Here is a 54,794-nt window from a genome sequence, read left to right as displayed (position 1 = left end):
GACTACGCCCGCGCAGCCCTCGCCCACCCCGGCAGCACGCTCACCGCGGTGTGGGAGCCCGACGCCGGTCTCGGCCGGCCCCTCGCGGACGAGTTCGGCGTCGGGCTCACCGACGACCTCGACGCGCTCCTGGCCCGCGAGGACGTCGACGCGGTCACCGTCACGACCGAGACGACGGCGCACACCGACGTCATCGGCCGCGCTCTCGCGGCCGGGAAGCACGTCTTCACCGAGAAGCTCCTCGCCCCCACGGTCGCGGAGTGCGAGGCCCTCGTGGCGCAGGCCGCCGCCGCGGGCCGCGCCCTGGTCGTCTCCCTGCCGCGCCTGTCCCACGGGTACGCCACCGCCCTGCGGGACACCGTGGCGGCGGGCACGCTCGGGCGGCTCACCTACGCGCGCATCCGCCTGTCCCACGACGGCGCCGTCCACGGCCGGACGCCGGGGGACGCGCGCGGGTGGCTGCCCGACCGGTTCTTCGACCCCGCGACCGCCGTCGGCGGTGCCCTGACCGACCTGGGCTGCCACCCCGTCTACCTGGCGCAGCTCCTGCTCGGCGACGAACCGGACACCGTCCGCGCCGTCTACGCCCACGTCACCGGGCGCGCCGTGGAGGACCACGCCGTCGTCTCCCTCGGCTACCCCGACGGGCGGATCGGGGTCGTGGAAGCGGGGTTCGTGAGCAACGACGCCTTCACCGTCGACGTCCACGGCACCGAGGGCAGCGTGCACCACACCCAGGACGGCCGGCGGCTCGTGCTGCGCCGCCCCGACGGCTCGGTCGAGGACCTCGCGGTCCCCGCCGACGCACCGGACCCGTTCTCGCAGTTCATCACCCACGTCGGCGCCGGCACGCAGGCCGAGGACAACCTGCACCGCGCCGTCGAACTCACCCGTCTCGTCGAGCGGTCGAACGCGGCCGCACAGGAAGGAGGCGTCCGATGAGCGACGTCGTCAGGGTCGGGCTCGTCGGGGGCGGTGGGATCACCCGCGCCCACGTGCGGGGCTACCTCACCCACGCCGACCGGATCGCGGTGACCGCGGTCGCGGACATCGACGCCGACGCCGCGGCCACGCGGGCCGCGGAGCTCGGCGCGAAGGCGTTCACCGACTACCGCGAGATGATCGCGACGGGGGACGTCGACGCGGTCGACATCTGCCTGCCCCACCACCTGCACGCCGACGCGATCGTCGCGGCCGCCGAGGCCGGCAAGCACGTGCTGTGCGAGAAGCCGCTGTGCCTGACGCCGGAGGAGGCGCACCGGGTGGCCGACGCGGTCCGCGCCGGCGGCGTCACCCTGATGTGCGCGCACAACCAGCTGTTCTTCCCCTCGGTGGCCAAGGCCAAGGAGATCCTCACCTCCGGGCGGCTGGGCACGGTCTACGAGGTGCGCACCACGGACAGCTTCCACAACGACTTCGACCCGGCGACCATGGGCTGGCGCGCCTCGGCCCGCACCAGCGGCGGCGGCGAGCTCATCGACACGGGGTACCACCCGACGTACCTCCTGCTGCACCTGGCGGACGCGGAACCCCTCGAGGCCACGGCGATGCTCTCGACGCACCGCCTGACGTTCATGGAGGGCGAGGACTCCGCGCAGGTGCTGGTCCGGTTCGCCGGTGGCGTCGTCGGGCAGATGACGACGAGCTGGGCGTACGACGCCGCGCCGGGCACCGAGAAGTTCTCCGTCGTCGGCGAGCTCGGCTCCCTCTCCGGCACGGCGACGAGCGTCACCTACCGGTTGCGCTCGGGCCAGGAGGAGACGTTCACGTTCGCGGAGACGGACTCCTTCGTCGACGAGATCGGCGCGTTCGCCACCTGCCTGCAGACCGGGACCCGCCCGATCCACACGGAGGTGGAGGGCATCGCCGTCCTCGGCGTCCTGCTCGCCGCCTACGAGGGTGCGCGGACCGGGACGATCGCGAAGGTGCTGCGCCTGTAGGAACCGCGCCTCCGGACCCGCACCGCCCGACCCCCGCGACCGCGGCCGGTCAGGCCCGCCGCAGGCGCAGCGTCACGAGCTGGAACGGTCGCAGCTCGAGCCGGGCCGCCCCGTCGAGGACGTCGCGCAGCGCGCGCGGCGCCTCGGCGGGGCGCTCGAGCAGGTCGGTCTCGACGACCGACGCCACGGGGAACGACGGGCGCACGCGGGCGTGGGCGCGGCTGCCGTGCGCCTCGTACAGCCGGACGACGACGTCACCGCTGCGGTCCTCGGCGAGCTTCACGGCCTCGACGACCACGCCGTCCCCCTCGACGGCCAGCAACGCCTCGACGCCTCCCGCGCCGCGCACCTCGCGCAGGGGCAGGTTCATCCGGTACCCCTCCCGGACGGCCTCGGGGATCCCCGCACCGACGACGAGCGACGTGCGGAGCCGGTGCCCGCCCTGGTCGGCGTCGGGGTCGGGGAACAGGGGCGCGCGCAGCAGCGACAACCGGACGGTCGTGGTCGTGCCGCCGTCGTCGCGGGTGCTGCGCCCCGTGTCGTGCCCGTACGTCGAGTCGTTGGCGACGGCGACGCCCCAGCCGGGTTCCCCGACGTGCACCCAGCGGTGGGCGCAGGTCTCGAACCGCGCCGCGTCCCACGAGGTGTTGGTGTGGGTGGCCCGCATGACGTGGCCGAACTGGATCTCGGACGCGGCGCGGTCGGCGTGCACGTCGAGGCCGAACGCGAGCTTCAGCAGCTTCTGGCGCTCGTGCCAGTCGACGTCGAACTCCAGCTCGACGGCCGCGGCGCCCGCCGCGAGCGCGACGACCTGCTCGACGCGCGAGTCGCCGAAGCGGCGCACGACCCGCACCGCCACGCGCTCCGGGGCGTCGCTGACGAGCTCCACCGACTCCGCCGCCACGAGGTCGGTGGTGTGCCGGCGGTAGTGCTCGTCGACGTCCCACGCGTCCCACTGGGTCGGGGTGTCGCGGTGCAGCTGCAGCAGGCCACCCCGCGTCCCGGGCGCCAGCACCTCCCGGTCGGCGTCGAGGTCCCGCACCGAGGCGAGGAGCCCGTCGGCGTCCACGACCACGCGCACGCGGTCGTTGGCGAGCACGAACCCGCCGGCCTCCGGGGACACCCGGGCGTCGCGGCCGACCTCGGCGGGCGCGGCCCCGAGCGCCGGCACGCCGTCGCGGGGGAACGGCGAGGCGTTGAACGTCACGGCCTGCGACCCGTCCCCGGCGAGGGCGCGCAGGCTCCCGTCGACCAGCGCCTCGAGCTCCTGCGCCACCTCGGCGTAGCGGGCCTCCGCCTCGCGGTGCACCCAGGCGATCGAGGAGCCGGGCAGGATGTCGTGGAACTGCTGCAGCAGCACGGTGTGCCAGACGCGTTCCAGCGCCTCGTAGGGGTAGGCCGTCCCCCGCTGCACGGCCGCGGTGGTGGCCCAGAGCTCCGCCTCGCGCAGCAGGTGCTCGCTGCGCCGGTTGCCGCGCTTGGTGCGGGCCTGCGAGGTGTAGGTGCCGCGGTGGAACTCCAGGTACATCTCCCCGCTCCACACGGGCGGGTCGGGGTACTCCGCCTCGGCGCGGCGGAAGAACTCCCCCGGCCCGGCCAGCTCGACCGCGGGCGAGCCCTCCAGCGAGCGCGTGCGCGCGGCGGCGGCGAGCATCTCGCGGGTCGGGCCGCCCCCGCCGTCGCCGTAGCCGAAGGGCAGCAGCGACGTCGTCGCGCGGCCCTTCTCGGCGAACTGCCGCTCGGCCCGCGCGAGGTCGGCCCCGCCGACGTCGGAGTTGTAGGTGTCCGCGGGCGGGAAGTGCGTGAAGATGCGCGTCCCGTCGATGCCCTCCCACGCGAAGGAGTGGTGCGGCATCCGGTTGACCTCGTTCCACGACGGCTTCTGCGTGAGGAACCACCGGGCACCGGCGGCCCGGGCGATCTGCGGCATCGCCGCGGTGTAGCCGAAGGAGTCCGGCAGCCACACGTCCAGCGGCTCGACGCCGAGCTCCTCCGCGAAGAACCGCTTGCCCGCGACGAACTGGCGGGCGAGCGCCTCCCCGCCCGGCATGTTGGTGTCCGACTCGACCCACATGCCGCCGACGGGGACGAAGCGCCCCTCCGCGACGCGCTGCCGGATCCGCGCGAACAGCTCCGGCTGCGTGTCGCGCACCCACGCGTACTGCTGCGCCGAGGAGCACGCGAACACGAGGTCCGGGTCCTCGTCCATGAGGGCGAGGACGTTGGCGAAGGTGCGGGCGCACTTGCGGGCCGTCTCCCGCGTGGGCCACAACCAGGCCGAGTCGATGTGGGCGTGCCCGACGGCGACGACGCGGTGGGCGCTGGCGGAGGCGGGCCGCGCCAGCACGCCGGCGAGCGCCCGGCGGCCGGCCTCGGCCGTGCCCGCGACGTCGCCGGGGTCGACGGCGTCCACGGCGTCGTCCAGCGCACGCAGCACCTCCGCGCGCCGGGAGGACTGCTCGGGCAGTTCCGGCAGCAGCCCGCGCAGCGTCCAGACGTCCTGCAGCAGTTCCCAGACCGCGACGTCCAGCTCGGCGACGTCGGCCGCCGCGAACCGGTACAGGGGGGCGTCGCCGGCCGTGGCGAGGTCGCCCAGGGGCGTCGGCGTCGCGAAGACGCCGTCACCGGAGACGTCCGGGTTCGAGGAGGCCTCCAGCAGCACGTCGACGCCGGCCGCGGTGCTCACCTCAGCCACGGGCAGGTAGCGGTTGCGGGGGTGCAGCCCCTTCACGACGGTGCCGTCGGGCCGGTACGCCGTCGCCTCGGCCTGGAACCCGGGCTGGACGGCGGAGTACCCGAGGTCCACGACGACCTCCACGCGCGTCCCCGGCCCGCCCCACCCCGCGGGCAGCGGACCGGTCAGCCGGAACCACGTCGTGCCCCACGGCCTGCCCCAGGCGGTGCCGACGGCGAACGGCCGGAACTCCTGCGCCACGGCCTCGGCGAAGGGCACCGGCTCGCCCGGCGCCACCCACGCCGTCACCGCCACGGGGTGCCGGCGGCGGTAGGTCGCCGGTTCGAGGCGCTCGCGCACGAAGCGGTCGACGCGCATCTCGACCAGGGCAGGGTTGACGTGCACGGGACTCCTCGGGTGGGGCGGTCGGGAGGTCGGGTGGCTCAGCCCGTGACGGCGCCGCCGGCGACCGGGCCGTCGGCGTGGGTCACGCTGCTCCTCCGCTCCTGCGGGATCGTCGTCGACCCGCCTGGATATCTAAATCAAGTGGAGTTGCCGCCGTCAAGGGGCGGCGGGGCTCAGCAGGAGCACGGACGAGCGGGGGCTGAAGGCGTCGTCGAGCACGAGGCACGCGGCGCCCACCGCGGCGACGTCCCGCCCGACGCGCGTGCCGCGGATCTCGACGGCGTGCAGCGCGGAGGCGACCTCGTGGCCCCGCACGAGCGGCCCGACGACGTCGAGGAACCGGCGCTCCAGCCGCGACCACGACGGCCCGCCGAACACGACGAGGTCCACGTCGAGGAGGTTCTGCACGCCCGACACGGCGCGCGCCAGGCGTGCGGCGGCCTCGTCGACGACCGCGAGCGCCGCTGGGACGCCGTCGTCCGCGAGCCGGCACACCTCCGTGAGCGCACGGTCCACCTGCAGCTCGTCGTCCAGCGGCCACGGGCCCAGGCCCGCGGCCTGCGCCTGCAGGACCATCGACCGCGGGGAGTTCCGCTCGCCCAGGCACCCGCGCTGCCCGCACGCGCAGAGCGGGCCGACCCCGTCGGCGACGAGGTGCCCGAGCTCGCCCGCGTTGCCCGAGGCGCCGCGCAGGACCTCGCCCCGCAGCACGAGCCCGGCCCCCAGCCCCGTGCCGAGGTAGAAGAACGCGAACGACCCGGTGGGCCCCGCCCCGCCGGCCCACATCTCGGCGACCGCGGCGGCGACGACGTCTTTGTCGACGAGCACGGGCAGCCCGGTGCGCCGGGCCAGCTCCTCACGCACCGCGACCCGCCGCCAGCCGGGCAGGTTCGGGGCGCCGACGACCGCACCGGCGGGCCCGTCCAGCGGCCCGGGCACCGCCACGCCGAGCCCCGCGAGCCGGTCGCGCGCGATGCCGGACGCGGCGATCGTCGACTCCACCTCGGCGGCGACGCGCGCGAGGACCTCCTCGGGCGGCACCTCGGGCGTCAGGGGCGTGTTCGAGCGCGCGACGACCCCGCCCCGCAGGTCGAGGACCACCGTGGTGACGAGGACGGGGTCGAGGTGGACGCCGACGGCGTAGCGGCCGTGGGCCGCGAGCTGCAGGATCGTGCGGGGCTTGCCGGGGCCGTCGCTGCGCTTGCCCGTCTCCTCGACGAGGCCCTGGTCCAGCAGCCACCGGCAGATGTTCGAGACGGTCTGCGCCGACAGGCCCGTGAGGGCCGCGAGCTCCACGCGGCTGAGCCCGTCGCCGTGGCGCCGCACCGCGTCCAGCACCACGACGCGGTTGTAGTCCCCGACGCGAGGCAGGTTCGACCCGCGGCGCACCGCGGGGAGGCGGGAGGGCGCGACCACCGGCTCAGACTGCCACGCGGTGTGGTTCCGGGCGGCGCGTCCGGACCCGTCAGCGCCCGCCGAACATCCCCCGGATCTGCTGCGCCTGGTCGTCGCCGACGCCGAGCTGACCCAGCACGCCGTCGAACCAGTGCGGGGCCTCGCCGTCGCCGAACAGGTCGCCGAGCGGGTCCTCGTCCTCGTCCGCGGCGGCCGCGGCGATCGCCGGCCAGTAGCCGCGCGCGACGGTCCAGGGCGCGGACGCGCTGACGACACCGAACCGCGCGAGGTCGGCCAGCCGCTCGCGCAGCTCCTCGACCGCCACGGCCGCAGCGGGTCCGAGCCCCGCGGCGCCGTCGACGAGCTCGTCGAGCGAGGAGTCGTCGAAGGGCTGGCCCGCCGCGGCCGCGGCCAGCACGGTCGGCAGGACGGCCTCGGAGACGGAGAACCCGCCGTCGAGGGCCGACGGGTCGTCGAGCACGAACCGCCCCACGAGGTGGCGCCGCAGCTCCCGAGGCTCGGGCGCCGGGTCCAGCCAGGTCGCGGCCTCCTCCCCCGGCACGAGGAGCGTCTCGTCCTCGCCGTCGAGCAGGTCGAGGGCGATCATCGTCACGACGACCTGCCGCAGCCACGGGACGTCCTCGAGGTGCAGGGGCTCGCCGTCCTCGTCGACGGGCAGCGGCAGGGCGTGCTCGAACCCGGCGAGGACGGCGGTCACGTCGTCGGCGGCGAGCTCCTCGTCGTCGGGCACGACGAGCCCCTCCCCGACCTGCTCGAGCACGGCCATCGCGGCGCGCACCGGGAAGGACGCGAGGACCGTCGCGTCCTCCTCGCCCTCGTCGACGCCCGCGGCGGCCTGCGCGAGGACCTCGGTGACGGCGGGCGGCTCACCGGCCAGCAGGGACAGGCAGGTCTCGAGGTCCCCGCGCGAGCCGGTCCAGCGGCCCGTGTCGCCGAGGAAGGTGAGGAACGTCAGCCACAGCGACGCCAGGTCCTCCCGCATCTCGTCGGGGTCGGGCGGGCCGACGTCGGAGACCATCGCGGGGATCACCCGGCCGGTCAGCGCCTCGACGTCCTCGGGCGACTGCCGCGTCAGCTGCGCCTGCGGGCGGACGGTCAGCAGCCCGCCGGCCGCGACCGTGAGGGCCTCGAGGATCGCGTCGACGCCGACCTCCTCGTCGACCTCGGCGTTGAGGTCGAGCCAGCGCCGCAGCGGCTCGCGGAGCTCGCGCAGCGCGGACTCGCCCTGCGCGTAGGAGTCGCCGACCGGGGGCCTGTCGTCGTCGCGTGCCATGGCGCCAGCCTGTCACCCGGGCGGCGGTGGTGCCGCCCGTCGTCGCCGCGTGCGCCACCGGGGCGCGGGTGCAGGCGCGGGCAGGGGGGCCGCGGCCACGTGCTCGACCGAGAGCCCCAGCGCCCGCGGGACCGCGTCGGCGGGCGGGACGTCGGGCCCGCGGGCGAGGAGACGAGCGTCGTGGTGGCGAACCGCTCCGCCCGCGGCACCCGGCCCGGCGGCGGCTCGACGCGGCCCGCGGTGCCGGTGTGCAGGTCGACGCGGGCGCCCGGGGCCGCCGCGAACGGCGGGTGCGGCGCCGGCGTGCGAAACTCGCTCCAGTGAGCGGCACCTTCCTGAGCGGGATGCGGACGATGGCGCGCGGGGCTCGTGAGCAGCCACGCCTGTTCGGCATCGCCATCGCCGGTTCCGTCGTCTACGGCGCGGGCACCGCGGCCTCGGGCTACCTCGTCGGGCGCGTGACGGACCGCGTGATCGTCCCGGCCGTCACGGGTTCGGGTGACGTCAGCACCGCGGACGTGTGGCTGGCGGGGTCGACGCTCATGGCGGTCACCCTCGTCACGGTCGCGGGGATCCTCGTGCGCCGGGTCTGGGCCGGTGCGGTCGCGTTCACGCTGCAGGCGGGGTACCGCCGCCGCCTCGCGCGCCGCTACCTCGAACTCCCGCTCGCCTGGCACCACGCGCACCCCGCCGGACGCCTGCTCGCGACGGCCGGCTCGGACGTCGAGGCGACGTGGCAGGCGATGTTCGTCCTGCCGTTCGCGCTGGGTGTCGTCGTCCTCATCGCCGTCGCGGGCGTCGCGATGGCCGCAGCCGACCCGGTGCTGGCCACCGTCGGGCTGCTCGTGATCCCCGCCCTGCTGCTCGCGAACATCGTCTACCAGCGGCGGATGTCGCCGCGCGTCACGCGCGTGCAGCAGCTGCGCGGTGAGGTGTCCGCGACCGCGCACGAGAGCTTCGAGGGCGCGCTGGTCGTCAAGACGCTGGGTCTCGCCGACGAGGAGGTCGAGCGGTTCACGGTCGACGCGAACCGGCTGCGGGACGCCAACGTCGCCGCCGGCCGAACGCGCGGCGCGTTCGAGCCCGTCATCGAGGCCCTGCCCGCGCTCGGCACCCTCGCGGTGCTGTCGGTCGGCACGGCCCGCGCGGCGGGCGGCGCCGTGGGCGTCGGCGACCTCGTGCAGATCGCCTACCTGCTGGGCCTGCTCGCGTTCCCCGTCCGCGCGTTCGGCTGGGTGCTGTCGGAACTGCCCCGCACGGTCGCGGGCGACACGCGCGTCCAGGCGATCCTGCGGGAGAGCGCGACCACGCCGTGGGGCGAGCGGAGCTTCGACGCCACGGGCGGGCCCGTCGCGGTCTCCACCACCGGGCTCGGCTACCGCCACCCCGTGCCCGCGACCGACCCGCTGGACGAGCGGCCGGAACTGCCCGGTCAGCGCGCGAGCGCCGTTGCGCCGCAGCACGACCCCGCGCCCGCCCTGGCCGACGTCACCCTCGACGTGGCCGCGGGCAGCACGGTCGCCGTCGTCGGCAGCACGGGATCGGGGAAGTCCACGTTGGCCGGGCTGCTGGTGCGCCTGGTCGACCCGACGTCGGGGGACGTGGTCCTCGACGGCGTCGACGTCCGGTCCCTCGCCGACGGGGAGGTGGCCGGGGCCGCGGCCCTCGTCCCGCAGTCGACGTTCGTGTTCGACGACACGGTGCGCGGCAACATCGCGCTCGGCCTCGACGACGCCTCCGTGCCCGCCGGTCGGCGGGTCGGCGACGACGACATCTGGCGCGCGCTGCGGCTCGCGCGCGCCGAGGACTTCGTGTCCGCGCTGCCCGGCGGCCTCGACGAACTCGTCGGGGAACGCGGTTCGACGCTGTCCGGCGGTCAGCGCCAGCGCCTCGCCCTGGCCCGGGCGCTGGTGCGCCGACCGCGGCTGCTGGTGCTGGACGACGCGACGAGCGCGCTCGACCCGACCGTGGAGCGCGCCGTCCTGGACGGCCTCGCGGAGTCCGGCGAGGGCACCACGGTCGTCGTGGTCGCCTACCGGCCCGCGACGATCGCGCTGGCCGACGAGGTCGTGCACTTGGAACGCGGCCGGGTCGTGGACCGCGGACCGGCCGCCGAGGTCGCCGCGCGCGACGCCGGGTACCGCGACCTCGTGACCGCCTACGCCCGTGCCGCGAAGGACCGCGCCGACGGCGTCACCACGAACACGGCAGGGATGGCATGAGCACCGCGACCTCCGCACCCGCGCCCCGCGGCGGCGTCCTGGGCCGCGCCCGGGAACTCGCCCCCGAGTTCGCGGTCGGGCTGGGCGTCACGCTGGCGATCGCGGCCGCCACGACGGTCGGCAAGCTCGTCGTCCCGGTCGCGGTGCAGCAGACCATCGACACGGGCGTGCTGGCCGAGGGCGGCCCGGACGTCCGCCGCGTCGTCACGGTGTGCGCGATCGCGGCCGTCGTCGTGCTGATGACGACGGTGACCGCGTGGGTCGTCAACGTCCGGCTGTTCCGCTCCACCGAGGCCGGCCTCGCGAGCCTGCGCGTGCGCGCGTTCCGCCACGTCCACGACCTCGCGGTCCTCACGCAGTCCGGCGAGCGCCGCGGGGCGCTGGTCAGCCGGGTCACGAGCGACGTCGACACCATCTCGACGTTCCTGCAGACCGGGATGCTCGTGCTGGTCCTGTCCCTCGGGCAGGTCGTGCTGGCCACCGCGGTGATGTTCTTCTACTCGTGGCAGCTGGCTCTCGTGGTCCTCGGCTGCTTCATCCCGCTCGTCCTGATCCGCAACCGCCTGCAGCGCCCCGTCGCCAAGGCCTACGCCCTCGTGCGGGTGCGGATGGGCGAGATGCTCGGGGCGATTTCCGAGACCGTCGTGGGCGCCGACGTCATCCGCGCGCACGCCGCGTCGGCGCGGTCGTGGCGGGCGGTCGACGCGGCCGTCGAGGGCCACCGCAAGCAGGCCGTGAAGGCGCAGGTCGCGACCGCGGCGACGTTCTCCGCGGGCGTCGTGGTGTCCGGCCTCGTCGTGGCCCTCGTCATCGTCGTCGGGACGCTGCTCGGGATCGGCGGCGAGCTCACCCTGGGCCGCCTGCTGGCGTTCCTGTTCCTCGCCCAGCTGTGGGTCGGTCCGGTGCAGGCGACGACCGAGGTGCTCAACGAGCTGCAGAACGCCCTGGCCGGCTGGCGCCGCGTCGTCGAGCTCATCGACACCCCGGTGGTCGTGCCGGAACCCGCGGGCGACCGCGTGCAGGCGCTGCCCGCCGGGCCGGTCGACGTGCGCGTCGAGGACGTCGCATACACCTACCCGGGCACCGAGAAGGTCGTCCTGGCCGACGTCGCCCTGCACCTGCCCGCGGGGTCCCGCACCGCCGTGGTCGGCGAGACCGGTTCGGGCAAGACGACGCTCGCCCGGCTCGTGACCCGCCTCGTCGACCCGGCCCACGGCCGCGTGCTGCTCAACGGCGTCGACGCGCGCGACCTGCCGAGCCGCGAACTGCACCGCCGCGTCGTCGCCGTCCCGCAGGAGGGTTTCCTCTTCGACGCGAGCGTCGGGGCGAACGTCCGCCGCGGCCGCCCGGGCGCCACCGACGACGACGTGCGCGGGGCGTTCGCCGAGCTCGGCCTCACGGGCTGGCTCGACGGCCTGCCCGAGGGCCTCGACACCCCCGTCGGCCAGCGCGGCGAACGCCTCTCCGCGGGTGAGCGCCAGCTCGTCGCCCTCGCCCGCGCCCACCTCGCCGACCCCGACCTGCTCGTCCTCGACGAGGCGACCTCGTCGGTCGACCCCGCCACCGAGGTGCGGCTGCAGCGCGCGCTCGAGGGCGTCCTGTCCGGCCGCACGTCCGTCGCGATCGCCCACCGGCTCTCGACGGCGGAGGCCGCCGACACCGTGGTGGTCGTCGACGGCGGGCGGGTCGTCGAGGTCGGCTCGGCCGTGGAGCTGGCCCAGGCGGGCGGGCCGTACTCGCGCTTGCACGCGGCCTGGACGGCGCAGCACGCCTGACGCCGCCTGCGGTTCTTCGCACCACGTGCCGCGGGTGGCTGAGAGCCGGCGCGCCATGGTGAGGGTTTCCCGCTCCCGAGCCTGAGGACCCCCGACGACCGCTCTGCCCGCACGGGTCCTACCCACACCTGCATCATGGTCGAGGACCTCGCCCGCACCCGCGAGTTCTACCTGGGGGTCCTCGGGTGCGAAGAGGAGGTCTACATCGCCGACCCCGACGGCAACGTCATCGAGCTCCTCCAGCAGCACGACGAGACCGCCGGCCGGCTGCGCCGCCAGGAGATCGTCGACGACGGCACCGCCGTCCCCGTCGCCCCGGGCCACGACCTCATCGACCCGCGGCAGAAGTACGGCTCGTTCTGAGGCTCCGGCCTCGGACCACCGGGGCCGTCGGGGCACCGCGCCGCTTCGTACCGCTGCTTGACATCAGCTCGCTTTCTTGGGAGAATCTCGGCACAACCTCGGTTCGGCCTCTGGCCGCCGAGGTTTCGTCATGTCACGGCCCTCGGCGCCGCTCAAACCGGTAGCTGCGGCTCGCGAGGCTGTCTACCGTCGCTGACGTGAACGAGCAGACCCTCCTCGCCGCGGTCGAGGCCGCCTTCGCGGAGACCGCGGCGGCCACGCCCGGCTGGCCCGACCCGCACCCGGGCGCAGCGTCACCGCCCGAGGAGGAGTACTCGCGGTGCCTGGACCCGGGCAAGTACCGCATCCTTGCCGCCCGCGCCGCGGCCTGGACGCGCGCCCTGACCGAACTGGGTCTCGCCACGGTGGAGCCGCTGGAGCCCGCCGACGCGCCGGCGGCCTGGCTCGAGGGTCTGCCGTACGACGTCTCCCCCACCCGGGCGCACTGGCTGCGCCCGCACCGCAGGGGCGCCCAGCCCCTGCTGATCAGCTACCGCGGGTTCGACGGGTGCGACGACAACATCGTCGCCGTCAGCGCCGGTCAGCCGGCCGTGCTGCTGGCCAGCCTGCCCTCGTGCGGGTGCGACGCCTGCGACGACGGGTCGGGCCCGCAGCTCGACCTGCTCGACGCCGCCCTCGTGGACGTCGTCAACGGCCAGGTCGTTCACGTGGCGACTCCCCACGGCGAGGTCATCGGCCACGAGAACGGCTGGGAGGCCCACGGCCTCGGCAGCCCCGAGGAGGTCGAGCAGGTCCTCGACGACGCCCGGGCGGACCGCTCACCCCACCGCGTCACCCGCGGGCGGCCGTGGTGGTGAGGCGGACGCCTCAGCTCACCAGGTCCGCGTGGTGGATCGCGACGACGTTCGGGTGGGCGCGCAGCCGGTAGCGCAGCGCGTTGTCGCCGTAGGTCTCGAGGATCGGGTTGTCCATCGGGTCCAGCGACAGCTCGCCGGTCTCGCCCCGCAGGTCCTCGGCGAGGTCCAGCTGCGGCATCCGCGCGTCCAGCGCCGGGTTGAAGAAGAACGGGATCGACATGCGGTCGCTGCCCTTTCGGGGCGAGATGACGCGGTGCAGCGTCGCCCGCAGGTAGCCCTGGGTCGCGAGTTCGAGCATCTCGCCGATGTTCACCACGAACGCGCTCGGCACGGCCGGCGCGTCGATCCACTGCCCGTGGTGCTCGACCTGCAGGCCGCCCTTGCCGGGTTCGACGAGCAGCAGGGTGAGGACGCCACCGTCGCGGTGCTGGCCGACGCCCTGCACCGGGTCCGGGTCCGACTCCCCGGGGTAGCGCACGATCTTCGTGAGGTTGAAGGGCCGGGTCGCGAAGGCGTCGTCGAAGCTGTCCGCCGGTGCGCCGAGCGAGGCCGCCATGGCCCGCAGCAGCTTCAGCGCCACCCCGCTGAGCAGGTCGTTCCAGCGGTCGACGACCCCCTTCATCGCGGGCAGTTGCTGCGGCCAGAGGTTCGGCCCCTCGAGGCGCCAGTAGTCCGCGACACCCGCCCCGGCCGCAACCGTCTCGCGCTCCACGCCGACGTCGATCTGCTCGCGCCAGTCGACCCCGCCGGCGGTCAGCTCGCCGCCGACGCGCGTGTAGCCGCGGAACTGGGGGCTGTGAACGTTCTCGATCGCGAGCTTCTGCTCCTCGGGCAGGGCGAAGAAGCGCCGCGAGACGTCGAGCAGGTCGTCCGTCAGGTCCGCGGGCACACCGTGCCCGGTCAGGTAGAAGAAGCCCACCTCGTGCATGACGGTGCGCAGCTCGTCACGGAACGCGTCCGCCTCCTCGGGGCCCGCGTCCAGGCGCGAGAGGTCGAGGACGGGCAGCGTCTCGAGCGTCGCGCGGGGCCCCGCCGGGGCGGCAGTCGTGTCGGTCACGGCGTCATGGTGCACCTCCTCGCGGGCGTCCGGAGCGACGGGTCACCCCGTTCGGCCGAGCGGATGCTTGAAGCTGCACATTTGCGCTGGTCAGGGCCGCGCACCCGTCGCCACGCACCCGGGAGCACCCGAGGTCCCCGCTCGATCCGGGTCAGCCGCGCCCGGCCTCCCCATCCCCAGCCCTGTGGACAACGCGATCCCGGAGGTCTCGTGCCTGCCTAGGTTCACGGCATGGACGAGCTGTCGATGCTGCACCCCGCAGCCGCCGACACCGCCGCCTCCGTCGCCCGCACCACCGCCGGCGCCCTGACCGAGGCCACCGACACCCTCACCACCGCCACCGCCACCGTCGGCGGCTGGTCCGGGACCGCGCAGATCAGCTTCGCCGAACGCGCCGCCGCGCTCAGCGGACGTGTGACCCTGCTCGCCGACATCGCCACCGCCGGCGCGGGGATCATCGAGGACTACTCCCGCGAACTCGGCCTCCTCCAGGCCCGCCTGCGGGCCATCGACGCCGCGCTCGCCGAGGCCCAGGCCCGCACCCTGGACACCACCCTCACCGTCGCCGACTTCCAGAGCACCTGGGCCGCGATCGACGGCTGGCAGGCCAGCCGTCGGCAGGTCCTCGACGCCTACGACGACGCCGCCGACCGCCTCGCCCAACGCCTCACCGCGGTCATCGACCACGTCCCCCACCGCCCCCGCACCCTCACCGAGCACGTCGGCGACGCCGCCGATGCCGTCGGCGACGGCGTCAAGGGCGCCTTGTGGATCAGCCTCGGCTGGCTCGACGACCCCGACGGCTGGTGGCACGACGTCTCCGCCGTGCCGGCGACCCTGTGGGACCAGGCCACCCACCCCGTCGACACCGCCCGCGACGCCCTGCACCTCGACGACCTCGACGACGGCCGCTACGGCGCCGCCGGCGGCGCCCTGGCCGGTGCCGCGATCGGAAAGGGCCTCGGCAAGGCCGTCGACCACGCCGCCCCCGGCCACGAGCGCGATGGGCACGGCCGCGCGCCCGGGCTCTCACCCCAGAGCCTCGACGAGATGCTGGCCGGCGTCGACCTCGCCCGCAGCGAAGGCGTCCGCGGCGCGCACACGATCAGCCGGCACGTCGACGTGGACGACCAGTACCTCAAGGACCGGATACTGCGCGGCACCGTGGACGAGAGGACCGGGACGTTGGGTCGACGGGAGAGGCGAGCGTCGCGCTGGGCCGACCTGCCGACCGCCGAGGAGGTCATCAGCCGAGCGGTACGGGACAACGAATCCGTGCTGAGATCAATGCGGTCACCTGGCACGGAGACTCTTCGGGTACCCGTGGGGGCCGAGACAGGCACGATGTTCAGGGCTCAGGGAAGCGGTGTCGTCGAGGTGGCGGTCAACACCGCGGTGATCATCATCAAACGCGACAGGGAAGGTGTCTACCGCGTGCACACGTCCTACCTCAACCATGACTGAGTGGATCGACGACCCCATCCTCACGGAGGCCTTCGGCGGAGACCAGGACCTGGTCTACGACAGCCTCGACGACCGCGAGTCGCTGGAGAGGCAGATCGCCCAGCCGGCACACGACCCAGCGACCACGCTCACCCGCTGGCGCAAAGCGATAGCGACGGCTAGATCGGACGAGGAGGTCGGCGACCAGGCGAACACGCTGGGCATCAACCGCCGGGACCCGATCGAGGGGACCTCGTGGCGGCGCTGGGGGCAGTGGCTCGAGCAACGCCTGACCGAGGTCATCGAGCACCCCGAGACCCGGCTCAACCCCGACGACCTCCCCGACCGCTACACCTGGCAGAGCCACCGCGGCACGCCACTGTCCTCGTCGGCGGCAGCGCGGTTCACCGAGGCGGCGACCTCTGCGCACCGGTCGAGCCTGGACGCCTGGGTGACATCACCCGTGGATCAGGGCCTCCGACGCCACCTCCTCCACGACACCGGGGAGATCGTCGGGCGCGTCAACGAACTCTCGGCGGCGGAGTGGTCCGACGACCAGGTCGTCGTGAGCTCCCACGAGACCACGACCGTGGGCCTGCGGATGCTCCGCTCGCCGGGAGGGGGATGGTCGGTCGCCGGCATCCACCCGGCCCTGCCGGAGACGACAGCGGTAGCCCGGTTCCGAGCCCAGTGGCCGGCCCTGACGTCCGCCCTCGGCGGGTACTTCAGCGACGACCCGCGGCTGTTCCCCTGGCGTGATCAGCGAGACCTGCTCTTCGGTGAAGCGGTCCCGTTCCTGACGAGGGTCGACGCCGAAGGCGCCGACCTGCTGGCGCTGCCGGACGAACAGCTCCGCACAGCGGTCCGCGCGCTCGGCTGCGCCGTCGAACCCCCGCACCTCCGGCTCTGGCTCACCTGGATGTTCTGGCGCATCCGCACCTTCGACTGGAGCGAGGAGCCCGGATCCTCGCCGGCCGGGCCGTGACCGTCCCGCCACGGACCTGGCGTCGGACCTCAGCGTCGCCCACTCCCGGGGCGGCCGCGAAGGGGGGCATCCGTCTCGCCCGCGCTCTGACTGCCGACGGGGGCCGCTGCACCTGGACGATGTCGCCGCCTCCGCGCCGAGCGGGCCCGCCGAGATTGCTTTCCCGACGCCCGTCAGGTAGCCACAGCAGGTGAAGACATCGCGATTCGTGCTCGACGTGGCGACGGGGCTCCTGGCGGGCTGGGTCGGCTTGCAGGCGAAGGGGAAGGCCGAGTCCACGCTGCAGGGCTGGGGCGAGAAGGTCTTCCCGCCCGCCCCCGGCCAGAAGGAGCTCCCCGGCGCCGACCCGACCGGCCATGGCGACCGCATGCCCCCCTCGGTGCTCTACCGCCGCCTGGTCGACTGGCGGGGCGGCGACGGCGACGCCCTCGAGGGCGACGACCTGGAAGCCGGCGCCGTCTGGTTCCACCGCGCCCTGGCCTACGGCTACCCCGTCGCCTACTCGGTGATCTCGCGCCGGATCCCCCTCGCCCGGGCCGGCGCGGGCACCCTCGGCGGCGCCGCCCTGTTCGGCGCGTTCCACGCCACCGTGCTGCCGGTGACGGGCGTGCAGGCCTCGCTGTCGGAACTCCCGAAGGCGTGGTGGGTCTGGGAGGGCGGGTCGCACCTGGTGTTCGGCGTGGCCGTCGATCTGGTCGTCGGGACGGTCCGGCGCGTCACCGGCTGAGCCACCGCGCGCCGCCGTCAGTCTGACGCGGCGCGTGCGTGGCGTCCTCGTTTCCGCACGCCGCCGATCACGCGAAGACGTCGGCCGCCGTGATCGCGGTCCCCGCCTCGGCGCGGAAGGTGACGCTGTCGCGACCCGCCACGAGGAACTGCAGGTCCTCCGGGTCGACGTCCAACGCAGCCGCCTTCACCCGCAACGATCTGACGAGGCGATCACCGTCCACGTCACGGCGCCACGTCACCTCACCCACCAGCACGGGTCGCCGCTGACGCCCGGCGAGCGCGACGACGTCGATCTCGTCCGCCCCGTCGCCGCGCCACCACGGACCGACGGCGACCACCTCCGGGCCGAAAGCCCCCTGTGCGGCGAGACGCCTGACGTGATCGCGGACAGCGACCTCCCACGGGAGCCCGCTGGCGTCGTCGAGGCCGTCGATCAGTACCGGCAGGATGCTCTCCCCCAACCCCCGCTCGATCTCGGGCCGGAAGCGACCGAGCAGACCGAGGTGGAAGGCGAGGAAGTTGTCGGCGATGCGGTAGCTGCGTCGCCGACTGCGGCGGACGTCGTCGGTCACGGGAACGATCCGCTCCACCAGCCTCATCTCGATCAGCCTCTCGAGCGTCCGTGTCGGTTCGGCGCCGATCCACGACTTGATCTCGTGGTGCTTGGTTTTCCCGGTCGCGATGGCCGCCAGTACCGCGGCCGGCTGGTCACCGCGTTCCACCTCGGTCGCCAGCAGCAGGTCACCCTCGGTCAGCAGCAGTCCGCCGGGGCGGGTCGCGAGCCGGCGGAGGTTTCCCGCGAGGTCGTCCTCGGCGTCCCACCACGACAGGTACAGCGGCATCCCGCCGAGGAGCGCGTACACCTGCGCCCGCTGGGCGGGAGGCATCCCGGGCAAGAGGGCTGAGACCTCGTGCGGTGCGAAGGGGTGCAGCTGCAGGCGCAGACCGAACCGGCCGAAGAGCGGAGCGCGCTCCTCCTGCAGCTCCGCCATGCTCCGCACCGCCGACCCGCACAGGAGGAGCCGGACACCGCGGCTCGCCGGCCGGTCGAGGAACGCTCGCAGGACGCCGGACAGCTCGGGGAACGAGCGCAGCAGCTCCGGGTACTCGTCGAGGACGAGGAGAACCGGCTCCTGCTGCGCTTCGCGCGCCAGGTGGTCCAGGAGGTCGTCGACGTCGGCGAACGGCCGGCTCGCCACGTCCCGGACGCCGAGCAGAGCCGGGGGAACGGCGCGACTGAGCTGCTGCAGCTCCGCGGGCCGCGGGCGCCCGGCTCCCGTGTGGAAGAGGGTGCGCCCTGGCGCGGCCATCTCCGTGAAGCGTTGGACGAGAGCCGTCTTGCCCACCCGCCGGCGACCCCAGACCAGCGCAGCGCCCAGAGCGGGGTCGCGCCACCACCGCGTCAGCTCGTCGAGCTCGCTGGTGCGGTGGACGAAGGCTGTCATGTCAGTCAGCGTAACTTGCGCGACTCGTCACTTACGAGTGATGTAACTTTGCATCGGAAGGTCACCAGCCGAGCCGAGTGGTCGGCGCTCGGGTCTTCCGGGCTTCAGCGGTCGACCCGTCAGCGCCCCAGGCGGCGCGGCACCGGCCGCGCCGGTGGTTCGACGGCGGTGTCACCCGCAGGAGACGCCAGCGACCGCTCGAACCCGGTGATGAGGTCGATGAGCCCGTCGACCTCGAACGCCCGGTTGCGCCGTCCGGCCGTCGTCTGGCGCAGCACTCCGGCGCTCTGCAGCCGGTCGACGGCCTCGTTGACGGCCTGGGTCGAGCGGCCGGTGAGCGTCACCAGCTGGCCGACCGTGAACACCGGGGTCTGCGGCAGCACCTCGTCGAGCAGCTGCGCCGCCGTCGATCCCCCGCGGACCGTCCCGATCGCCTCGCGCCAGCGCCCCTGCAGGGCGGCGAGCCCGTCGGTCAGTCCCGACACCCGCTCGCAGGCCTCGGTGGTGGCGGCGGCGAAGATCGCGATCCAGCGGGCCGGCCCGTCGTGGCCCTCCGTGCGGAAGCTCTCGAGCCCGGCGATGTAAGCCTGGCTGCGGGTGGCCAGCACGAGGCTGACCGGCGGGACGTGGTGCGGGCTCAACCCGCGGCGGGTCAGCACGACGTGGATGAGGGCGCGGCCCGTACGCCCGTTGCCGTCGGCGAAGGGGTGGATGGTCTCGAACTGCGCGTGGGCGAGGGCGGCCTGGACCACAGGCGGGTGGAGGTCGGACTCCAGGTACTCGACCAGGTCCGTCAGCAGCGCGGGGACCTCGTCAGGTGGCGGCGGCACGAAGTCCGCGGCGCACGGGTTGTAGCTCGACCCCCCGATCCAGTTCTGCCGGTCGCGGAAGGTACCCGCCCACGAGGCGTCGCGCGTTCCGGCCAGGAGGGCGCGGTGGATCTCGCTGATCGCGCCGAGGTCGAGGCGTGGACGTCGGGCGACGTCGTCGACGGCGGCGCGCATCGCGTCGATGTTGCCGAGGACCTCCGCCGCTCCAGCGTCGTGAACCGAGCCGTCAGCGGCCCGGGCAGCGTCTGCCCGCGTCAGTCTTCGACCGCCGATCTCCAAACCTTCGATGCGCGAGGAGGCCACCGCTTCGGCTCGCAGGAGGAGCCGCGCGATCGCCTCGCAGCCGCGGTAGGGCAGCCCCGAGGCGTTGAGCTGGAGGACCGCCCGCTCGGCGTCAGAGACGTCGGCGGCGACGTCCGCGGGGAGCAGCACCTCCCGGCCCACCAGCGGGTCCGGCACGTAGGCGTCGTAGCGGCAGGGGCGGCGGTAGCGTCGCGGCAGGCCACTGACGTCCCCGGGGTCGGGGCTCCAGACGGCGCTGACGAGGCGGGACATTGCCCCAGCATAATCAAGGTTAGGACAAAAGGCTGACGATGACTCACCTCGGTACATCGTCATGCAAGCGAGGCTTTTGCCCCCCAAGAGCCATGCGACAGCCCCGCGGCATGACGATCACTCACGACAAATGAGCCGCCGCAGTTGCTGTCGTGTCTCATCGTCCGTCGCGTACAGCACCGTCCCGACCATGCCGCGAGTGAGGAGCACCTTGTAGACGTTGCGCACCAGACGGTCGAAGTCCGCGTCGCTGACCCGGGTGCTGTTGCGGAAGTCAGGGTCCTTGTTGGCACTCCGGTCGCTGCGGAAGGCGCCGTCCCGCCACACGAGGTCCGGGCCGATGATCACGCCGCTCCAGTCGTACTCGAACCCCTGAGCGGTGTAGATGCACCCAACCTGACCGAAGCCACCGGGCTCCGTCGCCCAGAGCGCGGCCGGCGGTGCGTCCCCGACGGCACGGTCGCCGGGGACATTCCAGGGTCGCGCCCAGTCGCCGATGTGGACGTCGCGCACCAGGCTGCCGTCGGAGGCCGGCTTCTTGCTCCACGGCCAGCAGTAGCCCGCGGACATGCGTGCGGAGTAGCCCTCCTCGCGCCTCGCCGCCAGCAGCTGTTCCATCTCCTCGGGGGTGTCGGCGACGATGACCTGGAAGCCCTCGTCACCGGCCCAGTCGATCACGCCTGCGTCGTCGAGGCCGAGCAACTGCTGCACCCAGCGGACGTACTCGGCGCTCCCACCGCACCGGAATTGGGCGTCCAGGGCGATGGTCATGACGTCGAGGCCGAGGCGCTCAGCGTGTCGGGTGATCTCCTCCAGCGACCCCATCTCCCCCGGTCGGACGACCTGGTGCTGATCCAGGAGGAAGACGGGGACGCGCGCCGCCGCGATGAGCTCGTCGACCTGCAGCCGACCGGTGCGGAGCTCCGCACGGGTGTAGCGGTCCACCGACGTCTCCCGGATGCGGTGAGCCTCGTCGAGGATCAGGACATCGAGGTCGTTGGGCTCGGCGGCCATGAACTGGTTGAAGTACTTGAACATCGACTGCACCCGCGGCGCTCGGTGTCCCGCGACCTTGCGCAACGTCTGGGTGAACGACCTAGAACCGGTGGCATGCAGGACGGTCTGCCCCTTGCGCGACAACTCCCCCAGCAGTGAGAGCGCGATGACGCTCTTGCCGCTGCCTGGGCCCCCGGTGACGACGACGACCCGTTTGCTGTTGCCCGCCTTAGCCTGCTTGACCTGGTGCAGGACGAGGTCGACGGCTTCCTGCTGCTCTCCGACCAACCGGAACTGCTCACGATCGCGGATCTCCGCAGCAGCCACCCTCAGGAGCTGCTTCGACGGCGCCACCTTCGAGCCCAGCAGCTCGTCGGCGGCGTCCACACCGGAGACGCCGGGCGCCAGCCGACTGAGGAGGTGCTGGCGCAGAGCTCCACGGTCCGCCCCCGTGAAGAGGCGCCCGGAGCGGTCCATGGTGTAGCCCTCCAGGTCCGCGACTGCCCCAGGGTCGAGGGCGTTGTGTAGGTATGCGACACCGGCGACCGCGTCGTGGGTGAACTCGAGCGAGCGCGTGAAGTCGAGGAGGTACTCGACGTAGCCGCGCACCTGCTTGACCGGGTGCAGCTTCGGGGGCCCCGCCATGCCGGGGACGACGACGAGGTCGGGGTTGCCCTCGAAGCGGTATGCGGCACTCCACTGCTTCAACTCAACGACCACCTAGGAGGACTCCCCGGTCTTCGGATGCACGCCTGCGAGCACCACGTCAGCCCGCTTGGACGTCAAGGGCAGCTGGTGCTCGAGCAGCACCTCGACGTCCCCCAGCCCGGCCTCGACGAGGTCGGTCGCGAGCACGGGGAGGCTCTTCCGCCACGAATTCTGCTCACTAGAGCTGGCCCCGTAGCCGGCCTTATAGAGCATCTGCTCCATGAGCGCCTCGATGATGGAGCCGGTGGGCAGCTCTTCCTCGAGCTGAGCGGCAGAACGACGGACCAACGACACAGGACATCCCCCAGGCAGCACGAAGCTCTCGTGCGGGTGGGGGCTTGTCCTGTGCTCGGACGAGGCCCGAGCGGCGGAAGCCTGTCGGGCCGCGCGCGCAACACTAGGAGAAGGTGCTGACCGGCGCGTCGAGGCATGGATCGACACGCCAGCACACGGGGCAGCGGGTGGCGTCGTCTTTGCGAGGCGGCTCACGACTTCCAAGCACAAGCTGCTGCGAGACCATCGAGGCAGCTTGTGATTTGGCGATCTCGAAAGGACAACGAAGACCACGTGGAGGACAGCCTGGTGATCGAGCCCGGCGATGAGGCCCGATACGACCGTCGACGCTTCGGCGCCCCCAACGAACATGCGCTGGACTCGCCGGCTCGAAGAACGACGGCCCCAGTCGTCGCGTGTGCCGTACCCCGAGGGAGCCACGAGTGAGCAGCGCGGACGAGCCCGACGCGGCGCGGATCGACCCGGCACCACCGTCGGACAGTCGTGCGCCAGGCACCGCCGCAGCGAGCGCCGATGCGGACACCGCAGCTGAGCCGACGTCCCTGGCCGAGGCCGTGCTCGCCGAGGTGACCCGGGCACCCGCGTCCACCGTGCGAGAGATCGCCCTCGGCTTGGTCGGTACCCCGTGGGCGGCGGACAAGACGCAGATCAACAAGGTGCTGTACGCGGGCGAGGGCGCCTCCTTCGTCAGGGACGACGCCACCCGCCCCCGCTGGTCGGCGGGCGGTGGCGGGGCCATACCTGCGGCGAGTCGCCGACCCCGCCAACAGGAGGCCCGAGCCGCCGGCGACCCGGCGCCGTCGACGGCGATGGAGGAGCTGCTCGCCTCGCTGGAGCGGCAGGCCGTGGCGCCCCCACCACCCATCGAACGCCTGTCGGCCGTTCCGGTGCCGGCGTCCTGGGGCCTGTCGCTGCACCCGTGGCAGGACGAGGCGATGCGCGGTTGGTACGCCAACGGCTGCCGCGGCATCGTCGAGGCCGTCACGGGCTCCGGCAAGACCCACCTCGGTCTTGCCGCCGCCGCCCGGGCCGCGGTGGACGGGATGGCCACCACCGTCCTCGTCCCGTCGGTGGAGCTGCAACGCCAGTGGCTGCACCGCTTCACGACCCACCTGCCGCACCTGTCGGTCGCCGCGGTCGGCGGCGAGGAGAAGGGCGACGCCTCCCGCGCCGACGTAGTCGTCGCGGTCGTCAACAGCGCGGCCCGGCGCTCCCTTCTGCGCGGGGAGAGTGGCGACCTGATCGTCGCCGACGAGGTGCACCGCTACGGCGCCGGCACCTGGTCCACCGCCCTGCGCGACGGGCACACCCGCCGCCTGGGCCTCACCGCGACGCTGGAGCGCAGCGACGACGCGGTGGACTCGCTGATCCGCCCGTTCTTCGGCGCGACGGTCTGCGAGTACGGATTCCAGCGCGCCCTGCACGACCAGGTCGTGTCCCCGTTCCGGCTGGTCCTCGCCCCCGTCGGGATGACCGACGAGGAGCGCGTGGAGTACGACACGCTCAGTTCCCGGATCAGCGACTCCCTGCGCAAGCTGCGGAGCATGGGTGCGCTCGGGGGAACGTCCGGCATCTCGCTGAACCAGCGGCTCCGGCAACTCGCCGGAGTCGGGGGTGTCGTGGGTCGTGCGGCGCAGACCGCCGAGTCCGCCATGCGCGCCCGCCGCCGACTGCTGGCGGAACTGGTGGGAAAGGTCGACGCGGTCGGCGAGATGGCCCCGCTGATCGACGCCTCCGAGGGCACCGTCGTCTTCACCCAGACCAAGGACAGCGCCGAAGCCGTCGCCCACCGCCTGCGAGAGCAAGGCGTTGCCGCTGCCGCGCTGCACGCCGACATGGACCGGCGGGAGCGGCAGGACAACCTTGACGCCCTGGAGAGCCAGCGCCTCCTCGCGCTCGCCGCCCCCAAGCTCCTCGACGAGGGGATCGACCTGCCCACCGTCGACCTCGGCATCGTCACGACGGCGAGCCGCAGCCGGCGGCAGATGATCCAACGCCTGGGGCGGGTGGTCCGCCGCAAGCCCGGGGGTCGCGTGGTCACTTTCGTCATCCTCTTCGCGGCCGGCACCGTCGAGGACCCGAGCGACGGCGCGCACGAAGGCTTCTTCGACATGGTCGTGGACGTGGCCGAGGACGTTCAGCGCCTGGATGACGAGTGGTTGGTGGAGGACATCAGTAACCCAAAGCCAACGCAACTTTAAATGCGACGCAGCTCCTGCGATCACACCTTCTCTGTAGGCAACCGCTTTTGCGGTCATGAAGTCGGAGCGAAAGCAGTCATACCAAGGGACAGGAGGAAGATTGCACTCCGCCGCCAGGCGGGGCGAGCGTTCGGTGGAGTTGACGCCAGGAACAGCTTACTCGTCGACATATCCGTGACATTCACTGCGCGAAGGGAAGACTAAGGGGCGTTGACGAATGAGCGTTCTCGGTAGCGAAAAATTAGCCACCTAGCGAACGAGTGCACCACTAAGGCATCAGATGGCGCTACTCGCCACAGCCTTCAGCACTGTCGCAGAAGGCATGCCGCGCCAGCAGCGCGTATGAGGGACAGTGCACATGAGGCGATCACGCGGGAAAATACTCGACTACCGGCCCGAAGGGGCGGCCGAGAAGGCGGCGTCGGCAGAATTTATGAAGCTGTTGTTTTAGCGAGGCCAGTTAGGTCACGGGTGACGCTCTTGCCAGTAACCGTTTCGATGACGTCCACGATTGCCGCAGTTCGCGCTTCGACGAAAGCTGCATAGTCATCCACGAACATGGCTTGACGCGCCGCTTCATTGATCTTATGACTTTCTAGTATGTGGTCACGCTGAGGACCGAGAGTTCCGACCTCCATGTCCTGCAGGTAGCTGCTGGGAGCTTTGTCCTTAATGCTTTTGTTCGTCGAGGCATCGATCAACGTTCGATTAACGATGAGTTCTGGACTCAGCGATCCGTCATAGTGTCCCTTGAGCCAATTCAAGGGAAAGATGTGATGCGAATCAATTTCGCTCGAAGCCATTTGGGTAGCAGTAGTTTGCTGCTTGCTGTGAAAGTCGAGACATCCTTCTTGCATGAGTGCTGCAATAGTGCCTCGATAAAGAGCTCGACGATTGGTGCGCGCCGTGGCAATCTGACTTTCAGCAAAGCTGAAGTCCGCAACTGCCTCGGGAGCGTCGCCCGACCCCTTGGGAAGCCAGTCGCGAAGCTTGGCGTAGTCAGCTTGTGCCTGACTATTCCCTCCTTGATCATAGTTCGTCGTAAAAATTGTGCACCAGAAGAATTGTTTGACGCGTTCCAACGCAGCCCCACGCTTCTTCGTGGGCAATGCTTGGATCACATCCCAGCAGGCCGACATGGGCACAAGGACCATCGAGTACGGCAACCACTTTTCGGTCTGCGCCCCGCACTGGTCTCTCAAGAAGGCCAAAGCTTCTGCGTAACCCGAGACAACCGTCGCCCAATGCGCTTCAATGTTCTCCGCACGCAGGTTGAGCACTTCCGAGCGTTGAGCCGATCCATTACTCCGGAGCGTTACAGCCTGAAGGATGCTGTAAGGATCGACCCGGAAATCGACAAAGACAGGATAATCCTGCTGTGCACTCTCCCACAGAGTTCGCAAATTTTGCCCATAAGCCCAGACGCGGGCCGTGATGAGTTCGAAGACGCTAAGCCTCACGCCTCCCAAGTTGAGGGTCTCGAAAATTTTGCACACAGCAACGATCGACGTTGTTTCGTCCAGCTCAACGACAGGGAAATTGTAGGCCCCCAAAGGGGAAAGCAGTGCGCCACGTATTTCAGCCAGACGCACGCGCCGCTTAAGCTGTGTGCTTGCGTCACCGCCATGGTGGGCGACGGCCTGTTCGACCCAGGACTCGAAAGACGCAGGAGCCTTAAGGTACTGGTGGACTGGAAAAGTCCAAGTCTCCCATTGCCATTGCGGATCGTCGGATTGGACCGGCCTTCCTGGCTTAATTACCTCAAAACTCACGAGCTTATCGAAATCTAGGTTTTCAACATGAAGTGCCTCAGTGTTGTCTATCAGGCCACCCAGGTTCAAAAGATACCGAGCATCGCCTACCCCACGATGAGCCTGATAAAGCGACGTGAGGCGCTGCTGGCCGTCAAGAACGAGAGTCGGTGAAGACGCGGCATTCAACTGAGATGCACCACTGAAGGCTCGGGGCGCGAAAAAGGTATTCCCCGTAGGGCTCTGTCGCAGAGTAAGAAGAGAGCCTGATGGGTACCGCGACATAACGGACACGAGTAGGTCCCTCGTGGCCGCAGGGTCCCACACGAAATCCCGCTGGAAGTCAGGTAGAGCGAGGCGCTGGTTGTCGATCTCCTGCAGCAACCAAGAGATCGCTCGAGGCTGCGTGTCGAAGATGGGGTCGCCGCCACCGAAGACTGTCACCTCTTCACACTAGCGACAGCAGCGCACTCGCGCGGCAAGTTGAGCTACAGCCTACGTAGTCCACAAGTGAAGGACGCCGGTGTCGTCGGCGGCGAGCACGACGCGCAGCTTCGGCGTGACCGGCGGACTTAGGTCGATGGACCGTGAAGTTGAATGACACTGGCGCCTCTTACAGGTCTTGGGTGATCGCCGAGCCAATCAAGGAGGTCGCTGTCCACCTCTGGGTCGGGGATGACCTGGCGCGAACCCTGTCTCCGTCGTGCTAGGGCGACACTGAGACTGGTACGGGGGTCGCTAAGGAACGATGCTCCAACGGCACGATCGATCCACCGCGCGCTTGCCCAGGCAAAGCTGGCTCGGCCGGTCGCTGCCTCGCTCCACCCTGCGTCCGTCTAAGTTGGAGCCCTGGACAAGGGAGGCCACTTGAGCAGGCGTATGACGGGGCTGTTTGCTGGGATCGGCGGACTGGAGCTGGGGCTGCACGAGCACGGCTGGGAGACCGAGCTGCTGTGTGAGATCGACACCGGCGCCCAGGCCGTACTGCGCGCCCGCTTCCCCGACACCCCGCTGACGTCGGATGTCACCAAGCTGCGGTCGCTGCCGGCCGACACCGAGCTGGTCGCTGCGGGCTTCCCCTGCCAGGACCTGTCCCAGGCCGGCGCCACCGCCGGGATCACCGGCGCCCGCTCCGGCCTGGTCGACGAGGTCTTCCGCCTGGTCACACGCCGCAAGGGCCCCCGCTGGCTGCTGCTCGAGAACGTCCCCTTCATGTTGCAGCTGGGCCGGGGTGCGGCGATGCGGCACGTCACCACCGCCTTGGAGGACCTCGGCTACCGCTGGGCCTACCGCGTCGTCGATGCCCGCTCCTTCGGCCTGCCCCAACGCCGCCTGCGGGTGCTGATGCTCGCCTCGCGCACCGAGGACCCCCGCGAGGTCCTCTTCGCCGACGATGCCGGGCCGCTGGAGATGGGCGCCTCGACCGAGCACCCCTGCGGCTTCTACTGGACCGAGGGTTTACGCGGGCTGGGCTGGGCCGTGGACGCCGTCCCGACGCTGAAGGGCGGCTCCTCCCTGGGGATCGCCAGCCCCCCGGCGGTGCGGACCCTGGCCGGTGAGCTGGTCACCCCCGGCATCACCGACGCCGAACGACTGCAGGGCTTCGACCCCGACTGGACCCTGCCGGCCGTGGGGATCCCCGGGGTGCGGGCCGGGCACCGCTGGAAGCTGGTCGGCAACGCCGTCAGCGTCCGCATGTCCACCTGGGTCGGGCACCGCCTGGACAACCGCCTGCCCTACGACGGCGCCAGCGACACCCCTCTACAGCCCGGGGACGCGTGGCCGATGGCGGCCTGGTCCGGACCGGACCGCGTCGCGCACAAGGCTGCGGTCTCGACCTGGCCGCTGCATGCCCCCTACGAGCACCTGAACGGCTTCCTCGACGACACCAAGCTGCTCTCGGCCCGGGCGACCGCCGGGTTCCTCAGTCGCGCCCGCCAGGCCAAGCTGCGCTTCGAGCCCGGCTTCCTGGACATCGTCGCCGCCCATCTGGACCGCATGGGCGGTGACCCCAAGCGCCTGACCCTTGCCGCCGCGGCGAAGGCTTCGCCCCTCGATCCGGCGGACTCCATGGAGCTGGTCGAAGGCGGCACCGTCGACCTGCAAGCTGAGGATCTTCGCGGTCAGGACCCGCGAGAGCTTGACCCCGCGGGGTCCATCGACCGTCACACGGGCACGGAGTCCCAGGAGCCGGCCGCGGGCGTCGGTCGTCAACGGCAGGGTCGCACCGCCTCGGCCGTCGGCCGCTCGAAGGGTCGAGCAGCGTGAGGGGTCCAGCGATCATCGCCCGCACCCTGTCCGCCGCCAACGTCACCGACGCTCGTGGGCATGGGTGGCAGTACCACTCTCGCAGCGACCACCACTCCAAGGTGGCCTGCTGGGCGGTGCTGTTCGACCTGCTGCAGACCTCCTCCCTCATGCAACGCCACGTCGCCGAGGGCAAGGTCGCCTTCGGCATCAACCGCCGCATCAACGACTGGACCTCCGGGCGCAAGAAGGACCTGGACCTGGTCGTGGCCCGCACCGCCGGCGCCCACGACGAACAGCTGCAGGCCTTCGACCTGGCCGACCTCGCGGTCCGCTACCACTTAAACCTGGACGCCACTGATCAGGCGATCCTGGCCGACCTGCCCACCGCCCCGCAGGGACCGTCCGGGTCCACCGTCCTGGTCGCGCTGGAAGCCAAGGCCTGCATGACCGCCCACATCAAGGCCCTGCCGCGTCTGTACGACGAGCTGACTTCCAGCCACGCCACCGTCCACGGCGACAACGCCAACGCCCTGGCCGTCGGGTTCGTCATGGTCAACCTCGCCGAGACCTTCCTCAGCCCCGGCAAGCAGACCACCGTCGACCCGGTCGTGACCGTGCACAACCAGCCCAACGACACCGTCCGCACCGTGGCGAAGATGCACGAGATCGCCCGCCGCTCCGGCCCGCACTCCGGTCAGCACGGCTTCGACGCCCTCGGGGTGGTCGTGGTCGACCTACGCAACGACGGCACCCCCGTCACCATCGTCACCGGCGCCCCCGCACCGGCGCCCACCGACGACTTCCACTACGACCGCATGGTCGTTCGGGCCGGGCACCTGTACGACTCCTCCTTCGGGCAGGTCTGACCTGCCCGAACCCAGCACCCCGCCACCGTCCTCACCCGACCCGCCCGAGCTCACACCGGGCACGTCCGCACCGATCGGGGCGGGGAGCAGTACCGGGCGTACGCGTGAGGCCCGTACGGGCGGGGCACCAGCGCCGAAGGACGCGGTCACCCGAGCCAGGATGCGCGCCCAGGCCCGCCGTGACACCGCCCCCGAACTCGCCCTGCGCCGTGAGCTGCACCGGCAGGGTCTGCGCTTCTTCGTCGACCGCGCTCCCCTACCGGGCCTGCGCCGACGCGCCGACCTCCTCTTCCCCCGCCGCCGAGTCGCCGTCTACGTCGACGGCTGTTTCTGGCACCGCTGCCCGATCCACGGCAGCGCCCCGCGCAACAACGGTGACTGGTGGAAGGACAAGCTCGACGGCAACGTCGCCCGTGACCGTGACACCGACGAGCGCCTGCTCACCGCCGGTTGGGCAGTGGTACGCATCTGGGAGCACGAGAACGCCACCACCGCTGCCGACCGGGTCCAGCAGGTCATCGCCTCCCGACCCGTGGACTGACAACACTCGGCGCTGACGCGGTGCTGGTTCACGAGGCTCGTGCCGGCGCGGCGAGATCATCATCGCCACTGCGGGTGGCGTGGCAGTCGGCGTCAACCGAGCAGCCCGGTCCGCCCGAAGAGCGCTGCTCGTTCGAGGTGGGTGTTGTAGGCGCGGCAGGACGGCTCGCCCACGTGCAGACAGGCCGGACACGCACCCGACCCCCTGGAGCAACCGGGGTCGAGCGGACAGCGGCGCTCGGCGTCGACCACGGCGGTCAGGAGTGTATCGAGGTCGGTTTCGAAGACGGCTTGCATGCCGCCGAGCACGAATTCACCCCGAGGAACGGCGTAGACGAAGAAACCGAGGTGCAGCGGGACCAGGTACTCACTCAGGGCATCGCGGTCGATACCGGCCAGCGCCGCGGTCTGGCGCATGAAGCGGTGCGCGTAGGAGTGAACGAGGTCGAGGAGGTCGGATCCGAGGGTGGCAGTGCCCGGTCGGTCACCAGGGGCAGGTACCTCGGCTGCCGCGAGGATGGCCAGGCGTGCCGCGGTCGGGTCTGTGTCGCCTGGTGACCATCCCGTCATGTGATGTCCGCGCAGGTGGAGCCACCCGGCCACTTTAACCGGATCGAGGCGGATCAGGTAGGCCTCGGTCTTGGCCAGGTCGCCGTGCAGTCGGTAACCGTCACCCTTGGGGTGCCGGAAGGCGACGAGTCGTGTCTCACCCGCCTCACCTCCTCCGCGGGTGTAGCCGTACATGACGTTGAGCACCGGGAAACGCTCGACGAGGTCGATACCGGCCAGCGCCGCGCGTTGCAACGCATGCGGATACTTCACCGAGTAACGCTGGTGCAACAGCTCGTTTCCCGGTGGCGCCTGCAGGCTCGTCGAGGGCTGCCTGGACTCGGCGAGGGCCAAGGCGATGTCCAGGGCGTCCTGTTCGGCGGCTTCCCGCTGCTTTTGCGGCAGGGCGTCCAGCACCCCCCGTCCAGGGTCGGGCGCGAGCTGGCCGAGGCGGTCGGCTGCGTCTGCCAGCGCAGCGGCCGCTTGCTCGTCCATTCCGTTGCGCAGCAGTTGAGCGACGAAGAGCGCACGGGTGAGCTTGCCGTCCGCCGAGAGCGGGCTGTCACTGGCCAGGCCGTCCACAATCCAGTTCAGGGCGCGAGCCGAGCCGCCTGCGGCCTGCAGCTCGCGGAGTCGCTCCGGGCGCGGGGGGTTGACGATGACCACCCCGCGCGGTGTGTAGGCGGTGCGTGCCTTGTGCACGTTCCAGTGCACGCCACCGTTCTGGCAACCGGGGCACCACTGGAAGCCGAGACCCTTCTGCAGCTCGCGCTGGCACTGCGGGCAGCGGAAGCGCAGATCCGACGTCTTCGTGCTGGTGGTGCCGACGAGCTGTACGTCGTCGTGGGTGGGGCAGCGAGGTACCCGGGGCTCCACGCAGGCGCCGCACTCGTGGAACCCGAGGAAGTGCAGTTGTCCCCAGCGCGTGTTGCCGCAGCGGCACGCACGGTCCATCCGCTTGCCCACTCGCTTGCAGGACGGGCAGAGCCAGACGCGAGGGTACCGTTCGACGGCGACGCCACGGGTCTCGTCGAGGGCGACCACCTGCACCCGCCGGCCGCGGCGCAGGTCGTTGACGAACCCTCCGTCCTTGTCGGCGATCTCCCAGACCCTGACCTCCCGTTCGAGCCGTCGCCGTACGGTTGCATCGTCGACAGACAGAGGAACGGCGCTGGACCACTCCACGACGCGGTAGATGCCCCCGCCCAGGTCGGCGGTCTGCTGCGGGAGGAAAGTCCGCAGCACCTGACTGGCACTGCGGGACCCCAGATCGCTCACGTCGGTCTCGCCCTTCGTTCGTCATCGGATGCGCTCTTCTGAGTGCATCGGTGTACCTCGCCCCATCGTGCGCTCGGTCGTGGTGCTCAGTCGTGGATGGGAACGCTCACCTCGACGTCACGCAGGCTGAACATGGGCCGGCCGGGGCCGAGCTCGTTGGGCCACTGGCGTGTGCTCGCCGGATCCTGCAGGTTCGTGAACCACGACTCGATCCAGTCCCTGATCTCCTGGCGCAGGAGTTCGTCCTCGGGACCGGTGCAACCCAGGAGGTCGGCGATGACCTCCACTTCTTGGTCGACGGTCAATCCGGCGTCTCGAACGTAGTCCTTGACGGCCCTGATGGTGGTCAGCCGCTTGTTCACCGAAGCGGGTTCCATGATCATCAGACGGCGGGCCTCGACGATCCCGGGGAGGGTCAACCTGAGGACACGGCGGCTACGCCGCGTCACCGGAATGGCTTCGACGAAACGGTCGCCGTGGGTAATGAACTGTTCGAAGTGTCTGAACGTGGCCGCGTCCCGCTCACGGGCGATCTTGTGCAGGACGTAGACCAGACCCGGGTGACGTCGTCCGACGCGTGCCGTGGTCTGGATGAACTCCGCCGTCGACAGCGGCAGTCCCAGCATGACCATCGTGTTCAGGCGTTCGATGTCCACACCGTGGCTGAGCATGCTGCTGGCGGTCACGACGTGGATACGGTCCTCGAACTGTGCTTCGGGGTGCTCCAGGCGTTCGAGGATCTGGCGGACCTCGTCGAAGTTGGTCTGACCGGTGAGCTGGACGGCATTGATGCCTTCATTGAGGGTGTTGCTCGCCAGGCTTCGTGTCGCGGCTTCGACGTCGTAGAGGGTACTGCCGTAGACCACGTCCGTGCCGTAGAGGGAGAGCAGGTCGGCGACGTGGCAGGGCTCGACGCCGGTTTCGGTGCAGACGTCGTCGGGGTGTGCGTACAGCTCGCGGACAGCTGTCTGCAGGACGTCGAGGGTCCGGTCGCTGACGTGGTCGAGGGTGACTCCTCGCGGCGCGACGGCGACGAAGCGGCGCATGGCCTCCGGGCCGAGCCGGCTCCAGAAGGACTGCTTCGACGCGGGACCGGGCTCGGGGAAGACCCGACCTGCACGTCGGTAGAGGACCTCGACCTGATGCTCGTACCCGGTCAGCGTGGCGCTACTGGCGATGATCTTGGATTTCGGGCCGCCGAGTTGTTCCTGCAGGTGGTCCAGGAGGCTCTCGTAGTGGCTGTCGACCGCCCCCAGACTGTCCCGCAGAAGGTGCAGTTCGTCCTGCAGCCGCAGGGTGGGGGCGTAGCGTTCCTTGGGCATGGGCAGCGGCTTGCGTGGTGCGTCGCAGTCCGGGACCAGGCATCCTTCCGGAGTCTTCGAGCGCGGAGCATAGGTGTACCCGTGTTCGGTGTTCGAGCAGATGCCCACCGGAGGGCCGACCAGACCCCGCATCGCGGCCTGCAGACTCACGCTCGCCGCCTTGTCCAAGGTCCCCAGCACGACGGTGGGGAGGTAGCGGTGCACCTCCTGGTCCACGACGTACATCGGCAACGACGCGTGCGGCCAGGGGCAGGATTCGTTGTGGCACTGGTGTGCGAGACGCCAGAGTCGCCGGTCGAAGCGCATGTGGACGTCGTCACTGCGGCAGAATGGACAACGGAGGAGGACCTGGTAGCGGTCGGGCATGCCGGGGCTGTCGGGGTCGGGGTCGTCGCCTTCCGCGGTCTTGACCACCTTGTTGGGGGTACCGCCGCGGCCGACGAGGAAGCCGAGGCTGATGGGTGCCCCCTTGATCTTCTCGGATCGACGCACGAGCTCGGCGCCGGCCAGGGCGTCGGCGAAGCGTTGGGTCTGCTGCAGGGACAGCAGACGCAGCGGGAAACGCGACCAGGCCGTGACGCCACTGTGCTTGCCGGTCAAGCGGTCGTAGAGCGCAGCGGTGACGAGCAGCCCGAGGTAGGTCTCCGTCTTGCCGCCACCGGTGGCGAACCACACCGTGTCCACGATCGGGCCCTCCCCCGCGGGGTCCACGAGGAAGGCCAGGGTGGCCAGGAGGAAGCCGAGCTGGAAGGGACGCCAGCCGTCGTACTTACCGGCTGCGCTGTGGGCGATGGCGCGGTTCATGAGGCAGAAGGCGCGGCGTACCGTCTCGTCCTCGACCAGGAGCTGCAGGCCGCGTCGCAGTCGGGCGACCTCGTCGCCGGCGGATCTTGCGGCCCGACGGGCCTCCTCCCGCATGGCCTCGTCCCAACCTTCACGGCGGCCACGGTCGGCGAGGTACTCCGACGACCAGTGCGTGGCGTGGTAATGCTCCAGGGCGTCGACGAGCGCGGTCAGGGAAGAAATCGGCTGGGTAGCGAGCGTGGCGAAGCTCAGGTCCGGTGGGTCCAGTGGACTGTTCCAGAAAACCGGCCTTCGGCTCTCGACGACCACGGTGTCGGTGGTGCGGAACCCACCGGGGACGCCCTCCAGGTCGATCACCCCGACGTTGACGCCGTAGGCGGGTACGGCTCGTTCGTAGCGGAAGCTGTCCGGCAGTGATTCCAGGAGGAAGGGTCGGATGGGCAGGCCACTGACGTCGAGCTCTGACTCGTACAGATGGGTGTCCGCGAGCCCGATGTGCTTGGCGGGGCTGGTGTTGACGAGCTGGACGACGAGCTCGGGCTCGCCGTGCCAGGACTCGACGTCGACGTGGACGGTGGCCGAGAGCCCTGCGACTCCTGCGGTCGCGAACTTCGCCTCGAACTCACGCGTTCCCGCGATCACCTCACTGCGATCCGCCTCCACGAGCACCGAGACGGTGACTTCCACCATCGGGGTCCGGCGCCACGGACGATCGGGGTCCGTCGTGGTCTTGGGGTCCTCCAGGAGCCACGCACGGCAGCGCGCGGTGACCTCGAGGCGCCAAGGGCCGGGTCCGAGCGGGCGCAGGCGGACGCCGATGGCGCACGGGTCCAGGCGCTCAGCGCGGTCGCCGAGGGGATTGGCAGCGACCTCCTGCTGGCTGGCCAATCGCCCCAGCCAGAACGTGGCGGCAGGTGCCACACCGAGCCGGTCTGTGTCGTCACCGCGCCCTGCCCTCATGACCTTCGCGTCCAACCAGCTGACGAAGGTCGTGCAGGCTTGCTCCAACGTCTGGCTCATTGCGCAGATCCCTCCTGGGCGCGGGTCTTACCGCTTCGCTCGGCGAAGAGTGCCGTCATGTCGAACTCGTCACGCAGATCGTCGAAGAGGTACTCGTAGAGGTGGTGGTGCAGCGGGTTCTCCGACAACCGAGCCAGGGACTTGGCGACGAGCTGACGGACCCTCTCCCGGGTGACTCCGACTTCCTTGCCGATGTCGTCCAGGGTCTTCTCGCCCTCGTGATCCAAACCGTACCGCCGGATCATGATCTTGAAGTCGCGGTCGGACAGGGTCCTTCGAAGAGCAGCCAGCACCTGGGACTGGCGATCCGCGGCGAGCGTCAGCTCGACCGGGTCGTAGCGTCCGTCGTGGTCCTCCTCTTGTGCGAGGAGGTCGACGAGGGCTGTGTCTGCGTCTTCTCCGACAGGGGCATCGAGGCTCAGCACCGGTAAAAGGTAGTCGAGCATGGCCGCGACCTGGGCCGGGGCCTTGTCCAGGCGTTCGGCGAGCTCTTCCACAGTCGGGTTGCGGTCCAAGACTTGCTCGAGGCGGTGGCGTTCGTGGCGGAGTCGGGCCAGCTGTTCGTGCATGTGGACGGGTATGCGGATCGCGCGTCCCTTGTCGGCGATCCCCCGCAGAAGGGCTTGCTTGATCCACCACGTCGCGTAGGTGGAGAACTTGTACCCCAACGTTCCGTCGAACTTGGTGACGGCGTGGATGAGTCCGGTGTTGCCTTCCTGGATCAGGTCGGCCAGGTCGAGTCCGCTCGAGGTGTAGCGGGGCAGGCGGGCGATGCTGATGACGAGCCGCAGGTTCGCGCAGGCGAACTGGTGTCGCGCTTCCCGTCCGGCGTGTGCTGTGTTCGTCAGGCGCACGTACTCCTGTGGCGAGCGGTGCTCATCGGACAACCCCTGCTGCGCCTGCTCACCCATGGCGATCACCGCCGCGAGGCGCCTCTCGTCGGCGACGCTCAGGAGGGGGTACCTGCTCACCTGCCGGAAGTAGGATCCGAGCGAGTCCAAGTTCTCCGATCCCACCTGTCGCCTCGTACGCCCACCGTCGAGGTCGTGGCGGCCGTCGTACCCCTGCTTCGGGGCGTCCTCGTCGATGTCGATGCCGGCTTCTTCGAGGCGGACGAGAACCCTGTCGACCGAAGCTAAGTCCATGCCTCGGCGCCCAACGGCAAGACTGAGCTGAGCCTGAGTGAGGCTTCCAGCGCGCGCGAAGTCGTCGACCAGGTCTTGGACCAGTTCCTCGACGGCACGTGCGGCGGGATCGGTCGAGGAAGCCGGCCAGGACGGCTTCGGGTCGTGGACCGCGAATGGATCGTCGGAGTCGTCGAGGCTGTGGTGGATGCCTGGATCGTCATGGGTGCCCAGATCGTCGTGGGTGCCCGTATTGCCATTGACGTGCGGGGCGGAGAACTCGCCTTCACCGAGTCGTGGGCCACCATGCGAGCCCGCCCCGTCGCTGGCAGCGGGACGGTCGCGCAACCTTGCCTGTTGTCCCCGGTAATCGATGGGGACAGGATGATCAAACCTTGACCCCGATGCGGTAGCTGGACCGTTCGCGCCGCCGGAGGCTGCGTCCATCAGTTGTGCGAGCTCCTGCTGCGAGACCCCCCGCGCGCTCAAGAACGCTCGCACCTTGTGTAGGGACGGTGAGCGACCGTCGACCGCCAGTGCTTGCATCTCCGTCAGGAGCTGCGAGATCCGGTCGGTAGGCCGGGACACATCCTCGATCACGTCGAGTACAGCCGTCCTGGGCGCAGCAAGGGCCTTGGCAACTTTGGCCCTGGCGTGGGAGGTGCCGTGCGCTGGGTCACGACCCCGCCCGGGAGAAGTCGGGATGCGCAACCCTGCGTGCGCCTCCACCCGCTGAATATCGCACCCAGTAGATGCTGCGGTTCGCGCGCCGACATGTCCCCTTGCCCCCACCTGCCGAGCTCGCTTTCCCCACCCTTGTGCATCGTGGCATCCCACGGGGATATGTGTCTTGTTATCACTCAGACCGACGCACAACGCGCCAACCGTCATCCGCGGCGAGGTCGGCGACGATGTGAGACGCCCGGGCCCAAACGACCGACGCGACATGCGCCTCGCCTTCGACGGCCACACCCTCGTCCGGCCGGATCCCCCGCCTGTCGAGAGTCGTCCAGAGCCCCTCCAGCGCCTCGTCCGGGTCCCAGGAGAACTCGCTGTCGCGCACTCGCCAGAACTGCCACCCCGCACGCTTCAGCTCCTGCTCCCGCTGGAGGTCGCTGGCCCGCTGCTCCGGCGTCGAGTGCCAGAACTCCCCGTCGCACTCCACCGCCAGCCGTCCCTGCGCCCCCGTGACGACCAAGTCGATCCGGCGGCCGTTGACCTCCCACTGCGGGGTCACGAGGTAGCCGCGCTCGCGGATCGCGAGGTAGACGCGCTGCTCGAACAGCGAGTCGAAGGCCTCGTGCTTCTCGTCGGGGGTGACGTTGGCCAGGTCGTCGCCGGTGCGCGGGGCCGGCGGGGTAGTGAGGTGGGTGAGCAGGGAGTGCCGCAGGTCGCTGGGGCGCAGGGTGTCCACGGTGACCGAGTGGAACAGCCACATCTGGTCCTGCGCCCGGCTCGCGGCGACGTTGAACCGCCGGCGCTGCTCCTCCAGCACCAGCGGGCGGGTGCCGTGGTTGGGGCCGACCACGAGGGACAGCATGACGACGTGCCGCTCGTCGCCCTGGAAGTCCGGCGGCGTCCCGACGCGCAACCGCCGGCGTTCGTACTCGTCAGGCGCCACCCGGGTGCGCAGTTCCGCCTCGATGAGGTCGGCCTGCGCCTGCCCCTGCAGGACGACGACGCCGAAGGTCTTACCGTCGTACGCGGGATCGGCGAGGCAGGTGGCGATCTGGTCGGCGATGGCCACCGCCTCCCCGCGGTTGCGCAACTTCGCGCCCTCGCCCTCGCTCGGGGCCCCGAGGACGTGGCGCAGACGCAGCGGCGGCAGCCTGTCGCTGCCGAACTGCCGCAGCGGGACGAGGGGGGCGTCGGCGTAGAACTGGCGCGAGGACCAGTCGATGATCTCGGGCATGCACCGGAAGTGCTCGCGCAGGCGGACCACCGACCCGAAGCGGGTGGTCAGCAGGCTGAAGAGGCTGTCGCGCGGGGTGAAGGCAGTCCGCAGGTGCTGCGGCAGGTCGGGCAGGTAGCTGTCGAGCTTGTCGAAGATGGGCTGCAGCTCCCCCATCGCGACCTGCGACGGCGCGCACTGCCGGTCGTCGCCCACGACGATGACCCGCGGCGCTAGCCACAGCAGGAACAGCGCCTCGATGCTCGCCTGGCTCGCCTCGTCGATGATGACGACGTCGAAGGAGTTCTTGGTCGGCGGCACCGTCTCGAGGACCTCGGCCAGCGGCATGATCCACGCGGGGACGGCGCCCTGCGACGCGGCCATCGCGCCCCGAGCCGCGGCCGCGTACCGGGCGGCGTAGCGGCCCGTCCCCTTGCCCATCGCCTGCGTGTTGCTCTGGTAGGAGCGCAGCGCCTGCGACTGCTGGGCCGTCATCCGGGACAGGCACGCGTCCCACGCCTTCGTCGCGGCGAGCTCACCCGTGAGGTTCCCGAGGGTGGCCGTCACCTCCGCGAGCTCGCGGTCCAGCCGCGCCTCCAAGCCGGGCGCGCGCTGGGCGAGGAAGAACGTGTGCGCCAACCCCCAGGCCCACGCGTCGTCCAGGTCGCCGAGGCGGTCCCGCCACGCGGGGTCGGCGGGGGTGGCGTCGACCAGCTGCGCCAGACCGGGGTGGGCGGCGTTCAGCTGCTGGATCAGCTCGTCGGCGCGACGCTGGTGCTCGGCGTCCACGCGCGCGTCCGCGAGCGCCGCGAAGGCCGCCGTGTAGCCGTCGGCGTCCCGCGTCGCGAGCGCCCGCAGCAGGTTCCGGCACTCCGGCGCCGCCCGGTCGACCTGCACGGTCGCGTCGAGGTGCTGCCGCGCCTCCTCGACGGCGGCGGTCGCGGCGCGCGCCTCAAGCTGGGTCGCGACGTGGGGCAGGCTCGCCACCAGCGCCGCCCACTCCCCGTGGGACTCGAGCGGCAGGGTGACTCCGGCCCCGGTCAGCAGGGTGCGCGCGGCGCTCATCGCCGCGAGCGCCTCCGTAGTCCGCTCCAGGGCGCGGTGCGCGTCCACAAGCGCGGACACCCGGGCGCGCAGGCTCGGCCCCGCGGCGACGTCGTGGCCCACGTCCGCCCACCGCCGGACCAGCGAGTCGGCGTCGATCTCGGCGGAGAGCACGGTGAGGACCAGGTCGAGCAGGTCGGTGTTCGTCGGCCGGACGTCGTCGACGGTGCTGGTGAGCAGCAGTTCCGCCTGCTTCTCCACCGCTGAGCGGAACATCCCCTTCAGCTTCACCTCGCCGCCCTTCGCGGCAGCGTGCGCGCGCAACGCCCGTCCGGCGGCGAGCTGCCCGGACCTGCTGTCCGGGCCGCTGGCGGCGAACTCGGGGAGCTGGACGGTCCGCAGCTGCAGACCGGCGAGGTCGCGGTTCAGCCCCTCGGCGTGCCCGGCGACCTCACGCAGGCCGTCCCACAGCGCGCTGTTGCGGTGGGTCAGGGCGTCGTCCAGGCAGCGCTGCCGCCAGTCCCCGGACGCGCCACCGCTGAGGAGGCCGGCCAGGGACGTCCGGATCGTCTCGACGTGCTGCTGCAGCTGCTCGAACGCCGCCTCGTCCAGCGGTTCCAGCGCCGTCACGACGGAGGAGTCGACCTCCGCGGCCGCGGACACCGCGGCCCGCTCCGTCGCCACCAGGCCGGCGACGACGTCGGGGTCGAGCAGCTTCGCGGCGGAGGGGATGACCTGCGACGGCCGGGCGCGGCGGGTGGGCGTCGCGGCGGCGAGCAGGCGCAGCAGTTCCCCGAGGGACTCGCCCGACACCGGCAGGCGGTGCGGGGCGTCGTCCGGCAGCGGGGTCGGCATCCAGCCGTGGCGGTCGGCGCGCTCCCGCAGGGTCCGGGCGATCGACCCGAGCGTGCCCAGGTAGCCGGGCGCGACCTGGTCCTCGGAGTACCGGTAGGTCTCCGCCTCGCGCAGTGCCCGGATCTGCTCGGTGATCGACGTCTGCCGGGAGCGCGCGCCCTCCCGCTGACCGACGAGGTCCGCTATCCGCATCGCGTACCGGTCGGCGTCGTAGCGCCCGTGCCGGTCGACGAGAGCGTTGACGCTGCGGGACAGCTCCGCGGACCCACCGCGGCCCTGGTCGGTCATCGAGACGCACAGCTCGCGGACGTCCGCCGGCAGCTTCTCGCGCAGGACGCTCAGCGCCTGCGCCTTCTGGCTGGTGACGAGGACGCGTTGCCCCTGCGCCACGAGGCTCGACACGAGGTTGGCGATGGTGTGGGTCTTGCCGGTTCCCGGCGGGCCCTGGACGACCACTCCCGTGTCGTGGCTCAGCCGCTGCACGATGGCGCGCTGCTCGTCGTTGGCGGGCAGCGGGAACAGCGGCTCCTCGGCCAGCGCGGAGACCGGACCGCCCTCGGCGTCCAGCCAGGCCAGGCGCTCCTCCGGCTCCAGGGCGGTGAGCAGCTGCGCCAGCCCGAGCGGAGCCTCCGCGTCGGGTCCGCTCAGCGCCTCGCTCATCTGGTCGTAGTAGGCCAGCAGGCTCGCCCGGCCCCGAGGCCGCAGAACGATCGCCGGCGCGAAGCCGAGCGACGGGGCGTCGTCGGGCTTGAGGTTCGGCAGCCAGTTCTTGTCGTAAGCGCGGCACCCCGGCAGCGCGAGAACGCGCCACTGCTCGAGGAGCTCGTGGGTGCCGTCATCCAGCGGCCCCTCCTCGCTGGTGCGGACGGCGGTGCGGGCGGGCTCGGCGCGCGCCGCGTCGAAACCGTCCTCGCCGTCGAGCAGGTCCCGGTCGTGCAGGCGCCGGCCACCGGGCTCGGCGACCGTGACGCGCAAGGCACCCGTGAACTCGTCGACCTGCAGGGTCAGGCGCTGGCTCAGCAGGTGGTTGCGGACCACCGCGCCCGACGGCGCGCGCCACGTGAGCAGGCCGGTGACCAGGACGAGCTCGACCTGGTCGTCCTGCTGGGACAGCGTGCGGAAGGCCGTGCTGAGCTGCTCGTACCAGGTGCGCGCGGGCTTGGTCGCACGGTCCCGCTCCGCCCAGGCGACCCACTCGGCGCTCCACCGGTCGTAGGCGGTCCGGACGTCGCGGTCGCTCGGCGGCGCGTCGCCGTCCTCCGGGGCGAGCGTCACCCCGGCCTCGAGCAGCGGGGGGACCCCGGCGTCGGAGTCGGACAGGCGGTCGGCGGGGACCCACCCGACCAGGACGTCCGGCAGCGAGGGAGGCGGCGCGGATGTGGTCGGGGCGAAGGTCGCGATGCCCTCTCCCGGCGCAGCGGTCACGTCGACGGAGAGGTCCGCGGGCAGGTCGGACAGCCAGAGGGGCGACGACTCGTAGTCCGTGAGGTCCTTCACTGGCGCCGCGCCAGCCCGCGCCAGCTGCCGCAGAAAGTCGACCAGCCGGCTGACTTGGCCCACCATGGCGCGGCTTCGCGTCGCGCCCTCGTCCACCGCCATGACACATCCCCTTACGTAGGGCTACGAGTGTGCCCGAGGACACCGACACGAGGGCACTTCTCGGTGCGACCGACTCCTCCGTACCGATTCCCACGCTTCGCTGGCCTGACGGCTGCACGACACCCCGACCTCCGGACGGCTAGGTGGTGTCGGTGTCACGCCACTCCCAGTCCTCGAGACACGTCATCGCCCACCGACCGCCGTTCCGACTCGTCCTCAAGGAGGAGGAGGTGTCGACGTGGATCACTCATCCTTGTTGCCCTCGACCACTAGTCTTCATCGAGTGGCCTATGACGCACGCCCCGTGACGGTCCTCCTCCCGGACTCCGCCAGTGCCCCGATCGAGCTGTACGAAGCGGGCGCTGCCTTGCGCATAGCCATCGTCGAGCGGGCTGGCACAGGTGCTCTCGACGCCTCGTGGGACGCCGCCGGGGTGTACGTGCTGCTCGACCGCCACGGCGCGGACGACAGCTGGGGCGCCTACGTCGGTCAAGCCGTCGGACTGCGCAAGCGGCTGCCCGCGCACCTGAAGACGAAGGACGACTGGCAACGTGCCGTCCTCGTGCAGCGCGACACCACCTTCGGCTTCAACAGTGCACAGATCGGTTGGCTGGAAGGACGGGTGTACGACCTGCTCGATGCCGCCGCCACAGCAACGCTACACAACGGCAACCGGCCGAAGGACGAGACCTTGCCGCCTCACGAGCTCCTCATGCTCGAGAGCACCATCGCCCCGCTCGCTCGAGTCTTGCGACTTCTCGGATACGACTCGTCCAGCCCCGTCGAAGCTCCCGCCGGTGCCAACGTCACGGGCGGCGTCGTTGCGAGCAAGCAAGGACTCAAGGCGGTCAAGATCTCCGACCTCCTCGCCAAGGGCCTGCTGTCTGCCGGCACACAGTTGCACAGCACGAACGGCGTCTGGCCAGCAAGGGCCATCGTCCTCGCGGACGGCCGGGTGCAGGTGGGGCAGGTCGCGCACGCCTCACTGAGCACGGCAGCCGCCTCGATCACGCACGGCAGCGTCAACGGCTGGGACTTCTGGGCGATCACCACGCCCACCGGTGACGTGCGGCTGGCCACGCTGCGCCAGCACCTCCTGGCACAGACCCCGGCGACTACGAGCTAGCGACGCACCGCTCATCACCCGCATGAATCTCTCGACGCACCTGAGACGTTGCACTCTCGAACGGGCGGCATTCGCCACTCCTTCGTTGGCTCGTCAGTCGTCCGCGAGGACCTCGTCGCGGAACTGCGCCTCCTCGTACGCCGCCCGGATGCCGTCACTGAGGCGTCCGCGCTCGCCCACCACGTAGCCGTTGGCGCGCGCCCACGAACGGATGTCCCCGGCGGAACGCTCGTCCTGAACGCCGTCGTCCAACCCGGAAGCCTCCACGAGCTCGTCGAGCTCCTCCCAGTCCTGGGCGGCCGCAAGCTCCTTGTCCAGGTCGTGCCCGATCTGGGCGGGGATGACGGCGCCGTCGAGCGGCAGCGTCTGCACGTCCCGGAGCCGCCGCTCGATGGAACGGTGGCGCGTTCCTGCCGAGCTCGCCGTCCTGCTGGCCGTGTCCAGCTGCTTGACCAGCTTCTCCCAGACCAGCCCCGACTTCTCGAACTCCGCCTTCACCTGGCCGAGGACCTTCCAGACCTCGCCCGAGCGCTGCTGGATGGCCAGCGTGCGGAAGCCCATCGACAGCGACCCCAGCAGAGCGGTCAACGTCGTCGGGCCGGCGACCACGATGCGGTGCTGCGTGCGCAGGTCGTGCACCAGTCCCGGCTGGCGCACGACCTCGGCGAAGAGACCTTCGGTCGGCAGGTACATGACGGCGAAGTCCGTGGTGTGAGGCGGGTTGACGTACTTGCTCGAGATCGACGACGCCTCGGCCTTGACGCGGTCCACGAGGGCCTTAGTGGCGACCTTCAGGGCGACGGGGTCACTGCCCTCCCAGGCCGCCTGGAACCTTTCGTAGACGTCCATCGGGAACTTCGAGTCGATGCCCAACCACACCGGAACACCGTCCTGGCCGCCCGGCAGGCGCACCGCGAAATCGACGAGCTCACTCGACTCGGGATTGATCCGGTGCTGGCGCTCGAACTGCTCGGTGGTCAGGAGGTCGACGAGCAGCACCTCCAGCTGCAGCTCGGCCCAAGCGCCTCGCGTCTTGACGTTGGTCAGGGTGCGCTGCAGCGAGCCGACACCCTGCGCGAGGTTCTGCATCTCGCCGAGCCCCTTGTGGACGCTCTCCAGCTGACCGGTGACCAGCTTGAAGCTCGAGTCCAGGCGCTCCCCCAGGGTGGCGTCCAGCTTCTCCTGGACCGTCGAGCGCATCTGCTCCAGCTTGGCCTCGTTGGCGCTCGAGAGCGTGGCGATGCTCTCCTTGAGCTCTCGGCGTGCGACCTCCTGGTCCGCGGACAAGACGGACGTGAGGGCCGCGAGCCGCTCGTCCTGGCCGGCACGCAGCGCGGCGAGGGCTGACGCCTGCTCGTCCCGCGCCGCCTTCTGGGCCACGGCGAGCTCGGCACGTGCAGTGTCGTTCTGCTGCACGAGCTCGGCCAGGCGAGTCGACACCGCGCCCTGCAGCTCCGTCGACGCCGATCGCTGAGCCTCCGCCAAGGCCGACGCGGACTCGCGCGAGGAGCGCTCGGCGCGCTCCTGCTGGTCGGCAGCGTCCCGCCGCAGGTGACCCGACACCGCGACCAGTTCGTCGTGGAAGTGCGTCAAGGACGACTGGATCTGGTCGCGGAAGTCGACGAACTGCTGCGCCTGCTCCTGCCGCGCGTGCTGAGCGCTGGCAGTGAGTTCGCCCCGCAAGGCGGCTGACGTCGTCGTCAGGTCGGAGAGCTCCTTGACCAGCGCGTCACGAACGACCGAGAGCGCGGTCGCCTGGGCAGAGGCGAGCCGCTCCGCTGCTTCCTGCGCGTGCCGCTGGCTCGACAGCTGGTGGGCTTCCGCGGCGCGGGCCATCTCCCCCGTGGACCGCAGAACGAGGTCCTGAAAGCCGGTGAAGGACACCTGGACGTCTTGACGAAGACCCGTCAGGACCTGCCTGTCCTCCTCGCTCGCTCCGCGCAGCTCGGCACGGATCTCGCCGATCGACCCGCTGTGAGCCGTGCGGAGCCGGTCGTGCTCCTCGCCCAGCGAGCGCACGATCGTGTCCACCGTCTGACGGACGCCGGCGAGACCGTTGAGGACCGTGCCGTCGCTGTCGGCACCACCCGACCGCGAGGCCGCCGCGCGCCACGCGAGGGCGGAGAGAATCACTGCCACCAGGCAGACGACGAGGAGGACGACGAGCAGGATCAGCATTGCTTGCTCCAGGAGTGAGTGCGGCGATCGTCGCGAGGAGTGGCCGCCGAGCGCGGCAGATCACGCCCGGGTTCCATCGGGTCTTGCTGCCGTGCGGTTGAGGTCAGCGTCCGACCCGCTGCGCGCGGTGACCTGTTCGGGCTAGGGCTGGCGCGTTCACCGGTCTGAGCTCGGGGGCCTCACGCTTCGACCTCGACACCGTGCTGCGTCAGGAACTCGGACAGCCCGAACTCGTAACCCTGACCACGCGCTCGGAAGCGCCAGCTCCCGCGGCGGCGGTAGAGCTCCCCCAGGACGAGCGTTCGTTCGACCGTCGCCGCGTCGAGGGTGGCCCGAGCCGACACTGCGCCGTCCGCAGTGCGCAGCGTCAGGTCGACGGCACCGACGGACCCGAAGGTCACTCCGGCAGCGAGGGCCGCGACGATGAGGACCTCGTCGGTGTCGTCGGGGAGGCGTGAGAGGTCCACGGCCACCTCGGCTTGCCCCGGTGTGTCGGTGACCACGGACACGCTGCCGTCGGGGGACGTGGGCGCACCGTAGAAGATGACATCGTCATCAGAGGTGACACGCTGCTCGTCGTCCACCCGAAGGGCGACGACGTCGACCTCGTCGCCGGAGTGGGTCCACGTGACGTCGAGCAACCAGCGGTCCACCTCTCCCGGGAGGTCGGTGGTACCGCCGCGGGGTAGGACGACGGGGTCCGCTGCGGCGGAGTCGGCCCTGGGTGCTCCCGCCGTCAACCGCTGCCACGTGGTCGGGTCCAGCCGCGGGAGGTCGAGCTCATGAACGCGGGCCCAGCGCTGGTCCTGCCGAGCTCCGTCCAGGGCCACGAACTCCGTGGTGCTGGTCGTCAGCCGGACCGCAGCCGAGCCTCCGCGGGCCACGACCTCCGCCCGCACTCGAGCGGCCAGCTCGTGGGGCCCACCCAGGACGAGGACACGACGTCGGGCGAAGGGGCCGATCGCCGTCCGAGGGCGAGACGCACGTGGCTCGGGGGACAGTACGTCTGCCTTGGCGGTGCCAGGAGTCACGTCGAGCAGCAGCGCCTCGAAGTCTGCCTCGGTGATGCGCGGGGTCCCGCAGCTCTCGGCGTCCCTGAGCTTGCGGGTTCCCGGTGCGGAGTCGTTGGCCACGACGGCAGCCGTTGCCCGACTCACTCCTCCCTTGACGTCGAGCCCCGCTGCGATCGCCCGTCGGTAGAGGTCCGCCCGGGGGGCGGTGGTCGGGCCGGACACGACCACGCGGTGTCCCTGCACGAGCGGCGTGCCGGGCCGCCAGGCGGGTGGGAGTTCCCAGGAGCAGGCGACTCTCGGCGGCCGCACCGGCCGGGAGGTGGTGGGAACAGGCCTCGGCAGGCGCAGCGGGCGGGCACTGGTGCGGCACGGGGTCAGCGGCAGCTCGAGGCCCAGTTCGGCCGCGACGCTCAACTGCCGGCGGAGGACCTCGACGAGGACACGCGTGTCGTCCTCGGCGTCGTGCGCGCGGTGCTGAGGGATGTTCCAGTGCGCCGCCAGCGTCGAGAGCTTCAGGTTCGCCACCGGCAGGTCCAACCGCTTGGCCAGGTCGCGCGTGCACAGCCGCGAGTCGACCGGCAGGGCTTCACCCGCGCGACGCATCTCGGCACCGAGGAAGCCCCAGTCGAACTGCGCGTTGTGAGCGACGAAGACCCGCCCGGCCAGCAGCTGCGCCACGGTCCCCGCCACCTGATCGAAGGTGGGCGCTCCTCGCAGACGTTCCCTGGTGATCCCGTGGACGTGCACCGGTCCCGGGTCGCGCTGCGGGTCGACCAGCGTCGACCAGGAGCGCTCCGCGACGCCGGCGGCATCGACCAGCGTGACCGCGATCTGCACGACCCGGTCGACCTCGGGCAGCAGACCCGTCGTCTCGACGTCCAGAACGGCGTAGCACTGGGGGTAGCGCGAGGAGACCCCGGTCGGCATCGCCGGAACCTCGACGTAGACAGTCATGCGTTCTCCTGGATCGTTGGTGGGACGACGGTCGCACCCGGGTCGGACACGTCCGTCACCACAGGGAAGTTCTCGTCGACCGCCGGGACTGGCTGTTCAGATTCGCGTCAGCGAGCTCATCGCGGTCAGGGGGTCTTCACTCGTCACGGTGTGGTGCTGCGCTCACCGACAGGCGCTACGTCGAGCAGTCGGCCGACCAGTGCGGCCACGAGGGCCCGGTCGGCATCGTTCAAGCTCGCGATCAGACCAGCCAGCTCGTCCTCGACAGGCTCGCCGCTCGCCCGCGAGAAGTCGTCAGCCGAAACGGCGGCCCCTCGGCCGTCCTCCCCCGCTGCAGGACGTCGCTGGAGGTGGTCCAGTCCAGCCGGGAGGTCGCCCGAGTGGACGAGGAAGAGCTCCTGGGTGCAGCGCGTCAGGGCGATGTACAGGAGTCGTCGGCCGTGCTCGTGCTCGGCCACCAGTCGGTCGGGCGCCAGCACGACGACCGCGTCGAACTCGAGCCCCTTCGCCAGAGTGGCGGGAACCGCGGACACAGCCCGGGAGAAGTCGCCGGCGCGCCCATCACCCAATTCTCCTGCTCCCACCTCCAGAACGGTGTCGTAGAGGGCGTCGGGCACGATGACGGCCGTGGTCGCTCCAGCGTCCGCGACGGTGCGCGCGACCCGGAGGCCCTCCACCACGAGGTCCTCGTCACCCACCCGCGTGGCGGCCGGGTCGACCCGCCCGGGGCGGACTGCGGTAGGAGCGCGCAGGTCAGGCGAGATGAGCGGGAGCTGCCGGGCCGCCAGGTCGAGCGCGGAGCCGGGGACTCGGTAGCCGAACCGCAGGGTCTCGACGGTCGACGGGGTGGCGCTCAGGTGGTCGGTGAGCTCGGACCAGTCGTCGCGGATGAAGGAGCCCGTCGCCTGCGCGAGGTCCCCGAGGACGGTGAACGATCCGCTCGGACAGCGACGTGCCAGCGCCCGCGCCTGCATGGGCGTGAGCTCCTGCGCTTCGTCGACCACCACGTGGCCGTAGCGGGTCTCGTCCGCGTTGAGCAGGCCGGACAGCTCGTCGAGGCAGAAGAGGTCCGCCTCCGTCCACGGCTCGTCGGCGATCGCCGAGTTCTGCACCCGGAACAGCGCCGCCCGCTCCTCGGACGTGAGCACACCCTCCGCGGCAGCGACCAGAGAGGTCTGCGTGCCGTAGAGGTTCCGCAGGAACTCCTCGGGCGTGAACGTCGGCCACATGCGGTCCACGGCGTTCGTGAAGGCCGACAGCCGACGGATCGCGGCGCCGTTCGCCTGCGCGAGGCGCCCCGCGTCCCGCGACGCGTCCCGGTAGAGGTTGAGGGCGAGCCGGGACAGCCGCGCCCGGACGAGGGTGCGGCCTTCGCCGTGGCTGAGGTCTCGACCTCGGACGTCGTCGACGAGCGCCATGATGTCCGCCTTCGGGACCACCACCCGCATCGGCCCGATCGACAAGGACAGGTCCTCACCCGACCAGCCGATGCGCGCCGACAGAGCACGCGCCAGGACGTCCGCCATGGCGGCAGTCCCCTTCACCCTCGCGGCCAACGGGTCGTCCACGCCGCTGGCTGACGCCTCCCCCACGTACAGGCCGGCGATGTCCGTCTGTCGCAGGTCCTCCACGTGCAGGCTGGGGAGAACTCCACTGGTGTAGGAGAGCAGGGCCGAGTTGGGCGAGACGATGAGCAGCCCCTCGCGGCGCAGCTCCTCGTCGTTCAGCGCCAACCAGGCAGCGCGGTGCAGACCGATGACCGTCTTCCCCGTTCCGGGACCGCCCTGGACGACCAGGACCCCGTCCCGGGAGGCACGGATGATCCGGTACTGGTCTGACTGGATGGTGGCGACGACGTCGCGCATGGCGCCGTCCCGGGAGCGCTCGAGCTCCGCGAGCAGCGCATCGCTGACCACCTCGCCGTGCGGTGGGAGGACCGTGGCTTCGGCCGCGCTCTGCCGCACGATCTCGTCGATGACCTGGACGAGCCGACGGTCCTGCTCCACGAAGGTGCGCTTGAGATCGACATCGCCGGGTTCGTCCGCGGTCGCCTCGTAGAAGGGTTGCGCAGCCGGTGTGTACCAGCCCGCCACCAGGACGTTGCGGTCGTCGTCGAAGACCACGCGACGCCCGACGTAGAGCGGATCGTCGGCGCCCTTGTCGATCCGACCGAAGACCAGCTGGCCCTGCGTCTTGGAGTCGCGCAGGATCGCGAGCGCCCGCTGCATCGCGCGGTGCACGCCTCGATCGGTGGCCTGGTGGTCGGCGATGTTGCGCTCCGCCGAGGCGAGCCCGAGGTCCAGGGACCGGTACGCCGTCGCGACGTACTCCTGCTCGGACGCCAGGTCCGGATGCACAACCGTCATGGAGCTCTCCTGGGGTCACGGTCCGCACCGTCGGGCAGCTGACCGGAACGGACGAGACGAAGTGGTGGGGCTGGCGAACGCGGCTCGACGCGTCTCAGAAGCCTGAGGTGGCGGTACGCCCTCGCGGTCACCGCCGAGGGCCGCCGGGGCACCTGGGGAGGATCGGCGGGGGGTGCGGTCGCCTTGAGATGCTCGCCGTGCCGCTCAAGTGCGCCGAGCGGACACCCGACCAACCATCCATGCTCTCCTCCCCTGCGTCGGCGGCTCCCGCCCCGGCGCCTCCCACGAGCGACGCCGCAGCCGCAGGAGCCCGCGGAAGCTCCCACAGCACGTCCTCCGCGCTCGGGTGGTTCGGTCGCACGCCCACCACAGCGGCGGCGAACCACCTCGTCCCGCCGACCGTGCGGACGCTGCTCGCCGAACTGGAGCGCGTCGAGGAGCAGGTCGCAGCGCTGCGGCAGGACCTCGCGGTGGCAGAGCAGGAGCGCGCGCAGCTGCACCGCCGTCTCGTCGTGACCGCCGGCCAGGCGCTGGACGACACGGAGACGGCCGAGAGGTCAGCCGCCACCGAGGCGGTTCTCGCCCGTGAGCTGCCCGCCGGCGACCCGCCGCAGCTGATCGCTCCTCCAGACCACTCTGAGGTGTCGGCGCCCGTCGCGTGGGCGGCGCCCGCCGTCGCCACCGCGGAGGTCGTCGAGCAGAAGGCGACGGAGGACCTCGAGGAGCAGCACGACGAGGTCGACCACCTCCTGAGCGAGGACGACCTGCACGAGGGTGACGACTGGGAAGACGAGGACGACGACGAGGACGACCTCGAGGAGGAGGAGGAGGAGCCCCTGCTCCTGACGTCGGACGTCGAGTCCTGGCTGCTGCCGGCGGTGCACCTCGGCGACGACGCACCGCTCGACTTCTCCGCCCTCGAGGACGGCCGGACGCGCCTGGTCAGCCTGTCCGAGGTCGTGACCGGCAACGTCCTGCGACGTCACCTGCCCCACGGCTGGGCGATCCAGCCCGACGGTGACCAGCCCGAGGTGCGCACCGCCCTCGTGTACCGCCCCACCGCACCGATCGGGGGGCACGACGGCATGCTCGGCCGCGCCTTCGCGTGCGTCGACGCTCTCGCCCTGCTGGACTCCAGCGGCACGCTGGACCCTGAGCTCCACGAAGCTCTGGTCCACCACCTCGCTGACCTGCGAGACGTCAGCCCGTCGCACCGAGAGCACTTGGAAGCGCGAGCCCAGTGGCGCCGTTCGGAGCCGGCCACCAGCGAGGCCGTCCGCTCCTACGTCACCCGCGCAGGCTCCCGCGGCTCGCGTCACCTGGCCGAGTGGCTCACCACCCTCGTGTCGGAGGACTCCCCCTACTTCGAGGCGATGACGGTCCTCACCAGCGCGCTCCTCGGAACCGCGGCTACCGAGTCCTCCGTCGAGGTCGCGGCGCCTGTCGACTCTGCGGTGGTCGACGAGTTCTCCGAGCAGATCGACCCCGCCACGACCGAGGCGCCGGCCGCCGAGGCGGCGGGTACCACCGGCTCGATGGACTTCGGCCGGATCGCCGCGTTGCGGCTCAACGCGGAGCGGGCCCGGGCCGCGCTGGAGGGGTTGGCTCCCGAGGACGACGGGGACGCCGACACGGACGACGACTCCGCCCCGCTCGTCGACTCCGCGGTGATCCTCGACGCCGCGACCACGGCGCTGTTCCTGCAGCTCGTGTCGGCCGAAGTTCACGCCATCGACGACGTCCGCACCTGGGCCAGGGACCTGGACCTCGTCCCCCTGTCAGCACTGCAGCGGATCAACGACTGGGCTGAGCGCCGCATGGAAGACCGTGGCACCCCCTTGGACGTGCCGCTCATCGAAGTGGATGACCCGAACCGTGCGGTGTGGGTCGACGACTCTGCGAAGGAACTCCTGTCATGACCACGCCTGTCCGCAAGAACGACCGCATCGCCATCCTCAACGCTCTCCAAGCCGGAGTGGCTCCGAGCCGAGGCCTGGAGCACCTCCAGGTCGGGCGGGGCGAGGAAGTCTCCGCCCTGACGCAGGACCTCGGGCACGTCAAGGACGGTGGTTCTGCCGTCCGCTTCATCGTGGGCGAGTATGGCGCCGGGAAGAGCTTCTTCCTCCAGGTCATCCGGCAGGCGGCCCAGCGCGCCGGTTTCGTCACGATGCAGGCGGACATCACCCAGGACTCCCGCCTGTACGGGACGGACGGTCGTGTCAGGGCCCTGCACTCCTCGCTCGTCGCCTCCGCGGGCACCAAGACGCAACCCGAGGGCGGCGCGATGGGCGAGGTCCTCGAGCGGTTCATCGACTCCTGCGGCGTCATCGCCCGCGAGCGCGGTGAGGACCGGGAAGACGTCATCCGGGAACGGCTGGTCGCCTTGGAGAAGTACCGCGGCGGCTACGAGTTCGTCGACGTGATCCTCTCCTACGCCGAGGCTGTGCGCCAGGGCGACGAGGAGCGGCGCAGCGGCGTGCTGCGCTGGTTGCGCGGCGAGTACCGCATCAAGAGCGAGGCGCGGGCGGCCATCGGCGTCAACGGGATGATCGGGGACGCGGACCTCTTCCCGTCCATGCGTCTGATGGCGTCGCTCGTCCGGTTGGCCGGCTACGCCGGCCTCCTCGTCGAGCTGGACGAGATGGGCGTCCTGCTCCGCCTCAACCGCGTCACGCGGGACGCCAACTACGAGCAGGTCCTGACGATGGTCAACAGCCTGCTTGGCGGGCACGCCGACCACCTCATGATGGTCTTCGCCGGCGTTCCCGAGTTCGTCACCCACCCGACGACGGGTCTGTACAGCTACGGGGCCCTGCGCCAGCGGCTGTCGGGCAACAGGTTCGCCGGCGGGGACCTCCAGGACAACAGCGGTCCCGTCATCGAGCTGCAGCAGCTGGTGGTGGAGGACCTGTACGTCCTGCTGGAGAACGTCCACCGCGTCTTCTGCAGCAACGGCCAGCGCGACCCCGTGGACGGCGAGCTGGGGGAGGCCATCTCCGCCTTCCTCGAGCACGCGGGGGCCCAACTCGGTGGATTCACGCAACTCACCCCCCGGGAAGCGACGCGGAGCTGGTTGCAGTTCCTCAGCATCCTGGTGCAGAACCCCCGACAGGCCTGGCGTCCCCTGCTGGGGCAGGTGGGAGTTCATGAGGACACCGGCCCGGCGGTGACCGACTCGTTCCCCCTCTTCTCCTCCAGCACTGCGGAGGTGAGCGACAGCAATGACGGTGATCTCGCCGGCTTCCGCGTCTGAACTCGCAACGGCCCCCTCCCAGGACGGCGTCCTCTCGAGCTGGCACCCCGGTGTACAGCGCCTGGTGCGGCAGCTCGACTGGCGTGCTCTGCGACCGATCCAGGTGGCCGCCGCGGCCGCCGTCCAGTCGGCCGATCAGGACGTCCTGATCATCGCCGGCACGGCCAGCGGGAAGACCGAGGCTGCGTGGTTGCCGATCTTCTCCCGCCTCCTCGACCAGAGTCACACCGCCCTCGGGACCCTGTCGCTCAGTCCGCTCAAGGCGCTCATCGACGACCAGGTCCTGCGACTGTCCGACTACGCCGGCCGGCTGGACCTGCAGGTGGAGGCGTGGCACGGCGACGTCGCCGATACGCGGAAGAAGCGCATCCTGCGCGAGCCGCCAGCCGCGGTGCTGACGACGCCCGAGTCCTTGCAGGGACTGCTGCTGCGCCGACCTCTCGGGCTGGCGCAGTGGTTGGCACCCCTGCAGTACGTGATCATCGACGAGGTCCACGCCTTCGCCGGCACTGACCGGGGACACCAGGTGCAGTCCCTGCTCACCCAGCTCGACGCCGTCGTCGGTCGCCGAGTGCCCCGCATCGCACTGAGCGCCACTGTCTCCGACGAAGCGGCGATGTGCGACTTCCTCCGACCCGGTCAGGGCCGCGAGGTGACGGTCGTCCGGACGCCGGGGGCCAGCCGACTCGACCTCGACGTCGCGCTGTACGGGTACCTCGAACGTCCGCCCGCCATCGATACCCTCACCGCACGACACCCCACCACCGAGTTGTCCACGCGCGACACCGCCCGGGGGGAGCGACTGGACATGGCCCGCCGCATCGACGCAGACACGCGGGGCCGTCGGAGTCTTGTCTTCGCGAGCAGTCGCGGCGCGGTCGAGGAGATGGCCACCCTGCTGGCCGACGACGAGGTGACGACGTCGCGACGCCCCGAGCGCTACTTCGCCCACCACGGGTCCCTCTCCGCACCGGTGCGTCGTGCAGCGGAGCGGGCGATGCGAGAGGCGAGCGACACCACCATCGTCTGCACCAGCACGCTCGAGCTCGGTGTCGACCTGCCGCACCTCGACCAGGTCACGCAGATCGACACCTGCCTGTCGGTGGCGAGCCTCCGTCAGCGGTTGGGCCGCAGCGGCCGGGAAGCCGGCACGCGCCCGGCCTTGCGCCTGCACGTGACGGAGTCACCGGTCCCCGACGAGGCCGGGCAGGACGAGCTGGCCCCACCGCGGCCCCTCGGCACGTCAGCTCGACTGCGCACGAACCTGCTGCAGAACATGGCGTCCGTGCACCTCGTGGTCGAAGAGGGGTGGGTCGAGCCGCCCGACGCGGAGGTCCTCGGCCTGTCGACACTGGTGCACCAGACCCTGTGTCTCCTGGCCTCACCCGCAGGGGCGACGCCCAAGGATCTCTACGAGCTCCTCTGCCGACGTGGGCCTTGGCGACGCGTCACTCCCGCCGCGTACGGGGAGGTCCTGCGCGCCTTGGCAGCGCGGGCAGTGGTGCGACAGGACGCGGCGAGCGGCGGCTTGCACCTCGACGAGCAGGGGCACGACCTGGTGTCGAAGCGGGACTTCCTGTCTGTCTTCACCACCTCCGCCGAGTACTCCGTGCGTCACGATGGCAAGGAGATCGGCACCCTCCCCTCGCGGCAGCCGCTCGGAGTCGACTCGACGCTCGCCCTCGCGGGCCGGACGTGGAAGGTCACCGCCATCCACCCGAGCGGCTGGAAGGTGGACGTCGTGCCCTACGGCAAGGGCCTTCCTCGCCACTTCAGCGGCGGCGGCTCCGGATCCGTGCACCGCTACGTCCGCGAGACGATGCGCCGGCTGTACCAGTCGTCCGTCGTCCCCACGTACCTCGACGAACCCGCCGTCGCCCTGCTGCAGCAAGGCCGTCAGGAGTTCCAGCGCTTGCAGCTCGCCCAGCGGGCAGTCGTCGCCGAAGGCACTGGCTGCTTCGTCGCCCTCTTCACCGGGGACCGGGAGCAAGAGACGATCCGGCGGTGGCTGCACCTGGTCGCTCCCGGCGTGAGCGTGCTCGCTGAGCCCGCGGGGCTCCAGGTCGCCGAGGACGTCGACGTCGTGGAGCTCCTGCTCCACCGCATGGTCGCGGAGGCACCGCCCGAGCCCCTGGCTCTGGCCACCGGTGTCGCCCTTCGCCAGGTCGGGCGCTACGACTACCTGCTGCCCGACGATCTCCTGACCGCGGAGTACGCCAGTCGCATGATCGACGTGATGGGTGCCACGGCTGCCCTCAGCGCAGCCCTCTCGATCGGCTCCCCGCAGTGAGGCGACTGAACGACCAGCCCATCCACCTGTCCAGTCTCGGAGCCCCCTCGTGACGGAGATCGCCGAACTCTTGTCGCCCGCCCGATCGCGGCAACTGCTGGACGCCGCTCGAGCTTCCATGTCAGAGCTCTTCGGCCTGGTCTTCGAACAGATGGACGAGTTCGACGAACACCTCTCGGCTGCGCGTGACGACGCCCACCGCGCGTCGCCTGATCATCAGCGGTGCCGGGCGGTCGAAGCGAAGCTCGAGCAGCTGCTCGACCACGAGCGGGGACGCAGGGAGGACGCGGCGGCGATCGCGGAGGCAGTTGTCGCAGAGGCTCAGGTCGGCACCGTGGCGATGCAGTCCCAGATCGACGAGCTCACCCGACAGCTGGATCAGGCTCGGCTCGAGGTGGAGGCCACCCGAGCGCAGCAGACGGCCGTCGAGGAGAGGGGGCTCGAGCAGCACCGACGGCTGGTGACCCTGCGAGCTCAGGCGCCAGGCCTGGCAGCGCGCAGGAGCGGCGTGGTCGAGGGGGATGCGGGCCCCGTCCGGCCTTCGATGGCGTCG

31 protein-coding genes and 2 pseudogenes are annotated in these 54,794 nt (G+C 71.2%); 17 read left to right on the top strand and 16 right to left on the bottom strand.

Annotated features, from left to right (window positions below; genetic code table 11):
- A partial coding sequence (locus GTR02_RS00400) for a Gfo/Idh/MocA family protein (protein ID WP_166605485.1) occupies positions 1-942 on the top strand: 942 nt, incomplete at its 5' end.
- Positions 939-1,940, top strand: coding sequence for a Gfo/Idh/MocA family protein (locus tag GTR02_RS00395; protein WP_166605484.1), 1,002 nt, complete (start codon positions 939-941; stop codon positions 1,938-1,940). The genes GTR02_RS00400 and GTR02_RS00395, both read left to right, overlap by 4 nt.
- Positions 1,941-1,989: 49 nt before the next feature.
- Here the strand turns inward: GTR02_RS00395 and GTR02_RS00390 are convergent, their stop codons facing one another.
- From GTR02_RS00390 to GTR02_RS00380, 3 genes are all read right to left on the bottom strand, one after another.
- On the bottom strand, positions 1,990-5,019 hold the full coding sequence (locus GTR02_RS00390; protein ID WP_205708359.1) for a glycoside hydrolase family 38 N-terminal domain-containing protein: 3,030 nt from the start codon (positions 5,017-5,019) through the stop codon (positions 1,990-1,992).
- Positions 5,020-5,175: 156 nt separating this feature from the next.
- Complete coding sequence (locus GTR02_RS00385) at positions 5,176-6,435, bottom strand: ROK family protein (RefSeq protein WP_205708358.1); 1,260 nt, start codon at positions 6,433-6,435, stop codon at positions 5,176-5,178.
- Positions 6,436-6,484: 49 nt separating this feature from the next.
- A complete protein-coding gene (locus tag GTR02_RS00380; protein ID WP_166605483.1) occupies positions 6,485-7,708 on the bottom strand; it encodes a hypothetical protein in 1,224 nt (407 codons plus the stop codon).
- A gap of 344 nt (positions 7,709-8,052) precedes the next feature.
- On the opposite strand from GTR02_RS00380, the gene GTR02_RS00375 reads away from it, so the two are divergent.
- The 4 genes from GTR02_RS00375 (at position 8,053) to GTR02_RS00360 (ending at position 12,925) form a co-directional block, all read left to right on the top strand.
- Positions 8,053-9,930 (top strand): ABC transporter ATP-binding protein, encoded by a 1,878-nt coding sequence (locus tag GTR02_RS00375; RefSeq protein ID WP_205708366.1) that lies wholly within the window; start codon positions 8,053-8,055, stop codon positions 9,928-9,930.
- Positions 9,927-11,705, top strand: a complete 1,779-nt coding sequence (locus GTR02_RS00370) for an ABC transporter ATP-binding protein (RefSeq protein WP_166605481.1) — start codon at positions 9,927-9,929, stop codon at positions 11,703-11,705. Before GTR02_RS00375 ends, GTR02_RS00370 begins: the two co-directional genes overlap by 4 nt.
- A 135-nt stretch (positions 11,706-11,840) precedes the next feature.
- Positions 11,841-12,068: a VOC family protein gene (locus GTR02_RS00365; protein ID WP_166605480.1), complete on the top strand. Its 228-nt coding sequence runs from the start codon at positions 11,841-11,843 to the stop codon at positions 12,066-12,068.
- Positions 12,069-12,265: 197 nt separating this feature from the next.
- Positions 12,266-12,925, top strand: a complete 660-nt coding sequence (locus tag GTR02_RS00360) for a DUF6226 family protein (RefSeq protein ID WP_166605479.1) — start codon at positions 12,266-12,268, stop codon at positions 12,923-12,925.
- 10 nt (positions 12,926-12,935) lie between these two features.
- Here the strand turns inward: GTR02_RS00360 and GTR02_RS00355 are convergent, their stop codons facing one another.
- Complete coding sequence (locus GTR02_RS00355; protein WP_166605478.1) at positions 12,936-13,982, bottom strand: 2-oxoglutarate and iron-dependent oxygenase domain-containing protein; 1,047 nt, start codon at positions 13,980-13,982, stop codon at positions 12,936-12,938.
- Between the two features lie 231 nt (positions 13,983-14,213).
- Between GTR02_RS00355 and GTR02_RS23605 the strand changes: the two genes are divergently transcribed.
- The 3 genes from GTR02_RS23605 (at position 14,214) to GTR02_RS00340 (ending at position 17,137) form a co-directional block, all read left to right on the top strand.
- Positions 14,214-15,446: an RNase A-like domain-containing protein gene (locus GTR02_RS23605; RefSeq protein WP_166605477.1), complete on the top strand. Its 1,233-nt coding sequence runs from the start codon at positions 14,214-14,216 to the stop codon at positions 15,444-15,446.
- Positions 15,439-16,410, top strand: a complete 972-nt coding sequence (locus GTR02_RS00345; protein WP_166605476.1) for a hypothetical protein — start codon at positions 15,439-15,441, stop codon at positions 16,408-16,410. The genes GTR02_RS23605 and GTR02_RS00345 overlap by 8 nt, the downstream gene beginning before the upstream one ends.
- Before the next feature lie 190 nt (positions 16,411-16,600).
- Positions 16,601-17,137 carry a hypothetical protein gene (locus tag GTR02_RS00340; RefSeq protein WP_166605475.1) on the top strand — a complete coding sequence of 179 codons (537 nt, stop codon included), beginning with the start codon at positions 16,601-16,603 and terminating at the stop codon, positions 17,135-17,137.
- Between the two features lie 67 nt (positions 17,138-17,204).
- Here the strand turns inward: GTR02_RS00340 and GTR02_RS00335 are convergent, their stop codons facing one another.
- The 3 genes and pseudogenes from GTR02_RS00335 to GTR02_RS00325 form a co-directional block, all read right to left on the bottom strand.
- The gene (locus GTR02_RS00335) at positions 17,205-18,584 is read right to left on the bottom strand and encodes an ATP-binding protein (RefSeq protein WP_166605474.1); all 1,380 of its coding nucleotides are present in this window, start codon (positions 18,582-18,584) and stop codon (positions 17,205-17,207) included.
- 119 nt (positions 18,585-18,703) lie between these two features.
- The gene (locus GTR02_RS00330; protein ID WP_166605473.1) at positions 18,704-19,969 is read right to left on the bottom strand and encodes a Fic family protein; all 1,266 of its coding nucleotides are present in this window, start codon (positions 19,967-19,969) and stop codon (positions 18,704-18,706) included.
- A 117-nt stretch (positions 19,970-20,086) separates the two neighbouring features.
- Positions 20,087-21,967: pseudogene (locus GTR02_RS00325) on the bottom strand (DNA/RNA helicase domain-containing protein).
- 554 nt (positions 21,968-22,521) lie between these two features.
- Here GTR02_RS00325 and GTR02_RS00320 point away from each other — a divergent pair.
- Positions 22,522-24,168, top strand: coding sequence for a DEAD/DEAH box helicase family protein (locus GTR02_RS00320; RefSeq protein ID WP_166605472.1), 1,647 nt, complete (start codon positions 22,522-22,524; stop codon positions 24,166-24,168).
- Between the two features lie 431 nt (positions 24,169-24,599).
- Here the strand turns inward: GTR02_RS00320 and GTR02_RS00315 are convergent, their stop codons facing one another.
- Positions 24,600-26,363, bottom strand: a complete 1,764-nt coding sequence (locus tag GTR02_RS00315; RefSeq protein ID WP_166605471.1) for a GmrSD restriction endonuclease domain-containing protein — start codon at positions 26,361-26,363, stop codon at positions 24,600-24,602.
- 435 nt (positions 26,364-26,798) lie between these two features.
- On the opposite strand from GTR02_RS00315, the pseudogene GTR02_RS00310 reads away from it, so the two are divergent.
- The 3 genes and pseudogenes from GTR02_RS00310 to GTR02_RS00300 form a co-directional block, all read left to right on the top strand.
- Positions 26,799-27,935 (top strand): annotated as a pseudogene (locus tag GTR02_RS00310) (DNA cytosine methyltransferase); the annotation flags it as partial.
- A gap of 248 nt (positions 27,936-28,183) precedes the next feature.
- Positions 28,184-29,035, top strand: coding sequence for a hypothetical protein (locus GTR02_RS00305; RefSeq protein ID WP_166605470.1), 852 nt, complete (start codon positions 28,184-28,186; stop codon positions 29,033-29,035).
- 160 nt (positions 29,036-29,195) lie between these two features.
- A complete protein-coding gene (locus tag GTR02_RS00300) occupies positions 29,196-29,576 on the top strand; it encodes a very short patch repair endonuclease (RefSeq protein ID WP_166605469.1) in 381 nt (126 codons plus the stop codon).
- Between the two features lie 92 nt (positions 29,577-29,668).
- Here the strand turns inward: GTR02_RS00300 and GTR02_RS00295 are convergent, their stop codons facing one another.
- The 4 genes from GTR02_RS00295 to GTR02_RS00280 all read right to left on the bottom strand — a co-directional run bounded on the left by GTR02_RS00295 (position 29,669) and on the right by GTR02_RS00280 (position 40,959).
- On the bottom strand, positions 29,669-31,402 hold the full coding sequence (locus tag GTR02_RS00295) for a DUF1998 domain-containing protein (RefSeq protein WP_166605468.1): 1,734 nt from the start codon (positions 31,400-31,402) through the stop codon (positions 29,669-29,671).
- 86 nt (positions 31,403-31,488) lie between these two features.
- Positions 31,489-34,548, bottom strand: coding sequence for a helicase-related protein (locus GTR02_RS00290; RefSeq protein WP_166605467.1), 3,060 nt, complete (start codon positions 34,546-34,548; stop codon positions 31,489-31,491).
- On the bottom strand, positions 34,545-36,272 hold the full coding sequence (locus tag GTR02_RS00285) for a sigma-70 family RNA polymerase sigma factor (RefSeq protein ID WP_166605466.1): 1,728 nt from the start codon (positions 36,270-36,272) through the stop codon (positions 34,545-34,547). The genes GTR02_RS00290 and GTR02_RS00285 overlap by 4 nt, the downstream gene beginning before the upstream one ends.
- A gap of 256 nt (positions 36,273-36,528) precedes the next feature.
- Positions 36,529-40,959 (bottom strand): AAA domain-containing protein, encoded by a 4,431-nt coding sequence (locus GTR02_RS00280; protein WP_166605465.1) that lies wholly within the window; start codon positions 40,957-40,959, stop codon positions 36,529-36,531.
- Positions 40,960-41,344: 385 nt separating this feature from the next.
- On the opposite strand from GTR02_RS00280, the gene GTR02_RS24075 reads away from it, so the two are divergent.
- Positions 41,345-42,187 (top strand): GIY-YIG nuclease family protein, encoded by an 843-nt coding sequence (locus tag GTR02_RS24075; protein ID WP_166605464.1) that lies wholly within the window; start codon positions 41,345-41,347, stop codon positions 42,185-42,187.
- A gap of 93 nt (positions 42,188-42,280) precedes the next feature.
- Here GTR02_RS24075 and GTR02_RS22275 read toward each other — a convergent pair whose 3' ends face one another.
- The 3 genes from GTR02_RS22275 to GTR02_RS00260 all read right to left on the bottom strand — a co-directional run bounded on the left by GTR02_RS22275 (position 42,281) and on the right by GTR02_RS00260 (position 48,698).
- Positions 42,281-44,365, bottom strand: coding sequence for a DNA recombination protein RmuC (locus tag GTR02_RS22275; protein WP_205708355.1), 2,085 nt, complete (start codon positions 44,363-44,365; stop codon positions 42,281-42,283).
- A 179-nt stretch (positions 44,366-44,544) separates the two neighbouring features.
- The gene (locus GTR02_RS00265; RefSeq protein ID WP_205708354.1) at positions 44,545-46,332 is read right to left on the bottom strand and encodes a TerD family protein; all 1,788 of its coding nucleotides are present in this window, start codon (positions 46,330-46,332) and stop codon (positions 44,545-44,547) included.
- 143 nt (positions 46,333-46,475) lie between these two features.
- A complete protein-coding gene (locus GTR02_RS00260) occupies positions 46,476-48,698 on the bottom strand; it encodes a HelD family protein (protein WP_166605463.1) in 2,223 nt (740 codons plus the stop codon).
- A 401-nt stretch (positions 48,699-49,099) separates the two neighbouring features.
- Between GTR02_RS00260 and GTR02_RS00255 the strand changes: the two genes are divergently transcribed.
- Genes GTR02_RS00255 through GTR02_RS00245 form a run of 3 tightly spaced genes read left to right on the top strand, consistent with a single transcriptional unit; the run spans position 49,100 to position 54,241 of the window.
- Positions 49,100-50,617: a tellurite resistance TerB C-terminal domain-containing protein gene (locus GTR02_RS00255; protein WP_166605462.1), complete on the top strand. Its 1,518-nt coding sequence runs from the start codon at positions 49,100-49,102 to the stop codon at positions 50,615-50,617.
- The gene (locus tag GTR02_RS00250; protein WP_166605461.1) at positions 50,614-51,951 is read left to right on the top strand and encodes an ATP-binding protein; all 1,338 of its coding nucleotides are present in this window, start codon (positions 50,614-50,616) and stop codon (positions 51,949-51,951) included. The genes GTR02_RS00255 and GTR02_RS00250 overlap by 4 nt, the downstream gene beginning before the upstream one ends.
- On the top strand, positions 51,920-54,241 hold the full coding sequence (locus GTR02_RS00245) for a DEAD/DEAH box helicase (protein WP_166605460.1): 2,322 nt from the start codon (positions 51,920-51,922) through the stop codon (positions 54,239-54,241). The genes GTR02_RS00250 and GTR02_RS00245 overlap by 32 nt, the downstream gene beginning before the upstream one ends.
- Positions 54,242-54,362: 121 nt before the next feature.
- Here the strand turns inward: GTR02_RS00245 and GTR02_RS00240 are convergent, their stop codons facing one another.
- On the bottom strand, positions 54,363-54,692 hold the full coding sequence (locus GTR02_RS00240) for a hypothetical protein (protein ID WP_166605459.1): 330 nt from the start codon (positions 54,690-54,692) through the stop codon (positions 54,363-54,365).
- Positions 54,693-54,794: the final 102 nt, after the last annotated feature.

The organism is Kineococcus siccus (assembly GCF_009906795.1).
GTDB classification, from domain to species: Bacteria; Actinomycetota; Actinomycetes; order Actinomycetales; family Kineococcaceae; genus Kineococcus; species Kineococcus siccus.
This window is presented reverse-complemented; position numbering and strand designations above follow the sequence as displayed.

What these genes read in the sequence shown, in the direction of transcription:
- GTR02_RS00335 (WP_166605474.1), bottom strand. Translation starts at nt 18,584, where the DNA reads ATGACAGCCTTCGTCCACCGCACCAGCGAGCTCGACGAGCTGACGCGG.
- GTR02_RS00345 (WP_166605476.1), top strand. Translation starts at nt 15,439, where the DNA reads ATGACTGAGTGGATCGACGACCCCATCCTCACGGAGGCCTTCGGCGGA.
- GTR02_RS00300 (WP_166605469.1), top strand. Translation starts at nt 29,196, where the DNA reads ATGCGCGCCCAGGCCCGCCGTGACACCGCCCCCGAACTCGCCCTGCGC.
- GTR02_RS00260 (WP_166605463.1), bottom strand. Translation starts at nt 48,698, where the DNA reads ATGACGGTTGTGCATCCGGACCTGGCGTCCGAGCAGGAGTACGTCGCG.
- GTR02_RS00265 (WP_205708354.1), bottom strand. Translation starts at nt 46,332, where the DNA reads ATGACTGTCTACGTCGAGGTTCCGGCGATGCCGACCGGGGTCTCCTCG.
- GTR02_RS00250 (WP_166605461.1), top strand. Translation starts at nt 50,614, where the DNA reads ATGACCACGCCTGTCCGCAAGAACGACCGCATCGCCATCCTCAACGCT.
- GTR02_RS00375 (WP_205708366.1), top strand. Translation starts at nt 8,053, where the DNA reads ATGCGGACGATGGCGCGCGGGGCTCGTGAGCAGCCACGCCTGTTCGGC.
- GTR02_RS00245 (WP_166605460.1), top strand. Translation starts at nt 51,920, where the DNA reads ATGACGGTGATCTCGCCGGCTTCCGCGTCTGAACTCGCAACGGCCCCC.
- GTR02_RS00370 (WP_166605481.1), top strand. Translation starts at nt 9,927, where the DNA reads ATGAGCACCGCGACCTCCGCACCCGCGCCCCGCGGCGGCGTCCTGGGC.
- GTR02_RS00380 (WP_166605483.1), bottom strand. Translation starts at nt 7,708, where the DNA reads ATGGCACGCGACGACGACAGGCCCCCGGTCGGCGACTCCTACGCGCAG.
- GTR02_RS00290 (WP_166605467.1), bottom strand. Translation starts at nt 34,548, where the DNA reads ATGAGCCAGACGTTGGAGCAAGCCTGCACGACCTTCGTCAGCTGGTTG.
- GTR02_RS00395 (WP_166605484.1), top strand. Translation starts at nt 939, where the DNA reads ATGAGCGACGTCGTCAGGGTCGGGCTCGTCGGGGGCGGTGGGATCACC.
- GTR02_RS00365 (WP_166605480.1), top strand. Translation starts at nt 11,841, where the DNA reads ATGGTCGAGGACCTCGCCCGCACCCGCGAGTTCTACCTGGGGGTCCTC.
- GTR02_RS00330 (WP_166605473.1), bottom strand. Translation starts at nt 19,969, where the DNA reads ATGTCCCGCCTCGTCAGCGCCGTCTGGAGCCCCGACCCCGGGGACGTC.
- GTR02_RS23605 (WP_166605477.1), top strand. Translation starts at nt 14,214, where the DNA reads ATGGACGAGCTGTCGATGCTGCACCCCGCAGCCGCCGACACCGCCGCC.
- GTR02_RS22275 (WP_205708355.1), bottom strand. Translation starts at nt 44,365, where the DNA reads ATGCTGATCCTGCTCGTCGTCCTCCTCGTCGTCTGCCTGGTGGCAGTG.